The organism is Paenibacillus endophyticus (genome assembly GCF_014192395.1).
In the GTDB taxonomy this organism is placed as follows: Bacteria; Bacillota; Bacilli; order Paenibacillales; family Paenibacillaceae; genus Pristimantibacillus; species Pristimantibacillus endophyticus.
Map to the genome: position 1 here is coordinate 57672 of NZ_JACHXW010000025.1, position 55758 is coordinate 113429.

Annotated in this window: 47 protein-coding genes; 20 read left to right on the top strand and 27 right to left on the bottom strand. The window is 49.7% G+C overall.

What is annotated here, in order from left to right; genetic code table 11:
* Positions 1-139: 139 nt before the first annotated feature.
* Complete coding sequence (locus FHS16_RS27345) at positions 140-877, bottom strand: DUF975 family protein (protein WP_183570215.1); 738 nt, start codon at positions 875-877, stop codon at positions 140-142.
* A 346-nt stretch (positions 878-1223) separates the two neighbouring features.
* Between FHS16_RS27345 and FHS16_RS27350 the strand changes: the two genes are divergently transcribed.
* Positions 1224-1601: a hypothetical protein gene (locus FHS16_RS27350; RefSeq protein ID WP_183570217.1), complete on the top strand. Its 378-nt coding sequence runs from the start codon at positions 1224-1226 to the stop codon at positions 1599-1601.
* A 114-nt stretch (positions 1602-1715) separates the two neighbouring features.
* Here FHS16_RS27350 and FHS16_RS27355 read toward each other — a convergent pair whose 3' ends face one another.
* The gene (locus FHS16_RS27355; protein ID WP_183570219.1) at positions 1716-2345 is read right to left on the bottom strand and encodes a hypothetical protein; all 630 of its coding nucleotides are present in this window, start codon (positions 2343-2345) and stop codon (positions 1716-1718) included.
* Complete coding sequence (locus FHS16_RS27360) at positions 2342-2812, bottom strand: hypothetical protein (protein ID WP_183570221.1); 471 nt, start codon at positions 2810-2812, stop codon at positions 2342-2344. Before FHS16_RS27360 ends, FHS16_RS27355 begins: the two co-directional genes overlap by 4 nt.
* A gap of 237 nt (positions 2813-3049) precedes the next feature.
* Between FHS16_RS27360 and FHS16_RS27365 the strand changes: the two genes are divergently transcribed.
* Positions 3050-3922 carry a VOC family protein gene (locus tag FHS16_RS27365; RefSeq protein WP_183570223.1) on the top strand — a complete coding sequence of 291 codons (873 nt, stop codon included), beginning with the start codon at positions 3050-3052 and terminating at the stop codon, positions 3920-3922.
* Here FHS16_RS27365 and FHS16_RS27370 read toward each other — a convergent pair.
* Positions 3919-4773: an AraC family transcriptional regulator gene (locus FHS16_RS27370; protein ID WP_246431997.1), complete on the bottom strand. Its 855-nt coding sequence runs from the start codon at positions 4771-4773 to the stop codon at positions 3919-3921. The genes FHS16_RS27365 and FHS16_RS27370 overlap by 4 nt on opposite strands.
* Before the next feature lie 159 nt (positions 4774-4932).
* Between FHS16_RS27370 and FHS16_RS27375 the strand changes: the two genes are divergently transcribed.
* The gene (locus FHS16_RS27375; protein ID WP_183570227.1) at positions 4933-6987 is read left to right on the top strand and encodes a beta-galactosidase; all 2055 of its coding nucleotides are present in this window, start codon (positions 4933-4935) and stop codon (positions 6985-6987) included.
* Between the two features lie 93 nt (positions 6988-7080).
* Here the strand turns inward: FHS16_RS27375 and FHS16_RS27380 are convergent, their stop codons facing one another.
* The 3 genes from FHS16_RS27380 to FHS16_RS27390 are packed head-to-tail and all read right to left on the bottom strand — an operon-like array spanning position 7081 to position 8727.
* Positions 7081-7566 (bottom strand): DMT family transporter, encoded by a 486-nt coding sequence (locus FHS16_RS27380; RefSeq protein WP_183570229.1) that lies wholly within the window; start codon positions 7564-7566, stop codon positions 7081-7083.
* Entirely contained in the window at positions 7563-8273 is a 711-nt protein-coding gene (locus FHS16_RS27385) for a Crp/Fnr family transcriptional regulator (RefSeq protein WP_183570231.1), read from the bottom strand. Before FHS16_RS27385 ends, FHS16_RS27380 begins: the two co-directional genes overlap by 4 nt.
* A 28-nt stretch (positions 8274-8301) precedes the next feature.
* Positions 8302-8727, bottom strand: a complete 426-nt coding sequence (locus tag FHS16_RS27390; protein WP_183570233.1) for a DMT family transporter — start codon at positions 8725-8727, stop codon at positions 8302-8304.
* Between the two features lie 275 nt (positions 8728-9002).
* On the opposite strand from FHS16_RS27390, the gene FHS16_RS27395 reads away from it, so the two are divergent.
* The 6 genes from FHS16_RS27395 to FHS16_RS27420 all read left to right on the top strand — a co-directional run bounded on the left by FHS16_RS27395 (position 9003) and on the right by FHS16_RS27420 (position 17862).
* Entirely contained in the window at positions 9003-10757 is a 1755-nt protein-coding gene (locus tag FHS16_RS27395) for a sensor histidine kinase (RefSeq protein WP_183570235.1), read from the top strand.
* A gap of 31 nt (positions 10758-10788) precedes the next feature.
* Positions 10789-12363: a response regulator gene (locus tag FHS16_RS27400; RefSeq protein ID WP_183570237.1), complete on the top strand. Its 1575-nt coding sequence runs from the start codon at positions 10789-10791 to the stop codon at positions 12361-12363.
* Positions 12364-12528: 165 nt separating this feature from the next.
* Positions 12529-13449, top strand: a complete 921-nt coding sequence (locus FHS16_RS27405; protein WP_183570239.1) for an ABC transporter permease — start codon at positions 12529-12531, stop codon at positions 13447-13449.
* A gap of 16 nt (positions 13450-13465) precedes the next feature.
* Complete coding sequence (locus FHS16_RS27410; RefSeq protein ID WP_183570240.1) at positions 13466-14383, top strand: carbohydrate ABC transporter permease; 918 nt, start codon at positions 13466-13468, stop codon at positions 14381-14383.
* A gap of 57 nt (positions 14384-14440) precedes the next feature.
* Entirely contained in the window at positions 14441-15997 is a 1557-nt protein-coding gene (locus FHS16_RS27415; protein ID WP_183570242.1) for an ABC transporter substrate-binding protein, read from the top strand.
* Between the two features lie 563 nt (positions 15998-16560).
* Entirely contained in the window at positions 16561-17862 is a 1302-nt protein-coding gene (locus tag FHS16_RS27420) for an SGNH/GDSL hydrolase family protein (RefSeq protein ID WP_183570244.1), read from the top strand.
* 131 nt (positions 17863-17993) lie between these two features.
* Here FHS16_RS27420 and FHS16_RS27425 read toward each other — a convergent pair whose 3' ends face one another.
* A complete protein-coding gene (locus tag FHS16_RS27425) occupies positions 17994-18593 on the bottom strand; it encodes a hypothetical protein (RefSeq protein ID WP_183570246.1) in 600 nt (199 codons plus the stop codon).
* A gap of 145 nt (positions 18594-18738) precedes the next feature.
* Positions 18739-19065, bottom strand: coding sequence for a hypothetical protein (locus tag FHS16_RS27430; RefSeq protein ID WP_183570248.1), 327 nt, complete (start codon positions 19063-19065; stop codon positions 18739-18741).
* Positions 19066-19607: 542 nt separating this feature from the next.
* Between FHS16_RS27430 and FHS16_RS27435 the strand changes: the two genes are divergently transcribed.
* Entirely contained in the window at positions 19608-20537 is a 930-nt protein-coding gene (locus FHS16_RS27435; protein WP_183570250.1) for an ABC transporter ATP-binding protein, read from the top strand.
* The gene (locus tag FHS16_RS27440) at positions 20538-21659 is read left to right on the top strand and encodes an ABC transporter permease (RefSeq protein WP_246431996.1); all 1122 of its coding nucleotides are present in this window, start codon (positions 20538-20540) and stop codon (positions 21657-21659) included.
* Positions 21660-21852: 193 nt separating this feature from the next.
* Here FHS16_RS27440 and FHS16_RS27445 read toward each other — a convergent pair whose 3' ends face one another.
* The 7 genes from FHS16_RS27445 to FHS16_RS27475 form a co-directional block, all read right to left on the bottom strand.
* Complete coding sequence (locus FHS16_RS27445) at positions 21853-22998, bottom strand: cation diffusion facilitator family transporter (RefSeq protein ID WP_183570253.1); 1146 nt, start codon at positions 22996-22998, stop codon at positions 21853-21855.
* Between the two features lie 247 nt (positions 22999-23245).
* Positions 23246-24931 carry a glycerol-3-phosphate dehydrogenase/oxidase gene (locus FHS16_RS27450; RefSeq protein ID WP_183570255.1) on the bottom strand — a complete coding sequence of 562 codons (1686 nt, stop codon included), beginning with the start codon at positions 24929-24931 and terminating at the stop codon, positions 23246-23248.
* Positions 24932-25182: 251 nt separating this feature from the next.
* On the bottom strand, positions 25183-26673 hold the full coding sequence (glpK, locus tag FHS16_RS27455; protein WP_183570257.1) for a glycerol kinase GlpK: 1491 nt from the start codon (positions 26671-26673) through the stop codon (positions 25183-25185).
* Between the two features lie 19 nt (positions 26674-26692).
* Positions 26693-27265, bottom strand: coding sequence for a glycerol-3-phosphate responsive antiterminator (locus tag FHS16_RS27460; protein ID WP_376769707.1), 573 nt, complete (start codon positions 27263-27265; stop codon positions 26693-26695).
* A 57-nt stretch (positions 27266-27322) separates the two neighbouring features.
* The gene (locus FHS16_RS27465; RefSeq protein WP_183570259.1) at positions 27323-28342 is read right to left on the bottom strand and encodes a LacI family DNA-binding transcriptional regulator; all 1020 of its coding nucleotides are present in this window, start codon (positions 28340-28342) and stop codon (positions 27323-27325) included.
* 305 nt (positions 28343-28647) lie between these two features.
* Complete coding sequence (locus FHS16_RS27470; RefSeq protein ID WP_183570261.1) at positions 28648-29013, bottom strand: ArsR/SmtB family transcription factor; 366 nt, start codon at positions 29011-29013, stop codon at positions 28648-28650.
* Between the two features lie 86 nt (positions 29014-29099).
* Complete coding sequence (locus FHS16_RS27475; protein ID WP_183570263.1) at positions 29100-31772, bottom strand: family 78 glycoside hydrolase catalytic domain; 2673 nt, start codon at positions 31770-31772, stop codon at positions 29100-29102.
* A 175-nt stretch (positions 31773-31947) separates the two neighbouring features.
* Here FHS16_RS27475 and FHS16_RS27480 point away from each other — a divergent pair, with 175 nt between their 5' ends.
* The 3 genes from FHS16_RS27480 to FHS16_RS27490 are packed head-to-tail and all read left to right on the top strand — an operon-like array spanning position 31948 to position 33705.
* Complete coding sequence (locus FHS16_RS27480) at positions 31948-32835, top strand: helix-turn-helix domain-containing protein (protein ID WP_183570265.1); 888 nt, start codon at positions 31948-31950, stop codon at positions 32833-32835.
* A gap of 16 nt (positions 32836-32851) precedes the next feature.
* Positions 32852-33013, top strand: coding sequence for a hypothetical protein (locus FHS16_RS27485; RefSeq protein WP_183570267.1), 162 nt, complete (start codon positions 32852-32854; stop codon positions 33011-33013).
* Positions 33014-33060: 47 nt separating this feature from the next.
* Positions 33061-33705: a metal-dependent hydrolase gene (locus FHS16_RS27490; RefSeq protein ID WP_183570269.1), complete on the top strand. Its 645-nt coding sequence runs from the start codon at positions 33061-33063 to the stop codon at positions 33703-33705.
* Positions 33706-33897: 192 nt separating this feature from the next.
* On the opposite strand, the gene FHS16_RS27495 is transcribed toward FHS16_RS27490, so the two are convergent.
* Positions 33898-35337, bottom strand: coding sequence for a serine hydrolase domain-containing protein (locus FHS16_RS27495; protein ID WP_183570271.1), 1440 nt, complete (start codon positions 35335-35337; stop codon positions 33898-33900).
* Positions 35338-35604: 267 nt separating this feature from the next.
* On the bottom strand, positions 35605-37107 hold the full coding sequence (locus tag FHS16_RS27500) for an amidase family protein (protein WP_183570273.1): 1503 nt from the start codon (positions 37105-37107) through the stop codon (positions 35605-35607).
* 267 nt (positions 37108-37374) lie between these two features.
* Between FHS16_RS27500 and FHS16_RS27505 the strand changes: the two genes are divergently transcribed.
* Positions 37375-38727 (top strand): aminotransferase-like domain-containing protein, encoded by a 1353-nt coding sequence (locus FHS16_RS27505; RefSeq protein WP_183570275.1) that lies wholly within the window; start codon positions 37375-37377, stop codon positions 38725-38727.
* A gap of 2 nt (positions 38728-38729) precedes the next feature.
* On the opposite strand, the gene pruA is transcribed toward FHS16_RS27505, so the two are convergent.
* From pruA to FHS16_RS27520, 3 genes are read right to left on the bottom strand one after another with little or no spacing between them, the layout of a single operon-like run.
* Positions 38730-40277: an L-glutamate gamma-semialdehyde dehydrogenase gene (pruA, locus tag FHS16_RS27510; protein WP_183570277.1), complete on the bottom strand. Its 1548-nt coding sequence runs from the start codon at positions 40275-40277 to the stop codon at positions 38730-38732.
* Between the two features lie 36 nt (positions 40278-40313).
* Positions 40314-41216: an arginase gene (gene rocF / locus FHS16_RS27515; protein ID WP_183570279.1), complete on the bottom strand. Its 903-nt coding sequence runs from the start codon at positions 41214-41216 to the stop codon at positions 40314-40316.
* A 5-nt stretch (positions 41217-41221) separates the two neighbouring features.
* Positions 41222-42439, bottom strand: coding sequence for an ornithine--oxo-acid transaminase (locus tag FHS16_RS27520; RefSeq protein ID WP_183570281.1), 1218 nt, complete (start codon positions 42437-42439; stop codon positions 41222-41224).
* Between the two features lie 166 nt (positions 42440-42605).
* Here FHS16_RS27520 and FHS16_RS27525 point away from each other — a divergent pair, with 166 nt between their 5' ends.
* Positions 42606-42908 carry a hypothetical protein gene (locus tag FHS16_RS27525; protein ID WP_183570284.1) on the top strand — a complete coding sequence of 101 codons (303 nt, stop codon included), beginning with the start codon at positions 42606-42608 and terminating at the stop codon, positions 42906-42908.
* Here FHS16_RS27525 and FHS16_RS27530 read toward each other — a convergent pair.
* The 6 genes from FHS16_RS27530 to FHS16_RS27555 form a co-directional block, all read right to left on the bottom strand.
* Positions 42905-43879, bottom strand: coding sequence for a phosphotransferase family protein (locus tag FHS16_RS27530; RefSeq protein WP_183570286.1), 975 nt, complete (start codon positions 43877-43879; stop codon positions 42905-42907). The two genes, FHS16_RS27525 and FHS16_RS27530, sit on opposite strands and share 4 nt — an antisense overlap.
* Before the next feature lie 200 nt (positions 43880-44079).
* The gene (locus tag FHS16_RS27535; protein ID WP_183570288.1) at positions 44080-44373 is read right to left on the bottom strand and encodes a DUF6509 family protein; all 294 of its coding nucleotides are present in this window, start codon (positions 44371-44373) and stop codon (positions 44080-44082) included.
* Positions 44374-44483: 110 nt separating this feature from the next.
* Entirely contained in the window at positions 44484-45416 is a 933-nt protein-coding gene (locus FHS16_RS27540; protein ID WP_183570290.1) for a manganese-dependent inorganic pyrophosphatase, read from the bottom strand.
* A 118-nt stretch (positions 45417-45534) separates the two neighbouring features.
* Positions 45535-47256: a methyl-accepting chemotaxis protein gene (locus tag FHS16_RS27545; RefSeq protein WP_183570293.1), complete on the bottom strand. Its 1722-nt coding sequence runs from the start codon at positions 47254-47256 to the stop codon at positions 45535-45537.
* 228 nt (positions 47257-47484) lie between these two features.
* Positions 47485-48072, bottom strand: a complete 588-nt coding sequence (locus tag FHS16_RS27550) for a biliverdin-producing heme oxygenase (RefSeq protein WP_183570295.1) — start codon at positions 48070-48072, stop codon at positions 47485-47487.
* Between the two features lie 286 nt (positions 48073-48358).
* Positions 48359-49579, bottom strand: a complete 1221-nt coding sequence (locus FHS16_RS27555; protein WP_183570297.1) for a helix-turn-helix domain-containing protein — start codon at positions 49577-49579, stop codon at positions 48359-48361.
* 177 nt (positions 49580-49756) lie between these two features.
* Here FHS16_RS27555 and FHS16_RS27560 point away from each other — a divergent pair, with 177 nt between their 5' ends.
* Genes FHS16_RS27560 through FHS16_RS27575 form a run of 4 tightly spaced genes read left to right on the top strand, consistent with a single transcriptional unit; the run spans position 49757 to position 53921 of the window.
* The gene (locus FHS16_RS27560; protein WP_183570299.1) at positions 49757-50806 is read left to right on the top strand and encodes an ABC transporter substrate-binding protein; all 1050 of its coding nucleotides are present in this window, start codon (positions 49757-49759) and stop codon (positions 50804-50806) included.
* A gap of 24 nt (positions 50807-50830) precedes the next feature.
* Positions 50831-51709 carry an ABC transporter ATP-binding protein gene (locus FHS16_RS27565; protein ID WP_183570301.1) on the top strand — a complete coding sequence of 293 codons (879 nt, stop codon included), beginning with the start codon at positions 50831-50833 and terminating at the stop codon, positions 51707-51709.
* Positions 51702-52538, top strand: coding sequence for an ABC transporter permease (locus tag FHS16_RS27570; RefSeq protein ID WP_183570303.1), 837 nt, complete (start codon positions 51702-51704; stop codon positions 52536-52538). Before FHS16_RS27565 ends, FHS16_RS27570 begins: the two co-directional genes overlap by 8 nt.
* Positions 52539-52553: 15 nt before the next feature.
* Positions 52554-53921 (top strand): LLM class flavin-dependent oxidoreductase, encoded by a 1368-nt coding sequence (locus FHS16_RS27575; RefSeq protein ID WP_183570305.1) that lies wholly within the window; start codon positions 52554-52556, stop codon positions 53919-53921.
* The last annotated feature ends 1837 nt before the right edge of the window (positions 53922-55758 follow it).

The window sequence follows — 55758 nt, forward strand, 5'->3', positions numbered from 1 at the left end:
TGACGTTCCAGAACCATTCCTTATATATGTCTACCACCATGCTGCATAATATGCAACTGCGTCTGCTATAAGTCGCTTCTGCTAGCATCATCGGTTCATATACACATCAAGTGTTGCAGCTGCTTGCATTTCTGTTATTTTAAAATACAGGTGTCTGATTCAGTCTCAGCTCTTCTTCTGAGGTTAGCCCTTCCTTCAATGCCTGTTGACGAAGTGTCAGATAGAGTTCTGCTTTCGTGGCATTGATATAAGGCAGCACGAACAAGGTGCCGACGAAAAATACCATTAGTCCTAGCAGTATCCAGCCGAGAAAGCTTAGATCAAGCACGAACATCCGAACTTTGTTTCCCCGTGTCATTTCATTGCTTAATTCCACCGCACGCCTATACCCAATGTTCGGGTTATCCGATAATATGAACGGCACCATGCTGTATGCATAGGATTTCACAATGCCTGGGATGATGAGCAGAAGAATCCATAGGAAGATTAGAAAAGCTCTCCAGAGCATCGTTTTCACGATATCCCAGTACCTAATCTTGTTAAACGCAAAACCGAGATGATTTAAATTCACTTCATTCTCTGCCGCTTTCTTGAAATAACGCACGGAGCCAACCTCAAGTGGAAAACTGAGAAAGATACGAAATGCAAATGCGAATAGCATGAACGCTATAAAAAAGATAATGGCAATAAAAAGGAATGGTCCAATGCGTTCCCAATCCACATCCATGCCGGAGGAATTGGAGGAGCCAAAGTTAAAGGACGGCGGGCTGCCTCCTCCAGTAACAAATGCCAATATAATGCTCACCAGAAATGCCTTCCAGTAGGATGTCCGAAGCACATCCTTTGCTCTTCTCTTCAGTTCTTTGCGTTCCCACATTGTAATCACTCACTCCTTCTAAGATTTGTCTTTCGTCTTACAATAGATTCCATTTTAATTATACGATGGCAAGCAGCGAATCATGCTTGTCACACTCAGCTTAAAGGAGCGGAAGTGTCCCCCCCACTCTAGTGATCCCAACGGAACGGCTATCCTTCGAATCGTATGTTCATTTAAGAGAAATTGCTGACCCATTATGTGTTTTATTACCCTCTTCTATGTCTAAAATTACAAAATATAGATATTTCCCAAACGGTGTGCTATATTCATCGCGAGCGCTTTCAAGTGAGGTGAATACCCGTTTCGGCCGGGATGGGTACATTTAACCTTTTAAGGAGGAAGATTGATGAAAAGAATTTTTACGCTAGTTTTCGCAATTGTTTTTCTATTAGGTATGGTATCCCAAGCACATGCGCAAGGCGGGGTTAATCTTTTCAATCCGTATCCGAGCAGTACCAGCGCTCCGGTTCCAGACTATATCGGTTTCACGCTAGCTGCCGGCAGCTACCAATACCAGGTCCGTGTTACACAGACAAACGCAGGGAATATCACTTATAATTCAGGCAAGCTCTATGTATCGTCGAACAAATACGAAATGCGCCACACTTTGCCCTACAGTCTGAAAAGCACGCTGTCCCAAGGAACTTTTTATATTCTAGTAGAATGCTTCAACCTGTCCGGAACCAAAATCGGCAGCGACTCCACTACAGTAACCTTCCAATAATTTCGCGGCATCCATACGCAACGAAGGCATTTTATTGAACGCAGGCCGACCCCCCATTCACTCGGGGTCGGCCTGCTTATGTTGGATCACTACCGCTGTTCACCCTAAAGGCTGCTACCTTTGTAGTGACGATGGCTGCTGCTTATCAACTGCCTGCTTTATTTCCCGCTTCTCTTCATCTAGTTCGTATAATAATGCTCCGCTTGCATCATAGGCAAACAGACGGTTGGTACCCTTTGCTTCCGCTTCCTTCTTCGGAATGCGATAAGACCGTGCAGCCAGATAAGCACCGTTCCTGATAGCCGCATCCTGTTCTTCTCCGTCCCACCATACGATTCGCACCTTATTCACCTTGGGGTCAACCACCTGTCCCATATAATAATGATGCCGATATTTGCCGAAGGTGGAGTAACCTCCTTGAAAATTAATAACCGTGTCATCCTTGAAAGGGGTGCCACCCCCTCCGCCGCGATAGCTCCAGAATAGACCTAGCGTCTTTCTGACATATAGATGGTGGTACATTCCGTTTTCTTTATCAACGATTTGGAGCAGCTCGTAACCTTGACCTGTCTTCACCCGCTCTGAAACCGGGGCATAAGGCAGCTCCAGCATATTCAGCGCTTTCCGAACCGCTTCCTCCACACGAAACGAGCTTTGAGAGAATAGTACGGCACATAAAACTATGCTAGCCATCGCAATAATCAACCAACGTATCATATGCCCTGCAAGGATTCTACTATTCATTCACCGTCTCCCCCTCCCTCAAACGACACAGGAAAGGAAAAGGAATGCCCGTATGCCTCATTAAAGACAGTAATGGATTTCATGTCCTCCGGCACCGGATCAAAAATGAAATCCCCACGGGCTTTAAACAACCTCATTGATCCACTTGACGAGTTATAGTCCAGCACCAAGCCGGAATCCGTCTTGACTTGAATGCTATTCGGCAGGCTTGGAACAACGAATAGATCCTTGGACGACAAGTAGACCACTAGCTTATCCTCATCGTAAATGACGCCGTCCACTCTTAGCTTTTTGCCAAAGTACGTCTGAGTATCCGCGTTAACCTTATAATAATGGCCCGCTTTCTTTGCCTCGCTCACAGCCTGGTCCCGATCAAATAGATCCAAGCTGGGGATTACAAACATCAGTGCTATACCTCCAATAATAACAAGCAATGTCCATTCGATCCTGCGTAATGATTTTCTCATTCTGCCTCCTCACCCACTACCGCGCAATAAGTATGTTACTTTTAATAAGTTACTTTATTAAAGTTATGATTTATGATACGATATGTCCATAAAGCGAGACCGTACACGTACGCCTTTATAGTATGAACGCAAACCGCGTTTATTTCCAGTATTTTGAACAGGATGTACTTACTAGGAGCAACCTTTAGAAAGCATACAGAGGATAATGTTCTACATTCATATAGAGGAGGAATTGCGATGCCAGCCATTTTAGATCCGCATATTTCGCTCGGCGAAGTGAAGCTAAAGATAAGCCAGTTGGAAAGATCCATTCGATTCTACGAGGAGGTCGTTGGATTAAAGGTACTGTCTCTGGATGAGGCGAAACGCGAGGTTTCCTTCACCGCTGACGGTAAAACTACGCTGCTTGTGCTCGAAGAGGTGCCGAACGCGCTTGTAAAGCAAAGGCGCTCGCACGCTGGGCTGTACCATTTTGCGATATTGCTTCCGGACCGCCAAGCCTTGTCGCTCGCGCTTCACAATCTGATTCGCAGCGGCATTCCTATCGGCCAAGCCGATCACTTAGTCAGCGAGGCACTCTACATCGAAGATCCCGACCACAATGGCATCGAGATTTATCGAGACCGTCCACGCAGCGAGTGGACGCAGGATGCAGGCGGCAATTATGTGATGGCAAGCGACCCGCTTGATATGGAAAGCTTGCTTGCAGAGAGCAGCGGACTTGAATGGAGCGGACTTCCGGCTGGTACAGTCATTGGCCATATCCATCTGCATGTCGGCGATTTGCGTACCTCGAAAGCCTTCTATGAAGGCAAGCTCGGATTTGATGTCGTTGGCGACTACGCTCAAATGTCCGCCGTATTTGTTTCGGCTGGCGGGTACCACCATCATATCGGCATGAATATATGGGCAGGCATCGGCGCCGTATTGCCTCCTTCCAACGCGGTAGGCCTTTCTTACTTCACGATCGTATTCCCCAGCACAGCCTCTCGCGAAGCTTGGCTTACAGCACTGCAGGCAGAAGGGATTGAGACGAAGCAGCAGGACCTCGCCGTTGTCGTGCATGATCCATCAGGCATCGCCATTCATACGGTTGTTGCTGCCGGTTAATGGAGCGTCGCGCCTTGCCCGTATATCATTCGGTACACTTTGGGAGAAACGCCCTCGGATGAGCGAAATACTCGAATGAAATAACTTGCCTGCGAGAATCCGCTTCGCGCCGAAATCTCTGTCACGGATAGCCCCGTTGTCGCCAGCAGCAGCTTGGCTGCATCGATTCGGCATTCCGTGACATAATGGTTCGGCGTTTTTCCCATAACCTGTTGAAATAGCCTTAGAAAATGATATGTGCTATAGCCCGCCAGACCTGCCATTCGCTCCAAACTCCAAGGCTCAGCGCAGTTGTGCCGAATCTGATCCGCCGCAACCCGGATCGCGTTCTGCTTCTCTAAAGCAGACGAGCCCTCCAGCCTCTCCGAATGCTGAACCAGCTCTACTAATACCTCATAAAGCAGCGCCGAAATACGCGGCTCATTGCTCGTCTCGAATGGCTTGCAAAGCGCATACAGCTCCTCCGTCAGCTGCATGAATCGCTCCCTGTTTGAGAAGGTGAACAGCCACCCGCCGGTTTCGTCGGCTTCTCTAAGCATAGGCAGCGGAATTTGCGTCTCGAAATGAATCCAGCGCACGTCCCAGGCATCGCCCGCACTTGATCCATACTCCTGGAAAGCGTTTTTCGGGAACAGAAAACCATCGCCTGCCCTCAATTGCAGCTTCTCCCCCCCGCTGCCATTCCTGACATACCCGCTCCCTTCAAAAATCAAATGCAAATTGTAATGCTTCAACTGGCCCTGTTCCCTTCGTTCGGCATGCTGGGGGAATGCATTGTATCTTCCTAACAGGTCAGGGTAACATACATACTGGTTAAAAGCCGGACTAGGTACAATATAGTGCTCCCGCATCACGCTGCATGCCTCCTCTTCAAGTTCGCAATATTGTATCATTAATCGCATGATATTGTCATTTACGTATGCTTACATTGATTTTAAAATAATAAATGAAAGCAATGATTCGCAATATATTTGCATGTTCTATCAACTCTCATACTGGAGGAGCATAATATGAAACCTATCGATGCCTTGAAAGAATTCCGCCTCGGCGCCTGTTATTATCCGGAGCACTGGCCTGAATCGCTGTGGGAGGATGACTTCCGCCGGATGCGCGAGCTTCATTTCTCCATTGTCCGCGTAGCGGAATTTGCTTGGTCCATCTTCGAGCCGCAGGAAGGCGTCTTCTCGTTCGACCTGTTCGACCGCGCTCTAGATCTTGCACACAAGCACGGCCTCAAAGTCATTATTGGAACGCCGACAGCCACGCCCCCGGCTTGGCTGACGCATAAGTATCCCGAGGTGCTCAATGTGACGCAGGACGGCGTTACGCTCCAGCATGGACTGCGCCGTCATTACAACTACAGCAGCACCAAATACCGTGAGCTGTCGGCGATCATTACGCGCCAGATGGCTGAACATTATAAAGACCATCCCGCCGTGATCGGCTGGCAGATCGACAATGAATTCAACTGCGAGATCAGCGAGTTCTACGCGCCAGCCGATCATGATGCGTTCCGGGCTTGGCTGCAGGAGAAATACGGCACGCTGGACAAGCTGAATGCAGCATGGGGCACCGTATTCTGGAGCCAAACGTATACGGACTGGGAGCAGGTTTTCCTGCCTCGCCCAACGCCTGCCCACAAGCAGCCTAATCCCCATCAGGCTCTGGATGAGAAACGGTTCATTTCTGACAATACCATATCGTACGCAAAGGTACAGGGCGATATTTTGCGCGAGGTCGCTTCACATCAGTGGGTAACGACGAACGGCCTGTTCGGACATTTGGACAGCCATCGGATGAACGACGAGCTGCTAGACTTTTTCAGCTATGATTCTTATCCGCAGTTCTCCACGCTGAATGATTCGAAAGGCGAGGAGAATCCGCTAGCTGACCGCAGCTGGAGCCAGAAGCTTGGCGTTGTCCGCTCCATCTCTCCGAACTTTGCGATCATGGAGCAGCAATCGGGGCCAGGCGGGTGGGTGAACCGGATGGATATGCCTTCGCCTAAGCCAGGCCAAATGCGGCTCTGGACGTACCAATCTATTGCGCATGGTGCAAATATGGTCCTTTATTTCCGCTGGCGGACCGCAACATTCGGCAATGAAATTTATTGGCATGGCATCAACGACTACCATAACCGTCCGAACCGCCGCGTCCGCGAGGCGGGGCAAATCGGCTCGGAGCTTGCGCTTGCAGGCAACCGCATCGCGGCTTCTGCGTTTAAGGCCGATGTTGCGCTCCTACGCGACTATGACAATGATTGGGACGGCGAATACGATATCTGGCATGGCCCGTTTGCTTGGCAAAGCGCCGCATCCTGGTTCAAAGCGCTGAACAGACGCCATATCCCAAGCGATACGCTGTATGTTCGCAGCAGCACTACAATAGAAGATCTGAAGCGCTACAAGGTTCTCATTTACCCGCATCCTGCGATTATGCGCGATGAGACCGCCGCGCTGCTGGAGCAGTACGCACGCGAGGGCGGCATTATTATTTTCGGCTGCCGAACCGGCTACAAGAACGAACACGGCCATGCTTATATGCGGCCGTTCCCCGGCGCTGCAGCTGGGCTTTGCGGCATTTCCGTCGAGGAATTCACGATGGTGAAAGGAACGCGTGCCGCAACCTCGATGAAATGGAACGGAGGTGATGAAGCCCTTACTGGCGCAGACGCCTTTAATGAAATTTTATACGTGGAGGATGACTCCGTCGAGGTAGTAGCCACATACGCTTCTGACTACTATGCCGGCAAGCCTGCCGTGACGAGAAATGCTTTCGGCGAGGGCGAGGCTTGGTACTTCGGAGCCGTATTCAACGATGCTTCCGCGGGACAAATCATCGACCGCCTCGGACTTGCCGCGCCGACTGCTAGCTGGCTGTCACTCCCGCCTGACGTAGAACTCGCCATTCGCGAGGGAGAAGATGGACCGCTGTTCTTCCTGCTAAACTACAGCGAGCAGCCTGCTGTCATCACGCTCGATGTGGAGAAAACCGATCTGCTCACCGGCAGCACGCTCAGCGGAACCATCTCGCTGGAAGGCTTCGGCGTTGTTGTTCTTAGCTAGTTAACCATAAAGAAGCCCAAGCTCGCCAATGAGCTTGGGCTTCTTGCGTTGTGCGAGCCATGTTGTTTCTTCGAACTCTGTCGTCTCTGCGTACTATGTTGACTCTGCGAACTCCGTCGTCTCTGCAGACTTTGCGGCTTGACGTCCGCCGCTCCATTTGAATAGAACAATGCCGCCGACTATAATCAGAACGCCGAGAAGCTTTGCAGGCGTAAAAGGGACCTTTTCCAAGCCAAGCCATCCAAAGGAATCCCACAGCAATGCGAAGCCAAGCTGGGAAGACAGCATGATAGAGACGCCTAGCGTCGGTCCGAGCAGTCTTATGCCGTTCACCAAGCTAATCACTACGCCTACCCCGATCACGCCGCTGAACCAATACCAGAGCTGCATATCATGCAGCACGAACATCCCTTTCCCCTCGAAAAGCAGACCTAGAACGAGCGAAGCGGCAAATCCCAAACCCAGCACCAATGCCGTCGTTGCCCACGAGCCCGCCCGCTCGCTCACCTTGCTGTTGAATATCGTTTGTATGCCCACCAGCGAACCAGCCGTGATCGCGAGCATTAGTCCTGCAATCATGATCCCATCTCCTTATTCGAGCCAGAATGGCTAGCAAGCGCGATTAACCGTTCCCGGTCTTTAATGTAAATGCCCATCCTGCTGCGCTCTATCATGCCTTCCGCGCAAAGCTTCTGAATGACTCTGTTCAGATGCCGATAGCTCGTTCCGATCAGGTTCGCCGTATCCGTAAGACTTGTCGCGCTTAGGTGTCCCCTGAACTCGGAGTCCGTTTCATCATAAGACATCGAGAGCAAATAGCTGGCTAATCGAACTTCTACGGGGTACATCAAGTTCATGCTCATGGCATTGGACTTGATAAAAAACTTTTTCGTAATGATATCCAATAAGAAATGGAGCAGCTGGGGATGATGACTGTATGTCTTCAACGACCGATAGTGAACGCCGATCATGACGACAGGCGATACCGCCTCGACCGTATTAATGATATCAATCCCGCGTATATATTCGATATCTCCGATGACCTCCAGCGGTGTTTTGAATGAAATCACGAGTGTTCTGCCTTCCGTTGAGGTGTTGAAGATTTTAATCTTCCCCTTAACCAGTACGTACATTAGGCGAGAGGCTTCGCCCTGCGTGCATATCAGCTCGCCTTGCTCGAAGCTGCAAAGCGATAGCTGCGGCCGCAGCGGCGCTGGAAATATCTCTTCAAGCTGATAGGCGTGCAGAAAACTCGTCAGCTGCGCACCATCTTTTATTTCGTTCATCCGACTGTACCGCCTCGCTCCGGGTATATTATAATTTCAAAATGACTACGCCAGCGACCATCATTCCGATACCTATCAGCTGAGGCAGTCTAATTCTTCGCTTTTCCAGACCGAACCACCCTCTCGCATCGATCCAAAAGGTCAGGCATAGCTGGGCGATCAACACCGCTGATATCGTAAAGGTAACTCCCATATGGTGAATAGCTGTCACATTGCCGAAAATGATAACGGCAGCGAACGCGCCGCCTGTCAAATAGATCGGCTTTACTTGTCTAAAAGCTTGCCACCGTCCGTCACGGACAACGAGCAGAATAAGCAGTGCCATTACGAATCCGGTCAACTGGGTGAGGGCTGCCGCCTGCCAAGTACCGATATCCTGGCTGATCCGCGAATTAGCGACGCCCTGCAGGGTAATAAATGCTCCCGCTAATAACGCAAACAAACTTCCTTTCATACGCTCTCTCCTTCATTCTTCGTATCTCCATTAAAAGACAGAATGACAGGCAAAGGATAGGACATATGTCCCAAGCGTAAACGGCTGAAGCCGCCCTCTGACGGCTAAGCTTACGTTTCGCGTAGAAATATAGAGAAAGGATAGCGAAATCATATCCTTTCCTATATTTTCAAAAAACGGTTCCCAGAACAGTCTCCGCACGGTTAACAATATACTTCGGCTTTTTAATCCTGTATATTTAATAAAAATAAATTTGCTGCGAAAGAGGAAGTCTCATGCGACGCTTCAAACTTGGTAGGCTGTATATCCCTTTCACCTACAAAATGATGATCCCTTACCTGCTGCTTGTCCTGCTGACTGACCTGCTCATCGGCTATATTTCGTATACGATGCTCATTCAGTCCCGAACCGAGATGGCCGAGACGAATATTCGGACAGCCATGAAGCAGACACGCAACAATATTGAATACCAAATGGATGAAATCAACCGGATGTCGAGCACCTTGTTCACCAGCCTTACCTTCCAGAACGCGCTTCAGAATTCAGGAGATCCGCTTGAGGTCATGCTCAAAATGAGAGATGACATCATTCCTCAGATGAAAGCGCCGCTTCAGCTGTACGGCAACAACATCCGTCTCGTCCTCTACACTGTAAATGAAAAAATGTACGAGGTTCCAGGTGACAATATGGAAGAGGAAATTAGCAGAAGAGACTATTACGTCCTTCCTGCCAGCAGCATCGCGAGCACAGATTGGTTCGAATCGATTCAAGCCATGAATCAGGATAATCTGTGGCTTCAACTGGATACAGATAAGAAGCTGAATCATATTTCTCATTTCCGCAAGCTGGTTTCCTCCAGCGGCATGGCGTCTGTGATTGGCTATGTCCGTGTAACGGCTAGGTTCGACGAGCTATTTGGCAACTTCGATACGTTCCCGATCGACCAAGGCATCAGTCTGCGGCTTGTCGATACGACGGCAGGAGCAACCCTATACACCAGAGGAGAGGCTGACGCACATTCGAACCAAAGCAACGAGCTCAGCATCAAAGAGCAAATTGCCGGAACACCTTTCATTATCGAATCTTTGGTGCCCCATGCTTATTTGAACAAAGATGCCAGCAGAATGCAGAAAGTGATTGGAACCGTCTGTACAATCAGCTTTTTGGTCATGGCTTTTATCGGCTTTATCGTGGCTAGGCTCTCCGGCAAAAAAATGAAGCGAATCGTCACGCTGGTCCGTTCCTTCCAAGAAGGCAACTTTCATAAACGGATCGTGTTTACAGGCAATGACGAATTTGTCCATATTGCCGATTCCTTTAACCAGATGGCGACGAGCATACAGGAATTGATCAAAAATGAATATGTACAGGGCATTCAGAAGAAACAGGCCGAGCTTGATGTGCTTCAGGCACAGATTAGCCCTCATTTTTTATATAATACCTTGTCTACAATCGGCAGTCTCGCCAATCTTGGCGAGGTTCAGAAGGTCACTCAGATGGTGCAAGGCTTGTCCAAGTTCTACCGGCTTACCTTAAATGGCGGCAATGTCTATATCTCGCTGGAGAAGGAGCTTGAGCAGATTGAAGCCTACCTCGATATTCAGCGGGTCAAATATGCGGACACGTTCAAGGTCTATTTCGATGTCGAGCCTGAAATTCTGCAAACGCCGATTATTAAGCTGATCCTGCAGCCCTTTGTCGAGAATATATTCAAGCATTCGTGGTTCGGCAAATCCATAGCCATTCGAATTACAGGAAAACGGCTTGGCGATCACATTGAGCTCAAAGTCATCGACAACGGCATCGGAATGCGGCCGGATACCCTTAAGAAAATGCAATCCAATACGCTGCAGCCAGACAACCAGTCGGATAAGTACGGGCTCAAAAACGTGGAGGAACGCATTAAGCTCCGGTACGGCAATGACTTCGGCATTCGCATTGGCAGCCATTACGGAGCAGGAACGACCGTACAAATTATTCTTCCGATTGCCAATGCAGAAATCAAGGAAGATGGCGATATCATCGCCTGATCGCAGACAACGATGAGAGGAGCAGACGCATATGGAAATCAATATTTTACTCGTGGATGATGAATCCATTGATTTGGAATGGCTTCGGCGGCGCGTTGTGAGCAACAAGGCTATGCAGCAGCAGAATGTGAGAACGGCGGTCAGCGGCTTCGAGGCGCTTGAGCTTATGGAACAGCACCCCGTTGATCTTATACTCTCCGACATACGCATGCCGATTATGACCGGCATGGCATTCGCGCGCAAAGCGAAGGAGATCAACCCGCAGGTTCATATCGTATTTATTAGCGGTCACCAGGATTTCAGCTATGCCAAGGAAGCCATTCAATTGAACGCTTCCGGCTACCTTCTTAAACCTGTCGAGGATCGTGAGCTGCATGATATGCTGGATCAGATGTGCAGCAAGATCGAGGAGGAAAGAAAGCAGCGCTCTTCCCTCTCGGAAACACTGAGCCTCGTTCATCAGGAGCTGCTGCTGCGCTGGTTCAAGGAGCCTACCCCTGGACAGGTAGAGGATCATCTACACCGCTTCCTCGCGCCGATCCTTGAGAACGGAGCGACAGTCGCCATTATCGAAGTGGATGATCTAGCCTGGAAAATTCATCTTACGACGGAAGAGGAACGGCGATTGTTAATCGCAAGCATCTCCCTCTTCATCCGAGAGTTTGTGAATGCGAAAAACCTAGGAACCTTAATAACGAGCTACGACGACCATTTCGTACTGCTGACCACCATTCCGGAAGAGCATATAAAGGCAATGCTCGAACAATTGATCGAAGCATTCTACAAACAATTCGCCTACTCCATTACGATTGGAACGGGTAAATACACGTCAGAGGTCAATAAACTGCATGACTCCTATCGGCAAGCCCAAGCGGCGCTAAGCATCAAATGGGTGTTTGGCAAAAACAGGCTCATTCAGGATGCATCGGAATGGTCTCCCAAACAGGCAATGGCTTTGAACTTGGAGAAGACCGTCGACCGGATGCTTCAAGCGATGCTCGAATATGACCTGACTGCGATCGATGATTGCTTGCTTGAGCTGTTTAACGGGGATCAGCCCCTTACCCAGAAAAGCGACATCTATGATCTTATCATTCGTATTACCTCCAAGCTTCATGCTGATCTCCAGCAAATGAACGAGCATTTGTATGAAATTTTGAAATGGGAGTCGCATCAGCCCTTTATTCTGTTTCAATTTGAAACGGTGCATGATATTTTATCGTGGCTGCGAAGACGATTTTTTGAATTGTCAGAACTGCTGTATTTGAAGAAGCAGCGGCAGAAACGCAAGCTTATTGATGAGATTACGCGATTCGTCGAGCAACGGCTCGACCAGAAGATCACGCTGAATGAGGTGGCATCGCATTTCGACTTCACGCCCAACTACTTAGGACAGCTCTTCAAGGCTGAAACCAATACGTTGTTTACCGATTTCCTTATCGATCTGCGCATGAAGCGTGTATGTGAACTGTTGAAGGATCCGACTCGGAAGGTATATGAGATCGCAGAGCTTGCCGGCTATAAAAACATTGTGTATTTCAATCGGCAGTTCAAGCTGTCTACCGGCATGTCGCCTGGAGAGTATCGCAAGCAGCATAAAATTTAAAATAAACATATGCGACTGCCCGCGTCTGCACAGGACCGGGCAGTTTCTTTGCCCTTATACAGGCAATCGTTGAATAAGTATTGGTTTTAGTTGATCACCCTAATTATGCAGCTCTTTTCTATTTCTTATAATGAACGTAGACAAGAGATGAGAGAGGGAGCGCACATGAAACGAAACGGATTTATAAATGATGTAATCAAATACCGCACGATTCTGTTGATGCTAACGCCCGCTGTTTTGTTTTTCCTGCTGTTTGCCTATGTACCGATGGCAGGAATAATCATTGCGTTCAAGCATTATGATTACGCCGGCGGCATTTTTGGAAGCGCTTGGAACGGGCTCGATAATTTCAGATTTTTCTTTGAATCAGGGGACGCTTGGAGAATTACGAGAAACACGGCGCTCTATAACGTCGCATTCATCGTCGTTAATAACGTCTTGCAAATTTTCACAGCGATTCTATTGTTCGAGGTCGGAGGCAAATGGTTCCGCAAAATCACGCAATCCATTCTGTTTCTTCCCTACTTCATTTCATGGGTCGTTGTAGGCGCAATTGCTTATAATTTATTGAACTTCGATATCGGTACCGTCAATTCCCTGCTAAGAGGAATCGGCATGGAGCCAATCGATATCTATAATACGCCCGCTTATTGGCCATACATTTTGACGATTGTGTCCGCATGGAAGATGCTTGGCTACGGTACGGTCATGTATTTGGCAGCCATTACGAGCATCGATACTGAAATGTACGAAGCGGCTGAGATCGACGGAGCGAATGTGTTCCAGCGTATCCTGAAGGTGACGATTCCTAACCTTTATCCAACCGTAATCATTCTGGTGCTGCTGGCAGTAGGCAATATATTCAGAGGAGATTTCGGAATGTTCTACAACATGGTCGGCAACAATGGTGTTCTGTTCTCATCCACCGACGTCATCGATACATTCGTATTCCGGTCGCTCATTACCTCGAATGATATCGGCATGTCGGCCGCAGCAGGCGTATTCCAATCCGTTCTTGGATTTACAGCCATTATGCTCGTGAACTACTCTGTTCGCAGATATGACAAAGATCGGGCCTTATTCTAATGGGAGGTGATATGAGATGAGTGGAACTGAGCTTGAAACGAAACCAGTAAGATCACATCAACGGGACCGCCAATTGCTTTCCGTTATCGGTTATATATCTTTATCTGTCCTGGCTGCACTTTGCATCCTGCCTTTTATTCTCATCCTATCCTCGTCACTGTCCGAGGAAAGCACGATCGTAACGAAGGGTTATCAATTTTTCCCAAGTGAGTTTTCATTTGAGCCCTACAAAATTTTGTTTCAGTATCCCGAGCAAATATTACGCGCTTACTCGGTGACGCTGGCTGTTACCGCAATCGGAACCGTAATCGGATTATTCCTGACCGCGATGACCGCGTATTGCTTGTCCAGAAGAGATTTCAAATGGCGCAATCAATTCTCGTTTTTCTTCTTCTTTACCACCTTGTTCAGCGGAGGCCTCGTGCCTTGGTACCTTCTAGTCGTCAATTACTTGCATATGAAGGATACGATTCTAGCCTTGATTCTTCCGCTGCTGCTCAACGTGTTTTATATCATTGTCATGAAATCGTTTATGAGCAACATTCCAGAAGCGATTGTGGAATCGGCTAAAATTGACGGTGCAGGCGACTTTCTCATTTTCCTTCGTCTGATACTTCCACTCTCGAAGCCTGCACTCGCAACGATTGGACTCTTTCTCGCTCTCGGTTATTGGAACGACTGGTACAACGCCTTGCTTTTTGTATCGGATGAAAAGCTGATGCCGCTCCAATACTACTTGTACAAGATGCTCGGCAATATGGATGGCATGCGTAAAGCGATGATGGGCTCAGGCGCAGTCGTAACAAACGTGCTCCCTACTGAAGGCTTGAAGATGGCAATGACCGTTGTTGCCAGCGGCCCGATACTAGTCGCATATCCATTTATTCAGAAGTACTTCGTAAAAGGCTTGACGATCGGCGCTGTAAAAGGATGATTCCAAGGAAACTTGGTTTATCGATAAATGCGATTCATCATAAGGGGGATATTTCGAATGGTTAAAAAGAGAAGTATGATTATGCTGGCTATGGTCTTGGCAATTGTAATGATCATCAGCGCTTGCGGCAGCAACAATAATGCACCTGCTGCTACAAAGGCACCTGACGGTGGAGAGACAAGCACAAATACAGAGCAAGGCGCGTTAGATACATCGGAAGCGGTTAAACTGAAAATGGTTTTTGTAGGACCTAAACCGGTTGATTACGACTCCGTGTTTGCAGCTGTTAATGAGAAATTGAAAGCAAAAATCAATGTAACTCTTGAAGGTGAATTTCTGGATTGGTCCGATTGGGCACAGAAATACCCTTTGAAGCTGGCTGCTAATGAAGATTTCGACCTGATCTACACCGCAAACTGGGCAGGATACAATGACCAAGCGCTTAAAGGCGGCTTCCTTGAATTGACAGAAGATATGCTCAAAACTTATATGCCTACTACTTGGAAAGAAATGTCCGAAGTGAACTGGGATCAAGCTAAAGTGAACGGCAAGCTGTTCATGGTTCCACAGAACCTTGGCGAGTCTGTAGAGAAGCTTATCCTCTACCGTGAAGATTTGCGCAAAAAATACAATCTTCCTGCAATTGACAGCCCTGAAGCTTATGCCAACTATTTGAAAGCAGTAGCAGCTAACGAGAAAGGAATTACTCCTTTCACGCCGGAAACAGGCGACTGGAAGATGCACAACCTAGACCGCATTATGTTGAAGCAGCAATATGATTGGAACCTGTTTGATCTAGACATTCCACTCGGCTTCAAAATTACCGATGAAACAGGCAAGATCTTTAATGTCTATGAAACACCAGAATTTAAAGAGCTGCTTCTTTACTACAAAGACCTTGCAGACAATGGCGCTTGGTCGAAGAACGTACTGAACAACAAAAACGATCATCAGCAAGATTTCAGAGAAGGTAAAACGGCATCAATAACTCATAATATGGGTACGCTCGGCTCACTGATGGCCTTGATGCGCCAAACGAATCAATTTGAAGTTGCACTTGCCGACATTAACCCAAACAGTAAGAAATCCCAAGCTGTTGCTACACAGAACGGGGTATCCGTACATGCGACATCGAAGCACCCGGAACGCGCTCTTATGTTTATTGATTTGATGCAAAATGACCAAGAGCTCCATGACCTTATCAATCTCGGTATTGAAGGCGTACACTACACAGCTGTCGGCGATGAGAAATTCCAATCCACGGACAAAAGCCCGAACTACACCGGCTTCTCCTTCTGGGGCTTCAACTCTCCTCTAAACCGTGATAACGAGTCATTCCCTGAGGAAGCGACTGCTATGCAAAACGGTTGGGACAGCAGCGTGTACCACTACCCGCTTGAAACGTTTGTATTCGATAACAGCAAAGTAAAAACAGAAGTGGCCAATGTAAGTAACGTTATGCTTCGTTACGCAATTCCTTTAGAGTATGGCGTAATCAAAGACGTAGATAAAGGCCTTGCAGATTTGAACAAACAAATCAAAGCAGCAGGTATCGAGAAGATTCAAACTGAACTTCAATCTCAAATCGATGCATTCCTTGCAGCGAAAAAATAATACAAAAGGAGAGAAGGCCAATGCCTTCTCTCCTTTTATTTTGCCTGAAGCATCCGATATTGAAATGGGTCTGGACACTGATCCTCCGTCGCTCCCCCGCTAAGCAAGCACACGCAGTACAGCATCCGTTTTCTTGCCGTGTGAACCCGCATACAACATAATAGACGTTTAAAATAGACCGATGTTATGCGTTCTGAAATAATAGCTAAACATAAAACCAACTAAAAACGCAGGCGAGATTAGAATGAAATAAAGTTTCTTTCGTACGCCAGCAGCCCGAAGGCATCTTATGTAAGAATACTTATTAGCAAGGCAAGCTTTTTCAATGATTACTCACCTCTCATTCTCTTCTTTAATGTTGCCTACACAAAAGACGAAGGAAATGAGTAAAATGTTTCCATTTCAAAACGCATCCCGCTCTGCTGCTCTATATTCAGAAATATAGCTTGGTTTGCCTGATTGAATTGAAACTATATAACGCTAGAATTTTTTGGTAATTTATATTAAACTATTATTTACTGATTGTTAAACAATCATTAATAGATGAGGGGTGTCCGGATAGAATGAAAAATTTAATTTCTTGGAAAACGCACGCAAAAAAATGGTCGGGTGCACTGCTGGCCAGTACAATTTTGCTATCGCCTATAGGCTTGCCTGTGTCAAAGGCGAATGCAGCTTCAAGCCAAGCGGTTGATTCCGTTCAGGGTACGGTGAACAAACAGGATGCTGCCAAATATCGGATTGTTACTTTGGGTGATTCGATTACCGTAGGCTATGAACCAAATTTGACAGCGTTACCATACGGTTATGTAGAACGTCTATATGAGCAAGGGCTTCTTCACGGACGTACAACGGTCAGCAACTTTGGCATTTCAGGGTTGAAAACGGGCGGGCTAAAAACTTTTGTCGATGCTATTCAATTAGGCACAAAGGTTGAGTCTGACGCTATACAACCTAACCTGTCCGATCCTAATGCAGGGAAACTCGGAGAAAATACGGTGCAAATTCGTGAGAGCATAGCAGCTTCCAATCTTATCGTCCTTACAATTGGAGGAAATGATGTCGCCCAATTGCTGACGCTTGGTGCAACGTTAACTGACCAGCAACTAGCCGAAAGCACATCCACCTTATTGACCAGCTATGCAGAAAATATAAATCAAGTCATTCAGAATCTATATAAAATCAACCCTGCTGCTGAAATTATTATAGCAGACCAGTATCAGCCAATGCCGGAAATCGCTAACGCAACCTTGTATCCTAAGCTTGTTGAAGTATCGAAATCTTTTACTGCTACCGTAGATAAACTTGCCGGAGGTTTTGCTGCCCAAGGCTTGAAAATTAAAGTTGCGCATGTATCCGAGGCGTTTTTAGGAAAAGAAGCTCAATTGACTCATATGATTTCAGATCGTGATTTCCATCCCAACCAGACCGGTTATGAACTCATTGCCAAGATTTTTGCGGAAACGATCTGGGGTTCACATACAACACTATCAGCAGCCGGCGGGCAAACGATTAATGTAATCGTTAATGGGAAGAATCTAGAAACACCTTATACGCCGGTCATTAAAGCAGACAGATCTTTTATCGCCATCCAAGATATTGTCCAAGTGTTTGGAGCCGTTACCGTTTGGGATGCAAAAACCAAAACAGCAGCGATTACATACGGTGATCACAAGCTGACGGTTCAAATCGGAGCCTCCCACATTCATTTGGACGGAGCAGCAATTAAGCTGGATACGCCCGCTTTCTTGAATAAAGTAGGCAAAGAACATAAAACGTATGTCCCGCTTGCCGCAATAGCTCAGGGATTTGGACTGGATGTCCGTTATCTGGAGAAGCTAAGAACGGTATTTATCAACGCTTAAGCTTGTAGAATCGAAATGGCAAAGAGGATGCATCCTTCTTGGATTGCATCTTTTTTTGTCTTACTGGGTACAAAAAGTGCAGCCCCCAGAACATATTACATTTTTAAACTAGCTTGCCCAAACCGTTGTGTTCATCGACGTCGTCCTCTTAAGGATATAAGCCGCAGAATGCATACGGCGAGAAAAACCACAAGTAATGAACCGACCATGAACCACCAATTATTCGATTCCTTTGTTACGATAGTTTTATCCGAATATTCCTCACGCGTGCTTGTCATTTTAGAAGGTTCGTATCCTACCCCCAATGCTTTTATTTCCTCTTGTGCGGATTCAAGGTTTTTATTCCCCTCACAAAGACCTGTTTCAAGTCGGTCTGCTTCGCCATAAGCAAAAACGATAAACTCTTCATTTATTCCGAATCCTTCGTAACCACAACTTTCCGAACTCCTTGCTGTGTAAACAGTCGTTTGAGAACCCAAATCCCCTTTCCAAACTTTTTTTACTTCGAATTGAACTTTTACAGCATCTTCGGAAGACCAAATCTTCCCATTAACAGGTTTTGTCAAACGCAATACTTTGCCTGTGAATATTGCAGTTTTCCGTTGCAGTTGATCTTCTATACTTGGGGTCTCTGCACAAGAGCATGCATCGACTTGTAAAGGCGCGAACGCAAACCATGTACCGAACAAGAACAAAAAACTCAGGATGGTCATTGTTATTCTTTTTTGCAATTATTTCACCTCATTTATATGGAAGCGAATTCCAGACTGTGATATTAGCTCTTTAATCGACTTTTTGAACGGAATGGGTGTCAACATCTGCGTATGAGTCACGCCTACTCCAAAACCGCGAATCTTGTATTGATATCGACCGTTTCTATAAATCCTCATATCCGACCAGCAAGAAAATAATAACGCTTACGACAGCAATATGAATTAATGAAGACGCAACGAGGAGGCCGGCTACCCGCCAATCCTTCACCGACAGGCGGGTATTCGCACTTAATTTATACATGGAAAAACCAATCACATTCGCTATAAGCAAAGACTGCGCCAACCCTTTGGAAACCGTGATGAACGCAGGCGTATTGTTGACAATCGGGTTTAAAAACCAGCTAAACGGCTCCACTAGCATCACAATAGGAAATACAATCCATGCCAAAAAATAAACAGGCAAAATATAAACGATTTTTCGTATTGCCATACCCTCGCTCCTTTGTTGGAATATATAAGATACAACGTATCTTCTTGGAAAAATGTTACTCTTTTTACATCCATCCTCGTATAAATATTCTTTTAGCCGTTTAATCAACACTCCATACCTCCTTCTTCAGGCTGAGTTTAAAGCATGCTCTGGTCCCTACTCTCATAAACTGGATACGGTTAAAATTACGGTAACTGATCAACCATTCGGATATGCTTTTGAAGCTATATAAGATGAACTAAACATAAGTATGCCGTTATAGCTGCGTGACCAAAGTCATTCTTCCGATCGCGATTGCAGCCAAATGGTTTTGATTAGTTAACTTCATATAGGGTTACCATTTGGTCTGCAAAAGCGAACATTCCATTTCTCCAGAACGACTTTGTTATCTCCGCCTACGCAGCTCATTCATTAGTTCAACTTATTTAGCTTTGCTTCACAAAACTTAAGCGTATGCTTTCGAAGCGAGTTTTGCTTCACAAAACTTAAGCGTATGCTTTCGAAGCGAGTTTTGCTTCACAAAACTTGAAGGAGGTTACATAATGCCCGTGTTGGAAGTGCGTCATTTGCGGAAAAGTTTTGGCGCGGTAAACGCCGTAGAAGATATCAGCTTCACCGTCGAGGCCGGCGAGGTGTTTACGATTATCGGCCCGAACGGCGCTGGCAAGACGACTACGCTGGAAATGATCGAAGGCTTGCAGGTGCCGGATAGCGGCCAAATCGAGTTCGGCGAGCTTAGCTGGGTCAAAAACAGTGAGCAAATTAAAACCTCAATCGGTGTCCAGCCGCAATCAAGCGCTCTATTCGATCTGCTGACTGTTGAAGAAAACTTGGACTTGTTCGCAACCTTTTATCCGAAATCCAAGCCAGCGTCGGAGGTATTGGAGATGATCAACCTGACGGATCAGCGGAACAAGCAGGTCCGCAAGCTCTCCGGCGGTCAGAAACAAAGGCTCGCAATCGGGCTTGCGATGATAAACGACCCGATTCTTATTTTTCTAGATGAACCGACTACAGGACTTGATCCGCAGGCTAGGCGCAACATTTGGGATATTATATTGAAGCTGAAGGCGCTCGGCAAAACGACTATTCTCACGACGCACTACATGGAGGAAGCAGAGAAGCTAAGCGACCGCGTCTGCATCGTTGACCAAGGGAAAGTCGTCACGCTCGATACGCCCGCCGCCTTAATTGACCGCCTTACGCAGGAGCGCGAGGTTAGGCTTACCTTTATCGACGGTGCCGAAGCAGCAATAGAGACAGAAAAGATTGCACAGACTCAGTCTGCCGTCGTTCGCACAAGCCGCGATGGGGATGCCCTTCAGCTATGGACGACGCAGCCTGAAGAAACCCTTTACGAGGTGTTCGGCTTTACGAAGGGGCGCGGATTCCGGGTTGAGCAAATTTCAATTCGTGAAATGAGCCTGGAAGACGTATTTATTGCCTTCACTGGGAAGGAGTGGAGAGATTAGATGAACAGTATGAAGCAGTTTTCCAAAATGTTTTCCGCTCAGATCAAAATGATGTTTCGCGAGAAGCAGGTATGGTTTTGGAATATCTTTTTCCCTGTTATATTGATGGTGCTGTTTATGGTCATCTTCGGAGGCGGCTCCAGCGAAAGCTTCAAGGCCAAAATAGCAATTGTGGATTCCCAGCCGAATGCAGCCTCCGCCATGCTGCTTGAGCAGCTGCAGCAAATTCCTGTGTTTAAATGGGAATCCGAGCAGCCGGTTACTTTAGAGGCAGGCAATAGGCTCGTCGAAAAGCAAGACATTGATGCCCTCATTATTCTTCCTGAGACCGAGAGCGCAACGACGATCAAGCTTGTCGTGAACAAAGCAGACGAACAAGGAGCAACGACCCAAGCTGTCTCAGGCATATTGGATCAATTCATTCAACAGGCGAATTGGACGGCAGCCGGCGCAACACCAACGTTCAGCCTCGCCAAAACCTCCATTTCCTCCGGCGCAGACGATTTGAATTATGCCGATTTCCTGTTAACGGGCATGATTGGCTTGTCTGTGGCACAGGGCGGATTGTTCGGCATGGTCGGACTCGTTGAAATGCGTAGGAACGGCTTGATGAAAAGGCTTCGCATGACACCTGCGAGAATGGGACTTTACGGGCTTGCCGGCATGCTGGTAAAACTGCTGCTCGGCATCGTACAGATCATTATTTTGACACTGATTGGCGTGTTCGGGTTCGGCGCAAACCTCCATATCAACATATTCAGCTTGGTTATCGCCTTCCTTGCGGGTGGATTGGTCTTTAATGCGATGGGCTACCTGTTCTCCTCGTTCAGCAAGTCGATAGAGGCATATATGGGGATGTCGAACATCGCGAGCATGCTGATGATGTTCCTAAGCGGCGTTTTCTTCCCGCTCGAATCGCTTCCGACTTGGCTGCAGCCGGTTACGCAAATGCTGCCGCTCACCTATTTCGTCGAAGGCATGCGAGATGGACTTATTTATAACTCCGGTATCGCATCAGGCGCATTCTGGGCCGGAATCGGCGTAATGGTCATATGGGGCGTCGTGTCCTTCCTCGTCGGTTCACAGGTTTACAAAGCCAAATCCGTATCGGATGCACAATAACATGCATATGATGCAGCAACAGCAGGCCGCGGCAGCTTATCGACTAAGCTGCTGCGCCTGCTGTCTTCGTCATGATATTCTTCAAGGTGAAACGACTATCGCCGTCCTTTAGCGGTACGGCGCGTTTCATACCGAGAAATATAGAGCATGTATAAACTATGAATAAACCTTCCTTTATTTTCAAAAATGAAGCTCACACTTTACATTCAGAATGCTTCAGCAAAGACTTCTCTACTTGAATCGTCGTATGCTCAATGTGAAATTCATCCGCAATTTGACTGATCGCTTGCTGCAGTACGGTTTGGCAATCAACGGAATCGTCTACCGTGAGATGGCAGCTTAAGGAATCAAGACCCGAGGTAATTGTCCAAATATGCAGGTCATGCACATCTTTTACTCCCGGAATACGAAGCAGTGTCTTCTCGACTTGCTCCGCGTCCACGTTGGCAGGCGTACCTTCCATGAGGATATGAACCGTCGATTTAATGATCCCCCACGCGCTTTTTAGAATGAGCAGCGCGACGATGACGCTAATAATCGGATCAACAATGTACCAGGAAAACAACGACATCAGAATACCGGCAATGATCGCTCCTACTGAGCCGATAGCGTCACCTAGCACGTGCAAATATGCGCTTCGCACATTTAAATTGTCCTTTACGTCGGCTTTCCGCATGAGGAACCAAGCACTCGCTAGATTGGCAAGCAAGCCGATCCCTGCAATGACCATCATCGTTCCGCTGGCTACAGTCGGAGGTTCGCCGAAACGTTTAATCGCCTCGACCACAATGAACGCCGCAATGACGAACAGCGTTACCCCATTCAGCAGCGCCGCCAATATTTCGAACCGATGAAAACCGTAGGTACGGCTGGAGGATCTCGGTCGCACCGCGAACCACATCGCAGCGAGGCTTAAAGCCAGCGCTGCTGTATCGCTCAGCATATGTCCGGAATCGGATAATAACGCGAGCGAATTCGTTATCAAGCCGCCTACAAATTCCAGCACCATAATTCCCGCCGTTATGATCAATGCGATTAGCAGGCCGGCCTTGTTGTTAGGTGCATGAGAATGCCCGTGATGGCCATGCGAGTGTCCGTGGTGGTGCCCATGATGGTGACCGCTATGGCTATGCCCTGCATGGCTATGTCCTGCATGGCTGTGACTGCTACGGCTATGTTTTCCGTTTTTTAGTGACTGCTTTCCTGTTTCATCATGATTATGGCCATGCGAATGGCTGCAGGACTCTCCCGCATGGTTATGATCATGCAGCTTATCCCCGCTGGCAGCATCCGCTTTCCCTGCTTTTCTATCTTGCTCGCTGTCCGATGGTTTGCTCATCTCATTCTCCCCCGATTCCGACGCCCAGACTCGCTTAGTCTGCTTCCTTGCGGATCTTTTCATTAAAACCACCCGTATTCAAATAACATATGAACATGTGCTCATATGTATTATATGTAAAATATGCCTCCGTTGCAACCATTTTCGATGATTGCGAAAAAGTTCTACTCATTGAAAAACAAAAAGAGACGCAGGATAGCGTCTCTGATTACTATGATTTCATCGTGAACATACGTCCGTGATACACTTAGCCGCGAAGCGGCTCAACGGCCTCTACAAGCTTCTCTTCAAGCTCTGCCGAGTAGACAGCATGCTGCTCCTCGCTCCAGCCAAGCAGCTCCGCCATTGCCGACATCGCCGCTTCTTTCCACTGCTTCACATGGTCAATCCGGAAGAAAAGATCGCCGGTACGGCGAATGAAGAAGTCAACAGGCTTCACTGCCATTTCCGCTTCTATCGCGTAGCGAAGCTGAACCGCCAGCACTAAGGGAAGCTTGAACGCAGCCGCCCACTCAGCTGTGGTTTGTGCAAGCTTGAACAATTGATCTACGTTCGAGCCATAACGCTCCGCCAAAAACTTCGACTCTTCCTTTGAGAAGCCGAATTTGGAGCCTTCCGCTGTTTTTTTATTCACGTAAGACTCGAACCCGCCCGATCCGCCCAGGTCTCCGCCTGACATTGGAATCGATTTCGTATCGCCTTTGACAAACTGCAAGCCGCTTCCTTCCTGCCCGAGCAGCTCCACCACTTTATCGACGACGGTCTCAGCCATTTTGCGGTAGCCTGTCAGCTTGCCCCCTGCAATAGAAATCAACCCGGAATCGGATACGAAAATTTCATCGCGGCGAGAAATTTCCGAAGGCGATTTCCCTTCCTGCTGAATAAGCGGACGAAGGCCTGCCCAGCTTGATTCGACATCGCCCTCTACGAGCTTTAGATCAGGGAACATGAAGTTGACCGCTTGCAGCAAATAAGTACGGTCCTCCAGCGTCATGATCGGATTGACTGCGTTGCCCTTGTAATTGGTATCCGTTGTACCGAAATAGGTTTTGCCGGCGCGTGGAATGGCGAAGACCATGCGGCCATCCGGCGTATCAAAGTAAACCGCTTGGCGCAGCGGAAATCGGCTTTTGTCGAATACGAGATGAACGCCTTTGGTCAAACGAAGCGTTTTTCCTTTTTTTGAGCCGTCCATTTCACGGATATCATCCACCCAAGGACCTGTCGCATTAATAATTTTGGCAGCCTTAAGCTCATATTGTGCGCCGCTGATGTTATCTTTAACCAAAGCGCCGGTAATCTTCCCGTCATTGCCGTAACGCAGCGTTTCTACACGCGCGTAGTTGACTGCCAACGCGCTTCTTTCGACCGCTTTTTTCATGACTTCAATCGTCAGCCGAGCATCGTCCGTGCGGTATTCCACATAATAGCCGCCACCCTTCAGCCCATCTCGCTTAAGCAGCGGCTCCTTCGACAGCGTATCCGCCGCGCTCAGCATCACCCGGCGCTCTTTCCGTTTCACCCCAGCCAAAAAATCATAGACGCGCAAGCCGATCGAAGTCGAGAATTTGCCGAACGTACCGCCTTTGTATAGCGGCAGCAGCATCCATTCCGGTGTCGTTACATGCGGCCCGTTCTCGTAAACGATTGCCCGCTCCTTGCCTACCTCAGCCACGACTCCGACTTCAAATTGCTTCAAATAACGCAATCCGCCGTGAACAAGCTTCGTCGAACGGCTTGACGTTCCTGCTGCATAATCCTGCATCTCCACGAGCGCCACCTTCATGCCGCGCGCTGCAGCATCAAGCGCGATTCCCGCACCGGTTATCCCACCGCCGATTACCAGCACATCAATTTGTGATTGCTGCATTTGCTCCAATACCTGCTCACGATTTTGCGCGGAAAAATGCCCACTGCCGAGTTTGCTTTTCATGCTAATTTCCTCCTAGTTCTTATGCCTCTATTGTTCTGCGATAACCCAATCATTACTCGCGAATAAATGAATATAACAATAAACGCCATCGTTTCAGCGAAACGTATAGAGAAAGTATTAAACCCATATCCTTACTAATACGTCAAAAAAACCACTCAAACCGCTTCCTGCCCCGAAAAAGGGTGTGGAAGCGGTCTTCGTGGTTTCTCCTGATCTCCAACCGTTATTAACTTAGCCGTAGTATACCATAATTATTGCGCAAAAGCCATGGCCGCCTTCACCGCGCGATGCCAGCCTCCATATAGCTCAGCTCGCCGCTCCTCTTCCATTTCGGGCTCGAACACGCGATCAACCTGTCTAAGCCCCGCCAGCTCCTCACGGCTTTCCCAGAAGCCTACCGCAAGCCCAGCCAAATAAGCGGCGCCTAACGCTGTTGACTCATTAATAACGGGACGTTCAACCGGCACGCCGAGCAGATCGCTCTGGAACTGCATCAGCAAATTGTTATTCACAGCTCCTCCGTCCACCGACAGCGATTGCAGCGGCAGCCCCGACTCCTCCTCCATCACGGAGAGAACGTCTTTCGTCTGATAGGCCAATGACTCAAGGACCGCCCTGACGAAATGAGCTTTGGTCGTACCGCGAGTTAGGCCAAATGCTGCTCCTCTAACATCACTATTCCAATAAGGCGTTCCAAGTCCGACGAAGGCAGGAACGACATATACGCCGTCCGTCGATTCAACCTGCCCCGCCAGCCCTTCGGTTTCCGTCGCCGATTCGATTAATTCCAGGCCGTCGCGGAGCCACTGAATTGCCGCGCCTGCAACAAATACGCTGCCTTCAAGCGCATACTCCAGCTTGCCGTCGATTTCCCAAGCAATCGTCGTAAGCAGCCCTTTTTCGGAAACGATCGCTTTGGTTCCCGTATTCATCAGCATAAAACAGCCTGTTCCATAGGTGTTTTTGGTGCTGCCTTCTTCATAGGCATTCTGGCCGAATAAAGCAGCCTGCTGATCCCCAGCTGCCCCAGCTACCGGAATGCAGCAGCCGAAAAGCTTCTCATCCATTTGCCCGTATATCTCTGATGATGAGCGCACTTCAGGAAGCATTTCTTTCGGAACCTGTAAAATGCTTAACAGCTCCTCATCCCAGCTCCGCTCATGAATGTTGAACATAAGCGTCCTAGCGGCGTTGGACACATCCGTTACATGAACCGCGCCTCCTGTCAGGTTCCAAATAAGCCAGGTATCGATTGTACCGAACAGCAGCTCGCCCTTCTCCGCACGCTCACGCGCTCCTTCCACCTGCTCCAGCAGCCAGTGCACCTTCGTGCCTGAGAAATAAGCGTCGATAAGCAAGCCTGTTTTATCATGAAACGTCTGGGCATATCCTTCCTGCTTCAGCCTGTCGCTAATGGCTGCCGTTTGACGTGATTGCCACACGATAGCGTTGTAGATCGGTTCCCCCGTTGCTTTGTCCCATACCACCGTCGTCTCCCGCTGGTTTGTAATCCCAATGCCCGCAATCTGATCGGCGGTTACACCTGTTTTATCCAATACCTCGGCAATGACCTTCTTCGTGGATTCCCATATAAACAGGGCATCCGCCTCAACCCATCCGGCATGTGGATAAGTGAGCGGCAGCTCTTCCCGAGCCATGCTGACGATGGCGCCGCTGCGATCGATAAGCAGCGCTCTTGTGCTAGTTGTCCCCTGATCAAGCGACAGCATATAGGTTTTCATTATTATTCCTCCTTCACCATTACGGTTGGAATTCCTCTGCTGCTCTCCAAAGCTCCTTGCGCGATGTCGTTATCGCGGAAGCCCCTGCATCCAGCGCTTGCTTGACGTGCTCCTGCGTTCGAATCAAGCCTCCTGCAATGATCGGAATGCCGCTCCGCTCCTTAACCTCACGCATGATATCAGGAATCACACCCGGTAATACTTCAATAAAATCAGGACGGTTTTTATCGAGCACCGTATAGCTCCGCTCCAGCGCATCCGAGTCAATGAGAAAAAGCCTCTGAATCGCGATAAGACCATTCTGCTTCGTCCGTCCAATGACGCTTGAACGCGTTGAAATAAGGCCGGCCGGCCTTATCGATTGGCATAGAAACTCCGCCGCATATTCATCGTTTTTCAGACCGTCGATCAAATCGGCATGCAGCAGCACTTTTTTGCCATGCTGGCTGGCCAAATCGACAATGTTTTTTATTTGTCCCAAATGCCCGCCCAGCAGCACCATATATGAAAAATGGGAGGCAAGAACTGCCTCCACATCCTTCAGCTTATGGACTGCCGGCAGCAATTTTTGTCCGTTCAACAGCAATGACATAACCCGCCACCTCCAATCTCAATCTGAAGCCTCTTCAAGCTAACAGCAGCAGAGCTGCTATTTACTCACAAGCTTGCCGCTGCTCTCTCGTACTTGAATGCATGTCGGCAATACGATTTTTTTGGCAATTGCGCGTTTGGCGGCAAGCCGGTCCGTCAGGAGCTCAACGGCGGTCTCACCCATATGCTCCATGTGAACCTTGACTGTCGTTAGCGGAGGCTGCAAAAAAGCCGAGATGGCGATATCGTTATAGCCAACGATCGATATATCTTCCGGCACCTTCAGTTTCGCTTCATGCAGGGCGCGGAGAGCGCCTACTGCCATCGAATCATTTTCGATAAAAAAGGCTGTCGGAAGCTTCTCTTGGGCAATCGCCTGCTTCATCAGCTTATATCCATCCTCGGAATAGAGATTCTCTCCCGTATACACCAGCTTCGGGTCGAATAATCCTTGTGCGGTAAGCCGCTCCATGAAAACAAGCTCACGCTCATCCCGCACCCGCTTCTGATTGACGATATTATGCCCTCCAATATAACCGATAGACGCATGGCCCAGTCCAATCAGATAATCAAGCACCTCCGAAACGGACTTGCGAAGATCGATCACAACCGAGTCGAACCGATTATCGTCAGGGGAGGAATCGACAAACACGATATTGTCCAAGCCGCCCGGGAATCTTGCGATATCTTCCTTCTCGAACCTGCCAATCGCAATGATGCCGTCGAATGCTTCACCGGTCCACTCTTTCCCGTCCGGCTCTCCGTGCAAAAACAGCTTAACCAGATCGATCTGGCGTTGAAAGCACTCACGTTCTATGCCAAGCCTAATCGCCATATAATACGGATCCAGCATCTCTTCCTGATCGGAATACCAATTGACTAGCCCGACCCGGTAACGATCCTTGACCGCTGTTCCATTACGCTGACGCAGCGTCTTGTAGTTCAGCTGCTGAGCCGCTTCAAATATTCGCTTGCGCGTCTCGTCCGCAACAGAGATGCCGGGGTCATAATTAAGCACCCGTGACACAGTCGCAATCGAAACCTTTGCCTTCTGAGCAATATCTTTAATCGTAGCCATATTCCCGTTCCTTCCGTTAACCGCCTCATTACATTCAATATGCCAGATTATGTGCGCGTTTACAATAGAACGACAACGTTCGGCGGACTCATTCGCAGGGCTATTCCTATAATAAATTGAAACGCTTTGATGTATGGCGCAGCATGGCTGTATGCAGGCTATCCAAGAAGCCTAAGTAAAATTATACTTTATTTTTAGTAAAAATAAAGAAGAATTTCACCCTTTTCAAACACTATCGTTTACATGCATAAATAAAAGACTGCCCAACAGGCAAATACCCTGTAGTGCAGTCTCACTTCAATCAATTATTCATGCTTCAAATGCTGAAGCGTTAGTAAAAAAATTTGTTCCACATGATCATCGTCCAGCGAATAAAAGACGGTCTTGCCGACCTTCCTCCGCTTTACGATCCGCATATTCCGTAGCAGCCGCAGTTGATGGGAAACCGCAGATTGCCCCATGGATAGCACCTGAGTCAGATCATGCACGCAAAGCTCTGATTGCACGAGAGCATGTATCATCTTCACCCGTGTCGGATCGCCAAGCGCCTTGAACAGGTCTGCCAGCTCGCCAGCTGTTGTTTCCGGTATCAATTTGCTTCGAACGCTCTCTATATTTTCTTCCGAGCCTGCACATGAATCATCGCATGCTGCGGTAACCTGATTATCCATTATCATCCCACCAGCCCTATTTGTCCTAAAGCACATTATAACATGTTTCGGGTGGCTGGGTGAGCCTTCGTCGCTCGTCTATCGGATTATGCTTCTTGCAGCCATTCAAATCGGTAGCTGCCTGAACCGGCATCAATGACGACGCCAGTCTCCGTCTGAGAGACGGTTAGTACGCCTACCGAATCTTGAAGCCTCGTTCCGCTTTCGGTTACGCTCTCCAGATTATACGCGGATGGCAGCTTAATTAAAGCCGTTGTATTCGCCGGAATCGTTACTTCCAGCAAGAATACCCCGTCCCCCGCCCTTTCCCATCTCGAACGAAGCTCGCCATATTGCGTTTCAAGGATGCCTTCCGCCCAATCAAGCCCATCTCCCGGCTGCGGAGCAATGATGCTCCGTTTATAGCCAGGCGCCTCCTCCGTCGTTTGAATGCCAGCCGCGACCCGGTACATCCAATCTCCGATCGCTCCATAAGCATAGTGATTGAACGAATTCATATCTTTGCTCCAGAAGCTTCCATCCTCCTTAATTCCGTCCCAATGCTCCCAGATCGTCGTAGCACCTTTCGTTACCGGATACAGCCAGGAAGGATAGGTTTGCTGGAGCAAAAGCTTATAAGCCGCCGCATTCTGGCCGAAAGCGCTAAGCACATGATTTAAATACGGCGTCCCTACAAAACCGGTCGTAAGATGGAAGTCACTTTGCTCCAGCAGCTCGGCAAGCTTGGCAATCGCGCGCTGTTCTCCCTTCTCATCCAGCAGTCCGAACATTAGGACGAGCACCTGCGCCGTTTGCGTAGGCACAGCAAGCCTTCCTGAGGCTGTGACGAATTCCGCACGGAACGCAGCCACGATCTGATCGTACAGCACTTTGTATTCGGCAGCTTCCTCCATTCGGCCGATTAGCACGGCTGTCTTCTGCACGATTGACACCGAATAAGCGTAGAAAGCCGTCGCAATGAGATCGCGGTCCGTTGCTCCGATGTAATCGCCGGATTTGGCATCAAGCCCCAGCCAATCGCCAAAGTGGAAGCCCGTATTCCACAAAAATTCATTCTCGCCTTGACGGCGAATGTATTTGACCCAAGCGGTCATGCTGTCGAATTGCTCGGCTAGAATTCGCTTGTCGCCGTAGCATACATACAGCGTCCATGGACAAATAACGGCCGCGTCTCCCCATGCAGCCGACGAGCGCTCATGATCCTTCAAGACATGGGGCACGACGAACGGAACCCCGCTTTCATCGTTCTGATCAGCCTCTAAGTCCCGCAGCCATTTCGTGAAAAATGGCGCAACGTTCGTCAAGTAGGAGGCTGTCTGAATAAACATCTGCGCATCGCCCGTCCAGCCGAGCCGCTCGTCCCTTTGCGGGCAGTCGGTCGGCACATCGAGGAAGTTGCCCTTGAGGCCCCACTTGATATTATGCTGAAGCTGGTTGACCAGCGGCTCCGAGCAAGCGAATTGACCGGTTTCCTCCATGTCTGAATGAAGGACTATGCCTGTAAAATCCTCTATCCGAAGCTCTTCGGGAAAGCCGATAAGCTGGACGTACCGAAAGCCTTGAAACGTAAATCGGGGCTCATACGTCTCTTTCGTGCCGCCTTTCAGCACGTAACGGATGCTTTGTTTCGCCGAACGCAGGTTTTCAGTATAGAAATTCCCCTCATGATCCAGCACCTCGGCATGCAGCAGAGCAACTTCGGTACCTGCCGTGCCCTCGACTGAGAACCGTACCCAGCCAACCATATTTTGGCCAAAGTCCAGCACGCGCTCTCCCTTCGGTGTCATAATGAAAGCTAGAGGCTTCAACTGCTCCTGCATGCGAACGGGTTCATTGATCTGAGGCTTCAATATCTCCTTCGAATGCTGTACGATTTCGACCGCGTACCAGCCGTTGCCAGCCTCGTTATAACCGGCAGTGCTCCAGCCATCCCGCTCGAGGCGCGCATCATACGTTTCTCCATGATAAATTTCAGACACCTGAATCGGTCCGACTGCAGCAGTCCAGCTGTCATCCGAAACAATTCGTTCTTCCTTCCCGTCGGAATAAACGATCCGCAGCTCCAGCAGCAGCGCCAACCGGTCGCCATACAGACGGTTTTGCTCGCTCCAGCCCAAATACCCCTTGTACCATCCATTGCCAAGCCACGCGCCGATCGCATTGCCGCCTGCTGCAAGCAGCTCCGTAACCTCATAAGTTTGAGTCTGAAGCGTATGGCCATAGCTGGTCCAGCCTGGCGTAAAATAACTATCGCCTACTCGCTGGCCGTTCAGCTCCAGCTCGTAAATGCCAAGCGACGTCGCATACAGCCGCGCCTCCTTTACCGTCCCGGACAGCTCAAAGCTTTTTCTCAGAAGCGGCAGCGGTTCAGCGTCAACGGGAAGCAGCTCGAGCGGCGCAGCAATCCAGTCCGCCGACCAGTCAGCCGATTGGAGCAGCCCCATCTCCCAATAGCCTGCTTCCGACCACGGCGACAGCTCATCCTTGTGATTCCAGGCACGTACATGATAATAGTAGCGCTTACACGATTCTGCTAGAGGGAAATCAAGCTCCACCAGTACCGACTGGCTCGACTCCACACGACCCGATTGCCAGATCAAACGGGTGAAATCCTTTTCTTCCGCAAGCTCAATCTCATAGGCGCTCTGACTGGTCCCCCGCTCAGCAGCTTCCAGCTTCCAGCTTAGCCTAGGTCTTGCCGTACCGATCCCGACCGGGCTTTTCTGATATTCGACTCTCGTATCTTTAACGGTAAACATATTCGAATCCTCCCCGTATTCATTTTTTGCGTGTTCGCCTTCCTTGCTTTGCTGCTTTCCTCTATAATTATAAAAAAGCACAGTCATCTATTTGCAGGCAAAACGGACAATATGATGGGGTATTTCGGACAGCTTTAAAGGCCGGACAATAAATAGGATAGGGAGCGCTTGCAGGATGAACCATCCTTTAGAAACGTACCGCGGCGAGCACTATTTCCAAAACAACCAGCTGCTTTATATCAACCGGGCTGCCGAGAGCATAATGAGTCCTTACCATGACCATGACTTTCTCGAATGCGTATATATAACGGAAGGTGAAGGATATCATCATATCGGTGATCAAGTGCATAAGGTGCGCAAAGGACAGGTGTTTTTCATCCCGATCGGCATATCTCATGTATTCAGGCCGCTTTCCTCTAGCAAAACAAACAATCCGTTAAGCGTGTTCAACTGCGTCTTTTCACCGCTGCTTCTGCATAAGCTGAATGCGTTCGCTTCCGATTACCGCAGCATGCAGTTCATTGCTGATATGGAAGGCGGGAGATGTCCCTATTATTCCTGCATGGATACCAATGACCAATACGAGAAGCTTTTTCTAGCCATGCACCGTGAGTTTGAGCTTCCGCGTACCGGATCGGCGGATTACTTGCATTCCCTGTTGCTGCAGCTGCTCATTATGCTTCAGCGCTCGATGGAGGACAGCAGCCCTGAGCCTGCACCGCGTCAAACGGCATTCAGCTTGCTGCTCAATGAGCTTGACCAGCATTACGGCGAGGAGCTTACGCTCACAAAGCTTGCCATGGCAAGCGGTTGGAGCGAGCGCCATCTGCAGCGCCTTTTCCTGCAATATACGAAGCAGAGCTTTCATCGCTATCTCCAAAATATCCGGATTCAAAAAAGCCAGGAGCTGCTGCGCGGATCTACCCTCAAAATCAGCATGATCGCCGAGATGGTCGGCTACAAGGATATCCACTCCTTCAATGCCTTGTTCAAAAGGTGCACCGGAATGACGCCAAGCGTCTATCGCAAAGAATCGACTGCGGCTGAGAGCCCTGTCAGTTAGGAGGCGGCATGCCCGCATGTTTACACTGAAAGAAAAGCTCTATCTGCTCGAACTGCTCAAGCAGCAAAACCGGAAACGCTTATTCGGATTCCACAAAAAGAATCCTTCGCATGACCGGCTCGTTGAGAAGCTGGAGCAAATGGTGCGCAATGAACAAGTCAATCGCGAGCAATTATAATCATCCGCTGCATCCGTTCGCAATCATCGTCAGTCACAGGAGGCATTATGACAGGAAAGACCCATCTTGCAATCGGAGCCGCCGTTGGCGCGGCCGCATCCGTATACTATCCCTTTACTTTGGAACATGCCGCTTTATACATCGCTGTAGCCGGATTCTCAGCCTTATGCGCAGATCTTGACGGTCCAAGCATGCTGAGCGCCAAGCTCAGCAAATTATCCAAGCTCATCCGCGAGCTCACCCTTTGGTCTGGCTTCTTGCTTGCAGGCATCGTTTGCTATTATTATTTCACCGACCATAGTCCTTCGGCTGTTTACATAGGCGTTGCCGCCGCGATGTTCCTGCTCGGCCTGATTGCCAAGCAAGGCATCATTCGGAATGTGCTTGCCAGTGTCGTGGGCTGCATCGTCATGTATGCCGGTTATTACTATCAGATGAACTGGCTAATCGGATTCGGATTATTTGCCGCATGGGTACCATGGCTCAAGCACCGCGGCATGACTCACACGATATGGGCGGTTCCCATCTGGGGAGCGATCGGCTGGGGACTCGAGAACCAGCTGCAAATCGAAGGCGTTGCAATCGTGGCCATGCTCGGCTATTTATCCCACCTTGTTGCGGATACCCTTACGCCGAGCGGCGTGAAATGGCTTTATCCACTAACGAAGAAATCTTTCAAAATCAAGCTGTAGCTCTCTTCTATCCGAAGAATGACAAGCGTAAACGGCTGAAGCCGTCCTCTGGCGGCTAAGCTTACGTTTCGCGTAGAAATAGAAGAATACTTATTGCGTGAAACATATAAAGTATTATATTTACAAAAAGGCGCAAGCAAGAGGCTGTCTAGCCGCTGCTTGCGCCTTTTGAATGAAGCATGATGAGCTGGACTAGACGGTACCCGTCACTTGCCCCCGAATATCATTGGAAGCCGGCTGTACGTTTGAGTGCCGGCTCCATACGAGAGCATCCTCTTTAAATACAATTTGGCTCGTAAAAGCAAAGGGCGTTTCAATCAGCCGCATCGTGAGCTCGAGCGTATCCTCCTGCAGCCAGGTAAAGCTTGCAGCGATCCGTTTCTCCTCCACCTGAAGAAAGCTCGTCTTTCCTTCCACCCACTCGCCTCGACCGAGGTTAATCGTATATTCGTTTTCCAAATTGCTTATTACGAAGCTTGCTTGATTCCCTGCAAAGGATATTACAACCTTGTTCCAATGCTCGTTATTGTCTTCCAGGCTATAGACGTTGCCCGAAACCGTTTCTTCCAGCCGCGAATCCATCTGAAGCTGTGGTATGGGAAGAGTCAGACTCTTCAACTCCGCAGCAAGCTTCGCTTGTGCGCTCTCATCTGGAGGTAGCGGCTCCTGCTTCATTGCGGGCAGCAAGTGATCCCAAACGGCATCCATGACCCCCTGCAGATCGTTTGTGCCGCTTGTCATAGCCAAAACCGCATCATGCTCTGGCATCACGATGCAAAATTGCCCAAACGCCCCGTCGCCGCGGTATAAGCCATGCCTGCATCGCCAGAACTGATAACCGTAGCCTTGTGCCCAATCGCTTGCCCCGCCGTCTCCGTTAGCGATTTGCTTGGACGTTGCTTCATCAATCCAAGCCTCAGACAGGAGCCGCTGACTATTCCATACGCCTCTCTGCAAATAAAGCTGACCGAACTTAGCGATATCCTCCGTCGTTATGCTCAGCCCCCAGCCGCCGATCTGAATACCGCGAGGGCATGTTTCCCAAGTTGCTCCTTCAATGCCGAGCGGTTCTAATAAACGCGGCTGCAAATAGTCGAGCAGCGTCTGGCCGGTTACCTTCTGAAGAATCGCTGCCAGCATATAGGTGGCTCCGCTGTTATAAATAAAATGAGTACCCGGCTCATGCTCGACTGGCACTTGAAGAAATGCCTTGACCCAGTTCCCGTCCGCACTCTGATGCATCCCATCCGTTGTATCCAGCGCATGTCCTGTACCCATCATCAGCAAATGCCGTATGCGCATAGATGTCAGATTCGTCCCTGCTTCCTCAGGAGCTTCCTCTGGGAAAAACGAGATGACCTCATCGTCTAACGACAGCTTCCCTTCGGCAGCGGCAAAGCCGATCGCCGTTGAAGTGAAGCTTTTGCTGAGTGAAAACAGCATATGCGGAATATCCGGCGCATAAGGAGCCCACCAGCCTTCAGCCGTCACCCGTCCGTGTCTGAGCAGCATGAGGCTGTGCACCTCCAATTGGCGTTCTTTTATTGCGTTTAGAAATGCGATTACCGCCGTAGAAGAAATGCCTTGTTCCTCAGGTTGGCTTCTAGGCAAATGAAAAGTCGTTTGTTCCATTCTTCATTCCTCCTTCATACCCATAATTTACTGCAAGTGAGGTGGACTGACAAGACATTTTGTTAGCGCTCTCATATTTGAGTGGAAAGAGCCGCTTACTTAGCAGCCCGGATTATTTCAACAAATGGATAGGTCCTTGCCACTGCGAATGAAAATTCGGAAAGGATGGCTAATATCCGTATAGGATTGCGATGCCACTTTGGGAATTGATCGAGCCTTTTAGGAACCCGAAACCCGGCTACAACATCGCCAAGATTAATTACGTCGTTAAAGGGAGCTCTTAAACGATGCCCTTTCTTGTGGAGGGAATCGGTGCTTCGTCGCCTGCTCATATCCATAAGCAAGCTTAATGAGCGTTGGCTCGCTGAAGGCGGTCCCGATAAAGGTTATACCCTGCGGTCCTTTGGTCACATAACCTTCTTCCGCCGTTATTCCATGTTCTGCATAGCCGCCGGGAACCGTTATGACGGGATAACCCGCTCTTGCCGCCAGGTCGTCGCCGCTCTCATCGCCTAGAAATAGGAGCGCGTCCAAACGATACTCCTCCAACGCAGCATCAAGCCCTCGCTTCCCTGCCAGCTCCTTATTTTGCCGCAAGCTATCCACATATTCCTGCTCTGTCAGCGTCCCGCTTGTTTCCTCCGAGGAGATCAGCGTGTCTTGACCGTACTTCAATGCGATTTCGGCATGCTCATTGTTATAAGCAATCAGCTCCGCAAGTGAATGTACCGGAACCGATGCCGCAAGACTGCCCAAATAGTCGTTCACATATTTCTTAAACTCATATCGCAGCACATGCCAATCCCACTCCACTTGCTCGCATGCGAGCTCTACGGGGTCAATGATGACAGCGCCTGCCTCCTTCAAATCCGCGATAGCCGCTTCGATGACTGCCAGACGCTCCTCGTCCAAATCCTTATAATAAAAACGCGGAATACCGATTCTAGCCTGCTTCATATATTCCTCGTCCAAGAAGACCGTATAGTCGCTGAAGCCATGCTCCGCACCGGTTAACGTAACTTCGTCCCGTTCATCTGCACCGACGATCGCACCGAGCAGGATGGCTGCGTCCGTTACGGTTCTCGCCATTGGCCCTGCCGTATCCTGGCTCGCCGTTATCGGAATAATGCCCGCACGGCTGACTAAGCCTATCGTCGGCTTGATACCGACCAATGACGTTTGGCTTGCCGGACTAACTATGGATCCCGAGGTTTCCGTCCCAATGGCAGCAGCACCCAAATTGGCGGCAACCGCAGCAGCTGAGCCAGAGCTCGAGCCGCCAATAAACAGCTCCCCCGGGCCGTACGGATTGAGCGTCAATCCGCCTCTGGAGCTGTATCCCGCCCACATCGAACCGGACATAAAGTTTGCCCATTCCGTCATGTTCGTTTTGCCCAGCAATACAGCTCCCGCAGCCCGCAGTTTGGCGGCTACGCCTGAATCCGAAGCGGCGATGGAGCTGGCTAGAGCTACAGAACCTGCGCTCGTATGCATAAGGTCCCGCGTATCGATATTGTCCTTCAATAGGATTGGAATCCCATGCAGCAGCCCGCGCACCTTGTTAGCTGACCTTTCGCGATCCAGTGACTTGGCTATATCCAGGGCATCCGGATTCACTTCCAGAATAGATCGAAGCACGGTATCCTGTATCGCAATACGCTCCATATACAGCTGAACCAGCTCTTCCGAACTGAGCCAGCCTTCCTCCATCGCCTTCTGCATGCTAATGATATCTGCTTCTATAATCCAGTCCTGCTTATTGATTCTCATGGATAACCTCCTTTGACACCTCGTGCTTACAGCTCTACTCCTTAAGAATATCCAGTTTATGGGGATCTGTCACCGTAACGAATAGGTATAGTTAAATTTTCCCATGCTAAGAGCTGCTTCCATCGATTATCCTGCTGTATTCATGCAAGCCTCGATTTCCTCACCTGCTACGCCAGCCGCCAGGTCCATCGTATCGCCTTTAGCCCAGCATGCTACAATAGATGAATAGGCATCTGTATCGGTATAGAAATCGGAAGGAGGTCGCCCATGTATAGGTATATGCAGCTCATGAACAATCTGGAGGAGCTTATTGCGGCCACTCCCTATAAAGACGGCCATAAGCTTCCTTCTATTCGCACGCTCGCCAGCCAATATGCATGCAGCAAAAGCACGATTATCAAAGCATTGGAAGAGCTTGAGAAGCGTCATCTCATTTATGCTATGCCGAAGAGCGGCTATTACGTAGTAAAAGGAATAATCAGCGCTGACGACAGCACAGGCAGCTTGCTGGATTTTGCCCAGACAGCGCCTGACCCAGCCTTGTTTCCCTATCTGGACTTTCAGCACTGCATCAACAAAGCGATCGATACCTATCAAAAGGATTTGTTCCTTTACGGCACCGCCAAAGGAATGGATTCCCTCATTGAAATTGCGCGCAAGCAGTTAACGAGCTACCAGGTGTTTGCAGCAGAGCAGCACGTAATCATCGTATCTGGCATTCAGCAGGCGCTGTCGCTTCTTGCCGCGATGCCCTTCCCGAATGGCAAAAGCCAAATTCTTATCGAGCAGCCCGGCTATCATCTATTCATCTCGTATTTGGAGACGCGCCGCTTGCCGGTCATCGGCATAGAGCGCAGTCATGAGGGGCTTGATTTCGACCGATTGGAGACCCTTTTCCGCACGGGAGATATTAAGTTTTTCTATACGATGCCCCGCTTTCACAATCCGCTGGGCTGTTCTTACACACGCAAGGAGAAGCAGCTTCTTGCCAGACTCGCTGCCAAATATGACGTATATATCGTCGAAGACGATTATCTCGCGGATTTCGAGCAGGACAGCAAAGCAGATCCGATCTATGCCTACGACAGCTCGTCCCATGTCATCTACTTGAAGAGCTATTCCAAAATCATTTTCCCGGGGCTTCGCATCGGTATCGCCGTCCTGCCCGACAGCCTAACGAAGCCGTTTCGCGAGTATAAGCGGCAAAATGACATCGACAGCTCCATGCTCTCGCAGGCGGCGCTCGAAATCTACTTGCGCAGCGGCATGTTTGAGCGCCACCGCTCCCGAATCCGTGACCGCTATGCCGCAAGAGCCGCGCTGCTTGATTCGGCGCTTACGCGAGAAGCCTCTGCCGGGGGCGGTGCCTTCATGTATATTCGCCCTGAGCAGCCGATGGTACGTACGCATATCTTGCTTGATCCCTCCTTGTCGGAAGCATCAACCATCAGCCGCCTGCAGCAAGAATCGATTCTTCTGCAGTCCATTGAGCCCGACTACTTGTCCGGTTTCCCGCGAAAGAATCTATTAAAGCTGAACGTAACCAACGTGAAAGAAGATCGCATAGAAGAAGGAATCGGGCGGATTATCGGCTTAATCGCCCAATCCGCCCGCAAGTGAACTTACCATTTCTCGGATACGACCTTCGCCTGCGTGAAGAGCAGCAAATAGTCGCGGCCGCCGGCTTTCGAGTCCGTGCCTGACATATTAAAGCCGCCAAAGGGATGAACGCCGACCAAGGCGCCTGTGCACTTGCGATTCAAATAAAGATTGCCCACATGGAACTGCTCGCGCGCTTGCTCAAGGCGGCTGCGGTTCCGTGAGATAACCGCGCCCGTCAAGCCGTACTCCGTATTATTGGCGATCGCGATCGCCTCATCGAAATGCTCAGCCCGGATGAATGCCAATACAGGCCCGAATATTTCCTCTTGAGCTACACGAGCATAAGGATCAACATCCTTAATGATCGTCGGCTCTATGAAATAGCCGCTGCTGTCGCCAATTTTCCCGCCCAGCACGATCGTTCCTTCGCTTCGGCCGACCTCGATATATTTCAGAATGCTCAAATACGCACGCTCATCGATTACTGGCCCCACGCAGGTGCCCTGCTCGCTTGCTTTCCCCAGCTTGAGCTGCTTCGTTCTCTCCACTACCTTCTCGATGACCTCGTCGTAGACAAGCTCATCCACGACCGCCCTTGAGCAAGCGGAGCATTTCTGTCCGGCATAGCCGAAGGCTGAGGCCGTAATCGCATCGGCGGCGAGCTCCAAATCCGCGTCGGCATCAACGATAATTGTGTCTTTGCCGCCCATCTCCGCAACGACCCGCTTCATCCATCGCTGCTCCTGCTGAACACTCGAAGCCTTCTCGTTGATGCGAAGCCCAACCTCCCGCGAGCCGGTGAAGCAGATAAAACGGGTAAGCGGATGCTCAACTAGGAAATCGCCAACCTCGCTGCCTGCACCGGGCAGGAAATTGACGACGCCATCGGGCAAACCCGCTTCATCCAGCAGCTCTGCGAACTTGGCAGCAATCACGGCGGTTGCGCTGGCAGGCTTCAGCACGACGGTATTGCCCGCCACAACAGCGGCCATCGTCATGCCTGCCAGAATGGCAAGAGGGAAGTTCCAAGGCGGAATAATAATGCCGACTCCGAGCGGGATATACACGAGTTCATTGTCTTCCCCGCAGATTGCGACAAGCGGCTGACGTTCTGCGAGGCGCTCCATCTCGCGCCCGTAGAACTCTAGGAAATCAATGGCCTCTGCCGTATCGCCATCGGCCTCCGCCCAGCTTTTTCCCGCTTCGTATACGAGCCATGCAGAGAATTCATGCTTGCGCCGACGCAGCAAGGCGGCAGCTTTGTAGAGCACTCTTGCTCGGGCAGACGGCGCAACCCTTTTCCAATCCTCGAACGCCTCCGCCGCCGCAAGAACAGCCTGATGCGCAAGTGCCGTATCCGCTTGGGATACGATGCCTACGAGCTGATTAACATCGGATGGATTGATGGATTTGCGCTTTTGTATCGTTTCGATCCGTTCACTGCCGATCTTCAGCGTATACTCCTGTCCGAGCTCCAGCTCAACCTTGCGAAGCGCTTCCTGAAAGTCGTTGATGCTGTCGGCCTTGCTGAAGTCGGTAAACGGCTCATTCTGGAACGGCTCCCGCATAGACGTTGCCCCCTATCGCTATAAATCGATTCATGTCTACAAAATTTGTTCTCCCAGCAGCGAACCGATCAGCTCTACCGCTAGACGAGCGGTTTGGTCATGCTGGTCCAGCGCCGGATTCAGCTCAACGAATTCGGCTGAAGTCACAATGCCCGACTGATAGAGCAGCTCTAGCGCAAAATGTGCTTCCCGGTAGCTTAAGCCGCCTTTGACAGGCGTCCCCGTACCGGGTGCCTCGAGCGGATCAAGGCTATCGACATCAAAGCTGACATGCACCCCGTCCGTCGTCTGCTTGAATTGACCGATCACTTTTTCCATTACACGGGCAATTCCAAGCCGGTCGATATCATGCATCGTATAGCAGGCTATGCCTAATGAGCGGATATATGCTTTCTCTCCCGTATCTAGCGATCTGGCGCCTACTATCGCCACATGCTCCGGCTTTATTTTGGGAACAATGCCCCTCAAGCCCGTAAGCAACGGGATTCCGCTTCCAAGGCTAATGCCCAGCGACATGCCATGGATATTGCCGGACGGACTCGTGTCCTCCGTATTCAGATCCGAATGGGCATCGAACCAGATGACGCCTAAATTCGCATAATGCTCGGCTAATCCCGCAATTGTCCCGATCGAAATGCTGTGGTCGCCCCCAAGCAATAGCGGGAATGAGCCATCAGCTACCAGCTCCGATACGCGCTCCGCTAATTCGCTGCTCATCTGGTGAACCTCTGCCAAATGCTTGGCATTGGCCGATTGAAGCGGCGGCGGCTGGACCGCCGGTCTTAGCTCGCCCGCAAGCCGGTAAGCGATGCTCAGCTCCGCTAATTTGGTCTCGAGCGATGCAGCGTGCAGGATATGCGCCGGACCAAGCTCTGCCCCTGCCGTCCCGGCCCCTTTTCCAAAAGGAACCGATAAAACGGCTACCTCTTTTATCCTCATAGCATTCACTCTCCTGTTGCTGTTGCTTCTCCATTGTGAAAAACCGACTGAATGCGTTCAAAAGCCCAATCGATTTCATCGGACGTTATCGTCAGAGGCGGAGCCAGCCTAATTACAAATTCATGGGTCTCCTTGCACAGCAGCCCTTCAAGCATAAGCAGCTCGCAATAAGCTCTTGCCGGAACAGACAGCTCAATGGCAATAAACAAGCCGCGCCCTCTAATTTGCACAATATCCGGATGCGTGAGTGCAGCCAGCTTGCTCATGAAGTAGCTCCCAAGCGAAAGCGAGCGTTCCGCGAGCTTCTCTTCCTCAATCACTGCCAGAGCAGCAATCGCTACGGCGCAGCTTAACGGATTGCCGCCAAAGGTAGAACCATGCGATCCCGGATCGAATACGTTCATAATGTCAGCATTAGCCGCTATAGCGGATACAGGCAATACCCCTCCGCCAAGCGCTTTGCCAAGGATGTACAGATCCGGGACGACCGCTTCCCAATCGCATGCGAATCTGCGGCCTGTTCGCCCGAAGCCGGTTTGAATTTCATCAGCGGCGAGCAGTACGTTATTCTCCTTGCACAGCGTAGATACCGCCGCAAGAAACCCGCTCGGAGGAATGCGAATGCCTGCTTCGCCTTGGATCGGCTCAAGCAGTACTGCTGCTGTATTTTTGTTCATGGCCGCCCGAAGCGCCTCGATATCTCCGTATGGAACGATTAGGAAGCCTGGTGCAAAAGGACCGTAGCCTGCCCGATAGCCCTCGCTCGATGAAAAAGAGGTTACGGTCAAGGTACGCCCATGAAAGTTTCCTTCAAAGACGACAATCTCCGCATGATCCTCAGGTACTTGCTTAACCCTGTACGCCCATCGGCGCACTGCTTTGATTGCCGTCTCAACCGCCTCCGCCCCCGAGTTCATAGGCAGAATCCGCTCCTTGCCCGTATAGGCGGCAAGCTTCGCGCAGAAAGCGCCCAGCGTTTCATTATGAAAGGCTCGCGACGTCAGCGTAACCTTATCGGCCTGCGCCATTAGTGCCGCAATAACGCGGGGATGGCGATGTCCTTGATTCAAGGCGGAGTATGCGCTCAGCATATCCATGTAGCGTATGCCGCTCGAATCCTCCATCCATACGCCTTCTGCGCTGTGAATCACGATCGGAAGAGGATGATAATTATGGGCGCCGTATTGCTCTGCCAGTTCGATATGAGTATGTGCCCTGTCCATCACCTGCTCCTTTCCGCAAGCTTTGCAAATATAGCCTTTTTTGAATGTTATGCGGCGACACGGTGACAAATAACAATGGAAGCAGCCTGATAGCTGAAGAAAGAAATATTTCTCTTGTGTGGAGGCTGAATGCTTGCTTTAATATGAAACGGGGGGATTGTACAGGATGAGAAATAAAAAGGTTTTTTTTTCGATGCTTATTAGTCAAATTCTGTTCGGCTTTTTTACGCTGATTTGGTTTTTTGTTTCTTTAATGTCCTTTATGATCTTTGACAACCCGAACGGCGAAAACATGTTTTGGCCGCTTCTGCTGTTCATCTTGAATTGGCTGTATCCGGTAGCCTTAATCGCATCCATTATTATCAGCTGGGTGCTGTATCGCCGCAATAAAATGAAAGCAGCGGTAACCATATCACTGGTTCCGCTGCTTTGGGTGCTTGCTCTCGCAAGCTTATTCCTATTCGCCTAAGGACGAACATGCTCCGCGGCTTCAAGAAACCGCGCCCAGCCTTGAGCCACGTTATCCTGCGCCCATTGCAGATGCGCCTCGTCCTCGTACTGCCTGAACGGGCACTCTATGCACATAATAAGATCCAAATACAAATCATAGAGTGCTCTTCGGCGCAACTGCTCCGGAGACAGCTCCTTCAGTCCGTAACCCGCCAGGAAAGCTGCTGATTGATTAAAATGGCTGAAATAATGCTCCATCAGCGGATCGCCCCAGAGAGCCCGCTCGAAATCGATGATGCCGGATACTTTGCCATCTTTAATAAAGACATTCCCGTCCCATAAATCCCAAGAAATAAGTCTTGGCTCCGTTATCTCATCTAAAGCGGCCGCTCTCTTGGCCGTTTCGCTTCGAATCGTCGCATAGCTCGCAGGCAATACCACCCCTTCTCTTTCTCCATCGGCAAGCACCCCGAGAAGCAGATTCATAAAGGTCTCTTGCCAGGATAGGACGACTTCCTCTGCAGCTGCGTACAGCCCAAATCGTTCTCCGCGAATTTCATTCAGCTCGCGGTTATATACGCCCAGCTGGTAGTCGATTCGGGCTTGCTGCTCCTCTGTCAAGCTGGATTTAACCTTGTTATACGGCTCGCCCTCCAGCTTCTCCATGATGAAATATTCACAGTTAACGAGTGATTCACTCACGTCGTAGGCATATACGAACGGTACAGGCACATTGCCTGCCTTCTTCACAAGCTGAAGCACCTCTACCTCCGTTTTCATCAGCCCTCGCTCATAGCTCATCAGCTTCGTGCCTGCTGGCGGGGCCGCCTTTACGATGACTTGCTTCCCGTCCTCAAGCGTAACGAGATATGCCGCATTCGCCCAGCCATCTGTCAGCTCGACAGCCGCTGACGCGCCTTGACCAAGAGCCTTCCGCGCGATCGCGGACAATTCGGCTTCGGTCAGCTTTCTTTTCGTTGAGCTCTCCATTCCTAGTCACTACCCTTCATCCATAGTAAGGGGCTTCCTGTTTCGACTACACCGAGTTATTATCCTTTGCCTATAGCCAAATGCGCCTCAGCCATGAACAAGTCCGGCATATTTCTCAGCTATGACTATTATCTAGCAGGTGTCGCGAGCTGAGCGATGCAAAATGCGCACGCTCAAGAAGTCATGACTTTGCTTTGTTATTACTCGGCTTTGTCGTAGTGCTCGGCACAAAATGCGAGCACCGTTTGCTCCTCGTCCTCTTCAAGCTCGAAATCCAGATAGGCATTCGTCGCCCTCGTCAAAAACTCGTATTTGGCTACTCTTGAGCCCGCTTCTTCCACGACAAAAATAACCCTTAAAGAGATCCCTTCCTCCTGATAAAGCTCATCATCCTCTTCTACCTCCAGATCCAGTACCATTTCGTATCTCTTCCCTGTCAGGATGCCGTACGGATCCTTCACCAACTCACTGCTGTATTCGGTAATCGTAAACATGTTATGTCCGCTCCTTTTGGTTGATTCATCCATCCGTATAGTGTAACAAAAACAGCCTGAAACTTGAAATACAAGTTTCAGGCTGTTTTTCTACTGCGTGATCGATCTTCTTACAGGCTGCTAAGCGTTTCCGTAAGAACCGGTACGATTTGCGATTTGCGGGAAACAACGCCTTTCAATACCGCTTTGTTATCGGACAACGCCACGTTGTAAGCTTTCTCTACGGCAGCAGCTTGAGCGCCGAGTGCAAGCGCTACGGAATCGTTGTTAAGTATGTCCGTAACGACCAGCAAGAACAGATCAAGTCCTTTTGTTGCGATAATATCGTTAAGAGCCGCTTCCAGCTCTGCTTGGCGGGAAAGAACATCGTTTGTATCCACCGCGTTTACTTGCGCGATTTCAACTTTGTAGCTGCCCATCGAAAATTCTTTCGCATCCAGGGAGATCAGCTGCGCAATCGTTTTGTCGCTCAGGTCTGCACCTGCTTTAAGCATGTCCAATCCGTAGCTGTCTGCGTCAACGCCAGCGATTTCGGCAAGCTCGCGGGCCGCTGCAACGTCTTGCTCCGTGCAAGTCGGCGATTTGAACAACAAAGAATCAGAAATGATTGCGGACAGCATGAGGCCGGCAATTTCTTTGCGGATTTCTACGCCGTTCTCCTTGTACAATTTATTCAGGATCGTTGCTGTGCAGCCTACTGGCTCAGCGCGGAAGTAAAGCGGCGCGCTTGTCTCGAAATTAGCAATGCGATGGTGGTCAATAACCTCAAGCACCTGTACTCTATCGATATCGTTCGCGCTTTGTTGGCGCTCGTTATGGTCAACCAGAATAACGGTATCCGTCTCGTCAGCCACGTTCTCGATCAAACGAGGTGCTTGGATTCCGAAATAATCCAGTGCGTATTGGGTCTCACCGTTTACGTCTCCAAGGCGAATCGCCTCAACGTCAGCACCTAGCTTTGTTTTCAGCTCAGCGTAAGCAATAGCTGATGTAATGGTGTCGGTATCCGGGTTTTTGTGCCCGAAAATAAGCGTTTTAGTCATTTCGAGATCTCCTTAAAGGTTATTTGTCGGCAGAGCCTTTACAACGATTAGCGGCTCAGGCCCTTTGGTACATTATACACCAGACGCGTAGGCGACGGCATATTAGAATAAAGAGCGATTACACGATAAAACGTTTATTCAATGAAGTAAGCTCATCGGACATTTCGCGAATTCGCTCCGCCGACGTGCTGACTTCGTCCATCGAAACGATCTGAGCGCCAGAATTCGCCGCTATGCCTTCGAAATGCTGGGCTGCAACTCGGGAGATTCGCTCCATCTCCTCAACGGAGGCCGCTACCTCCTCTGATTCCGCAGATACTTCCTCCGAGGCAGCCGACACTTCCTGCAGCTGCACGTTGACCTGCTCCAGACCGCTCACAATAGATCGGAAAGCCGCTCCGGCATCTTTGACCAAATGAAGCCCCGTCTCGACTGACTTCGTGTTCGATTCCATATCAGAGGACAGCTTGGCCGTTTGCTCCAGAATAGCGGAGATTAATTCCCCGATCTGGGTCGCCGATAGCTGGGATTGCGACGCAAGCTTGCGAACCTCCTCTGCTACGACAGCGAAGCCCCTGCCGTTCTCTCCGGCATGAGAGGCTTCGATCGCTGCGTTCAGCGCAAGCAGATTCGTCTGCTTCGCAATGCTTGCCATCATGTTTGTAATCTCACCAATTTCTCCCGATCGGCTTGTCAAATGCTTCGTTGCGGCCAGCATGGACGATGCTGTTTCATGGATCGTTTCCATTTCGGCCATCGCATGAATAATGAGTTCGTTGCCGCGCTCCGTCTGGTCCATCGTCTCCTGCGCCACATCCGACACAATGGCTGCCGATTCTGTAATGCGAAGCATGCTATGTGTCATCCCTTCAACCGCCTTGGTCATATCCGCTGCCCGCATGACCTGGATGTTGGCCCCTCCAGATGCATCCTGAATGCTCGCGGCAATTAATCGGCTTGCTTCCGTTGTGCTCCTCGCATGATTCGTGACGCCCTCCGAGGTATGGAGCAGCCGCTCCGAATTGTCACGCATGCTGCGAATTACCGTGCGCGTGTTCGTAACGAGCTGATCGAAGGTATGGGCGAGATGGCCGATTTCATCCTTGCGGCTCGTCCTGATCTCTACCGTCATGTCTCCTTCCCTAACTCTGGCTACCTGTGAGGTCAGCTTCAACAGCGGACGCGTCAAATAACTGGCCAGCAAAAACACGAGCACGATGCCAGCGGCGATTATGGCGCTTGTCACATAGAGGGTGGCCTTGCGATTATCATCCATCAGCGCGTAGACATTCGTCGCGTCAAAGTCAGCCCCCACGATACCGAGCAGCTCACCAGCCTCATTCTTCAAGGGCACATAGGCAGTTATAGTCGCCCCATATTCAGAATCATTCGTCAGCTCGCCGATTTGCGGCACGCCTTCCTCGAACGTTGCTACCATTCCCGGGTATTCGTTCTCTTCGGGATCGCCTAGCGCGGAGAAGTCCGCAGGATCTACGTCCAATGGTGCCCCGTCGACTACATAATAATAAACGGTTTTGCCGTCCAACTCCGACTTCGCCAGCGTATAGACGTATTTCAAACCGTTCATTTCTCTCATTGCGTTCAGTTGCTCCCGCAGCTTGAAATAGTAATCGGTTTCCCCCTCTTCCACGCTAAGCTTCGCGAAAGCCTCCACATCCACCAGCTTGGCTGCGTTCTCCGCCACCAGCTGCGCCTGTGCTCCTAACGATCGCTCAACAAGGCCGGTCGACGAGCGATAGATGGTCATACCGAGCACGATCCCAGCAAGCAAAATCAACATGGAGAAAAATAAAACCATTCTCGTCAATAAGCGATTCAACCAAAATGCCCCTTCCCGAATAACAAACTAATGTTTACACTATTTTACAAGATTCGACGGCATTTGTTCTACTATTAGTTTTATAAATACCCAGCTGATATACGCAAAAAAAGCTGCCCCTCGCCATCTACAATGACTTTTGGAACAACCTTTTCTAGTTATCTACTCAATCGGTTTCATTGACAATATCTGCTGCACGAATATTACCCAATCTTATCTTGGCTTCCTTTATTCGTTTAACCATACTTCCAACGTACCAAAGGTGCTTTTAGCTGCTTCAATGACTTGCTGAGCCGCTTCCTCTGAGTCAATCGACTGCTCCACCTGCTCACGAAACTCAGCCCACTTGGCGCGCGTTTCGGTGCCGTATGCGTTAAAATATTCCGTGCCTTTGTTTTCCTGCTCTGCCAGGGGAAGAAATTTACGAACCTGCTTCGTAATGATTTGTCCGCCCAGGGTCGAGCCTTCAATGACATACATATAGCCAAGCGCTTGCGGCACCGTGTAAAGCTCCGGCAGCTTGCTGCATTCCGGCAGGTTCTCAATTTCTTGCAGGCTTAGCCCTAGCGTATGCAAATCACGCTCGAGCAAAGGTGATTTTGCTCTCTGCCCCATAGCCTCTCCGAATTCGCCCCAACCTGACAATTGGGCAATCAACCGCTCCGCAGGCTTAATAAAGCCATAAAACTTCTCCAAGTAGCGAACGTATTCGTCTTGCGTCAAGGTTTGATTCATAATGGCTTTGGCATAGGGATTGCTCTCGATCTGAACGTGATTCGAGGCTGTTTCTTCGCGCAAACGGGTCATAATGCTCATTCGTCATCTCTCCTTTTTAATAAATAAACAAAATTGGATAATCCATAACGTCAGGCTTGCTTCATTATCAAGCAAATTGGATAACCAATAACTTCAGGCTTGCTTCATAAACAAGCTAATTTGGTCCTATTTCCATTTCTCACAGCAAGTGGCATATCTTTCATTATAAACGCTCGTATTTCAATACCCAAATAGAAATATCTTATACAGCCTTGCGAAGCGCGCAGACGATAGGATGGCTTCTATTGGTCGATGATTGCCATCATCCTCTACTGCTGCGAGCCCTCTAATACACCTGCTCCTGCTCCCATTCCCCGGCAAGCAATCCCGTATCCGGCAGCGGCAAACGCAACGCCTGCATGGCTTCTTCCAAAAAGCCCGCATCATACTTGATAGCTGCATCATGTATAAAAAAACCGCCCTCAAGCCATGCATTCTCTTGTTTCAGCAGGTTAAGCGTACGGATATCTTTCTTATATAAAGCCGAATCCCATCTTATTTTTTTCACGACACGGCCCATCAGATCGGCAGGAATTCCTTTCATCCGCCCAATGATCTTACCGGCTTGCGCTGGCTCGCTGCGAAGAAATTGATGTACGCGAAGATGCGCCTTCAGATAGGCCACGACGACCTCGCGGTTCTCACGGACCCAGCTCTCTTCGGCAATAACCCCGGCCAAGTAGTCCTCGACAAGCTCCTCCTGAAACAAAACCTGTCCCGTCCCATGATATTGCACGATGCTTAAGTAGGGCTCTACCAGCATGCCGCACTCTACCTGCTTGTGAACGATGCCGGCCATCGTTGCGTCCATATTCTGATGTACGATTTGATTGGGACTGCCGCCGACTGCGCTGAGCAGCTTCGACAAGCGATAGCCAGGGCTCGACTGTGCTACGGTACGCATCTTGAGCTTTGATATATCGGTTACTTCGCGAATGTGAATGCCCTTGCGCACAACAAGCGAGATCCCATTTCCACGCGCTGACTTACCATCGAAAGCGAGCAGGATAGACTGGAACGAAGGAAACAGCTGTGCCAGAGAGCTGCTGAGCGCAATGGGATAATCCCCCATAGAAGCAATCTGCACGTGTCCGCCGATCATTCCCTTCAAAAGCTCCGGTCCGTTGGCGGCATCCACCCATCTCACATCGCCCTTGCGTCCCGGCAGCATTCGCTCCAGCTCCTCTTCGAACCAGCCAAGCTCCTTCATTAGGGCAGAAGTCCATACGTGGGCATAGCCGCTTTGATAACCAATTGTTATGGTTCCCTGCTGCTGGCTTGCACCATGCTGAGACGCAGCTAAGTCAATGGGCGATTGCTGCGGTATGCCAGAGGAATGATGCTTTATCCAGCTCTCCAGCTCTAATTTATCGATCAAGATCTCTTTGCCAAGCTTCGTGAAAGGCAGTCGTTTCTGCTTGCGCCATCTGTCAAAGGTCGATCTGCTGACCCCAAGCATATCCATTGCCTCATGTATCGAAAGTAGATTGAGCCGCTTATCGACCATTCAATGCCCGCCTCCTTTGAATTGCCAAAGCCAATATCGTCATTCAACCTCGTTCATGGTCATTTATCGTCATTTCGTTGACACTTCCTCTGGATGGATCATATAGTCAATTATAGAAATTAATCCTTAGTAAGTCTATAGGATTATTATACATTCAAACCATAGGAGGGTTACTACATGAAAGTATCATCGAATAAAACCATTCATATCATGTTCATCTTGCTGCTCGCTTCCGCCTTGGCGCTCTCAGCCTGCGGCAAGAAGGAGGACACTGTTACTGCAAGCACCTCGGCTGATGGAGAACCTGAGGTAGCAGAGCTCCGCTACCAAGGCTGGACCGGCTCCGTATCCTTTCCCGAGCTTGCGGAGGATCTGGGTTACTTGGCGCCGCTGAAGCTGAAATATATCGGAAACACCATAAGCGGACCGCAGGATATTCAATCCGTCGTCACGGGCGACACTGACTTTGGCGGTGCCTTTAACGGAGCCATCGTCAAGCTGATAGCGGCAAAAGCCGAGATCACCTCCGTGCTTGCGTATTACGGATCTGATGAGAGCACCTGGACCGGCTATTACGCTCTCGACGACAGCCCCATCAAGACAGCCAAAGATTTGATCGGCAAAAAATTCGGCATGAACACGCTCGGCGGTCATCACGAGGCCGTTATCAAGGAATATTTGTACCGTGCAGGGCTTACGCTTGATGAAATCAAACAAGTAACACTCGTCGTTGTTCCGCCCGTATCAACGGAGCAAGCGCTGCGCGACAAGCAAATCGATATCGCATCGCTCGGCGGCATTTTGCGAGACAAGGCACTTGAGCGCGGAGGCATCCACCCCCTCTTTAAGGATACAGACCTGTTCGGCGTCTTCAGCGCAGGCAGCTATGTGCTCTCAAACAAATTTATAAAAAAGAATCCGAATGCGACTCGGTTGTTTGTCGAAGCGACAGCCAAAGCGATTGAATGGGCTCGCACTACCCCAACCGAGGAGGTCGTTGCAAGATACGAGTCCATCATCAATAAGCGCGGCAGGAAAGAGGACACCTCATCGGTTAAATACTGGCGAAGCACTGGGGTTGCTGGCAAAGGCGGCCTCATATCCGATAAGGAATTCGACACATGGATCAACTGGTTCGAAGCTGAAGGCTCGCTTAAAAAGGGCCAGGTCAAAGCAGCCGACTTATATACGAATGAATTTAGTCCCTACTTGAATGAAACCAAATAATTCACCATTAGGAGGAGCTTGCGCATGACAGCCAAAATCAGCATCCAGCATGTCCAGAAATCTTTTCGCATCAAAAGAAACCTGGGCCACCTCGCGGAAAACACCCAGCCAATATCGGCTTTGCAGGATATTAACTTAGATGTAAAGCAAGGAGAATTCATGGTCATCGTCGGGCCAAGCGGCTGCGGCAAATCTACCCTTCTCGATCTGCTGGCAGGACTTACGAAGCCCAATAGCGGGCAGATCCTGCTCGATAACAAGCCCCTTGCAGGACCTAACCTCGACCGGGGAATCGTGTTCCAGCAGTATGCGCTGTTTCCATGGAAGACGACACTCCAGAATGTGGAGTTCGGGCTTGAAGCCAAGGGAGTCGGCAAGAAAGAACGCCGCGAGATCGCTCAGCAGCATATCGAGCTCGTCGGGCTCGCAGGCTTTGAGAACCGCTTTCCGCATGAGCTCTCAGGAGGAATGAAGCAGCGCGTAGCCATCGCTAGAAGTCTCGCTTACGATCCCGAGGTGCTTCTTATGGATGAGCCCTTCGCCGCGCTGGATGCCCAAACGCGGGAGACCCTGCAAAGCGAGCTGCTGCGAATATGGGAGGCAACGAAAAAAACGATTATTTTCATTACTCACGGCATAGAGGAAGCCGTCTATCTGGGTCAACGCGTTGCCGTTATGACTTCCCGGCCTGGGCGTATCAAGAAGGTCATTACCATCCCTTTTGAGGCCCGAACAAGCGAGGAGGATTTGCGTGCCAAACCTGAATTCGTGCAGCTTCGCCATGAAATATGGGATTTGCTCAAGGATGAGGTTAGCAGAGCCCAGGAGCAAGAGAAAACCAAGACGTTAAAAAGCTTCTCAAACGGAAAATCGACTTTGAAAGGGGTGGCCGGCGATGGCTAACAGCAGCACAGGGGAAACAGTCGTTTTACGAGATAACAAGAGCTTAGAAGCACTGGAATGGTCACTCGCTAAGCTGCGGAGAGCTTTCAAATTTTCAATCGTCATTTTGTCGCTGCTTGTTTTCTGGGAGATCGCGCCGCGTGTCGGTCTCGTGAATGTAACGTTCTTCCCGCCGCTTACGGAGGTGCTTCAAGCATGGTGGCAGCTGTTCATATCCGGGGATCTCGCGGAGCATATGACAGCCAGCCTGTTAAGGTCAGGCGGAGGCTTCCTGCTCGCCATCGTCATCAGCATTCCGCTCGGCCTCGCAATCGGCTGGTGGAAGCCGGTAGCGGAATATTTGAACCCGCTGCTGGAGCTAATGCGGAATACGGCGGTGCTCGCTCTTCTCCCCGTGTTCATTCTACTGCTCGGACTTGGCGAAACGTCGAAGATTGCGATCGTACTGTATGCTTGCTCCTTCCCGCTTCTGCTCAATACGGTAAGCGGCGTCAAAAACGTCGACCCGCTCTTGATCAAATCGGCACGTTCCATGGGTCTCACTTCGGTTCGTCTGTTTTACAAGGTCATCCTCCCTGCTTCGCTGCCAACGATATTCGTAGGCATACGCCAAGCAGGCGCCAGCTCTATCCTTGTGCTGGTAGCCGCTGAAATGGTAGGCGCGCAGTCTGGGCTCGGATATTTTATCCAATATGCCCAGTTCAACTTTCAAATCCCGGGGATGTACGCAGGCATCATTACTATTTCCTTTATCGGCGTTGTCGTGAATTACTTATTGGTTGCGCTGGAGAAACGTTTAACGAGCTGGAAACAAACCTATAACGAATAGAAGGGTGCGATCAATATGAGTCAATCGAACAGGCAGCTACATTTGAATTTGTTTATTATGAACGCGGGGCATCACGAGGCTGCATGGCGTCATCAAGGAACGGAGCCTCATAACATAACGGATATTGAATATTTCACAAGACTGGCTAAAACGGCAGAAGCTGCGAAATTCGATTCATTGTTTCTAGCAGACGGGTTAGCGATTAACAACAACATCAAGCATGGAGCCTTCATCGGGCTAGAGCCCTTCACTCTGCTGTCTGCACTCGCTTCCGTCACACAGCGAATCGGCTTAATCGGCACCGTGTCCACCACGTACAACGAACCGTTCCACGTCGCTCGCAAGTTCGCTTCGCTTGACCATATAAGCAAGGGAAGAGCCGGCTGGAATATCGTGACTTCGGGAAGCTCTGTTGAAGCGAATAACTTTAGCAAGGACACGCATCTGGCTCACAGCAAACGCTACGAGCGTGCGAATGAATTCCTTCAGGTAACCACAGGATTATGGAACAGCTGGGAGGATGATGCGCTTATCATCGACCGTGATTCCGGAACGTTCGCCGACCACCGTAAAGTGCGCAGCATCGATCATGTAGGCGATTCCTTCAAGGTGCGTGGCCCGCTCAATATTCCGCGGTCACCGCAGGGCTATCCCGTACTCGTGCAAGCCGGCTCCTCCGAGGACGGCAAGGAGTTTGCAGCGCAATACGCAGAGGCGATATTTACTGCGCAGCAGACGCTGCAGGAGGCGCAGCGCTTTTACTCCGATGTGAAATCGCGGTTAGCCCATTATGGCCGTACAGCGGATCAACTGCTCATTCTCCCCGGCATCTGCCCGATTATCGGCCATACAGAGTCGGAAGCTAAGGAAAAGGAGCAGGAATTAAACGAGCTAACGGTTATTGATTACGGACTAACCCAGCTATCCCATATGCTAAACGTTGACTTGTTCACGTATCCACTCGATGGGAAGCTCCCCGAGCTGCCGCGCCTTGAAGAAATCAACGGCAATAAAAGCCGCTTTCAATTAGTCGTTGACTTGGCTGCCCGGGAAGACCTCACGATTCGCCAGCTGCTGCACCGCCTTGCCGGCGGACGCGGGCATCGGACCTTCGCGGGAACGGCGCTCCAAATTGCAGATCAGCTGGAAGAATGGTTCGTGAACGGCGCCAGCGATGGCTTTAACGTCATGCCGCCTTACCTGCCGGCTGGCCTTGAGGAGTTCGCGGAGCAGGTTATTCCAGAGCTGCAGCGGCGCGGTTTGTTCAGAAGAGAATACAGCGGCCATACGCTTCGCGAGCATTTTGGGCTGGCGCGCCCGGCCAACCCGCACTCGATTGCGAGCGCGCCTGCTGCAGCTTCCCAAGCTGCGGCAAGCTTGTAGCGCTTGCGGATACCCAGTAACGTCCGCCCTACGTTGCAGCTTCTGCAGTAGAATGACCATTTAGCAAGCCAACCTTTAACGTCTGCCCTACGTTGCAGTTTCTGCAATAGAATGACCTTTTAACTCGCCATCACCCACTCTACATTGCAGTTTCTGCAATATAATCAGCAGAATCTAGTTTATTTCAGCAGAATTTCCGGTTTTCGTTGTACTTTGTACAACGTAGCCCCTCAGGTGGTAGCGGATATGAGATTTCTATTGCACTTTCTGCAGCGTAGCTTCCACGATAGCTCAGACTAAACTTGGTTACTCCAAAACCCTAGTAACGCCTGAGCTATCTAGCAGCTTCTGCAGCATAACTTCCACAATTAGCCCAGGCCATACTAGGTTACTCCAAAACCCTAGTAACGTCTGAGCTATTTAGCGTTTCTGCAGCATAACCTCCACGTTAGCTCAGACCATAATAGGTAACTCGTCTCACCAAGTAACATCTGTCCTACGTTGCAGTTTCTGCAATAGAATGACCTTTTAACTCGCCATCACCCACTCTACATTGCAGTTTCTGCAATGTAATCAGCAGAATCTAGTTTATTTCAGCAGAATTTCCGGTTTTCGTTGTACTTTGTACAACGTAGCCGCTCAGGTGGTAGCACATATGAGTTTCTATTGCACTTTCTGCAGCGTAGCTTCTACGGTTGCTCAGACTAAACTTGGTTACTCCCAAACCCTAGTAACGTCTGAGCTATTTAGCGTTTCTGCAGCATAACCTCCACGTTAGCTCAGGCCATACTAGGTAACTCGTCTCACCAAGTAACATCTGCCCTACGTTGCAGTTTCTGCAGTAGAATGACCTTTTAGCAAGCCAACACCCACTCTACATTGCAGTTTCTGCAATGTAATCAGCAGATTCTAGTTTGTTTCAGCAGAATTTCCGGTTTTCGTTGTACTTTGTACACCGTAGCCCCTCAGGTGGTAGCACATATGAGATTTCTATTGCACTTTCTGCAGCGTAGCTTCCACGATTGCTCAGACTAAACTTGGTTACTCCAAAACCCTAGTAACGTCTGAGCTATTTAGCGTTTCTGCAGCATAACCTCCACGTTAGCTCAGACCATAATAGGTAACTCGTCTCACCAAGTAACATCTGTCCTACGTTGCAGTTTCTGCAATAGAATGACCTTTTAACTCGCCATCACCCACTCTACATTGCAGTTTCTGCAATGTAATCAGCAGAATCTAGTTTGTTTCAGCAGAATTTCCGGTTTTCGTTGTACTTTGTACAACGTAGCCCCTCAGGTGGTAGCACATATGAGATTTCTATTGCACTTTCTGCAGCGTAGCTTCCACGATTCCTCAGGCCATACTAGGTAACCCGTCTCACCAAGTAACATCTGTCCTACGTTGCAGTTTCTGCAATAGAATGACCTTTTAACTCGCCATCACCCACTCTACATTGCAGTTTCTGCAATGTAATCAGCAGAATCTAGTTTATTTCAGCAGAATTTCCGGTTTTCGTTGTACTTTGTACACCGTAGCCCCTCAGGTGGTAGCACATATGAGTTTCTATTGCACTTTCTGCAGCGTAGCTTCTACGGTTGCTCAGACTAAACTTGGTTACTCCAAAACCTTAGTAACGTCTGAGCTATTTAGCGTTTCTGCAGCATAACCTCCACGTTAGCTCAGGCCATACTAGGTAACTCGTCTCACCAAGTAACATCTGCCCTACGTTGCAGTTTCTGCAGTAGAATGACCTTTTAACTCGCCATCACCCACTCTACATTGCAGTTTCTGCAATGTAATCAGCAGAATCTAGTTTGTTTCAGCAGAATTTCCGGTT

Bases quoted from the DNA above. Each gene is read 5' to 3' on its own strand.
- FHS16_RS27345 (WP_183570215.1), bottom strand. From the start codon at position 877: ATGTGGGAACGCAAAGAACTGAAGAGAAGAGCAAAGGATGTGCTTCGG.
- FHS16_RS27350 (WP_183570217.1), top strand. From the start codon at position 1,224: ATGAAAAGAATTTTTACGCTAGTTTTCGCAATTGTTTTTCTATTAGGT.
- FHS16_RS27355 (WP_183570219.1), bottom strand. From the start codon at position 2,345: ATGAATAGTAGAATCCTTGCAGGGCATATGATACGTTGGTTGATTATT.
- FHS16_RS27360 (WP_183570221.1), bottom strand. From the start codon at position 2,812: ATGAGAAAATCATTACGCAGGATCGAATGGACATTGCTTGTTATTATT.
- FHS16_RS27365 (WP_183570223.1), top strand. From the start codon at position 3,050: ATGCCAGCCATTTTAGATCCGCATATTTCGCTCGGCGAAGTGAAGCTA.
- FHS16_RS27370 (WP_246431997.1), bottom strand. From the start codon at position 4,773: ATGCGGGAGCACTATATTGTACCTAGTCCGGCTTTTAACCAGTATGTA.
- FHS16_RS27375 (WP_183570227.1), top strand. From the start codon at position 4,933: ATGAAACCTATCGATGCCTTGAAAGAATTCCGCCTCGGCGCCTGTTAT.
- FHS16_RS27380 (WP_183570229.1), bottom strand. From the start codon at position 7,566: ATGATTGCAGGACTAATGCTCGCGATCACGGCTGGTTCGCTGGTGGGC.
- FHS16_RS27385 (WP_183570231.1), bottom strand. From the start codon at position 8,273: ATGAACGAAATAAAAGATGGTGCGCAGCTGACGAGTTTTCTGCACGCC.
- FHS16_RS27390 (WP_183570233.1), bottom strand. From the start codon at position 8,727: ATGAAAGGAAGTTTGTTTGCGTTATTAGCGGGAGCATTTATTACCCTG.
- FHS16_RS27395 (WP_183570235.1), top strand. From the start codon at position 9,003: ATGCGACGCTTCAAACTTGGTAGGCTGTATATCCCTTTCACCTACAAA.
- FHS16_RS27400 (WP_183570237.1), top strand. From the start codon at position 10,789: ATGGAAATCAATATTTTACTCGTGGATGATGAATCCATTGATTTGGAA.
- FHS16_RS27405 (WP_183570239.1), top strand. From the start codon at position 12,529: ATGAAACGAAACGGATTTATAAATGATGTAATCAAATACCGCACGATT.
- FHS16_RS27410 (WP_183570240.1), top strand. From the start codon at position 13,466: ATGAGTGGAACTGAGCTTGAAACGAAACCAGTAAGATCACATCAACGG.
- FHS16_RS27415 (WP_183570242.1), top strand. From the start codon at position 14,441: ATGGTTAAAAAGAGAAGTATGATTATGCTGGCTATGGTCTTGGCAATT.
- FHS16_RS27420 (WP_183570244.1), top strand. From the start codon at position 16,561: ATGAAAAATTTAATTTCTTGGAAAACGCACGCAAAAAAATGGTCGGGT.
- FHS16_RS27430 (WP_183570248.1), bottom strand. From the start codon at position 19,065: ATGGCAATACGAAAAATCGTTTATATTTTGCCTGTTTATTTTTTGGCA.
- FHS16_RS27435 (WP_183570250.1), top strand. From the start codon at position 19,608: ATGCCCGTGTTGGAAGTGCGTCATTTGCGGAAAAGTTTTGGCGCGGTA.
- FHS16_RS27440 (WP_246431996.1), top strand. From the start codon at position 20,538: ATGAACAGTATGAAGCAGTTTTCCAAAATGTTTTCCGCTCAGATCAAA.
- FHS16_RS27445 (WP_183570253.1), bottom strand. From the start codon at position 22,998: ATGAGCAAACCATCGGACAGCGAGCAAGATAGAAAAGCAGGGAAAGCG.
- FHS16_RS27450 (WP_183570255.1), bottom strand. From the start codon at position 24,931: ATGAAAAGCAAACTCGGCAGTGGGCATTTTTCCGCGCAAAATCGTGAG.
- glpK (WP_183570257.1), bottom strand. From the start codon at position 26,673: ATGAAAACCTATATGCTGTCGCTTGATCAGGGGACAACTAGCACAAGA.
- FHS16_RS27460 (WP_376769707.1), bottom strand. From the start codon at position 27,265: ATGTCATTGCTGTTGAACGGACAAAAATTGCTGCCGGCAGTCCATAAG.
- FHS16_RS27465 (WP_183570259.1), bottom strand. From the start codon at position 28,342: ATGGCTACGATTAAAGATATTGCTCAGAAGGCAAAGGTTTCGATTGCG.
- FHS16_RS27470 (WP_183570261.1), bottom strand. From the start codon at position 29,013: ATGGATAATCAGGTTACCGCAGCATGCGATGATTCATGTGCAGGCTCG.
- FHS16_RS27475 (WP_183570263.1), bottom strand. From the start codon at position 31,772: ATGTTTACCGTTAAAGATACGAGAGTCGAATATCAGAAAAGCCCGGTC.
- FHS16_RS27480 (WP_183570265.1), top strand. From the start codon at position 31,948: ATGAACCATCCTTTAGAAACGTACCGCGGCGAGCACTATTTCCAAAAC.
- FHS16_RS27485 (WP_183570267.1), top strand. From the start codon at position 32,852: ATGTTTACACTGAAAGAAAAGCTCTATCTGCTCGAACTGCTCAAGCAG.
- FHS16_RS27490 (WP_183570269.1), top strand. From the start codon at position 33,061: ATGACAGGAAAGACCCATCTTGCAATCGGAGCCGCCGTTGGCGCGGCC.
- FHS16_RS27495 (WP_183570271.1), bottom strand. From the start codon at position 35,337: ATGGAACAAACGACTTTTCATTTGCCTAGAAGCCAACCTGAGGAACAA.
- FHS16_RS27500 (WP_183570273.1), bottom strand. From the start codon at position 37,107: ATGAGAATCAATAAGCAGGACTGGATTATAGAAGCAGATATCATTAGC.
- FHS16_RS27505 (WP_183570275.1), top strand. From the start codon at position 37,375: ATGTATAGGTATATGCAGCTCATGAACAATCTGGAGGAGCTTATTGCG.
- pruA (WP_183570277.1), bottom strand. From the start codon at position 40,277: ATGCGGGAGCCGTTCCAGAATGAGCCGTTTACCGACTTCAGCAAGGCC.
- rocF (WP_183570279.1), bottom strand. From the start codon at position 41,216: ATGAGGATAAAAGAGGTAGCCGTTTTATCGGTTCCTTTTGGAAAAGGG.
- FHS16_RS27520 (WP_183570281.1), bottom strand. From the start codon at position 42,439: ATGGACAGGGCACATACTCATATCGAACTGGCAGAGCAATACGGCGCC.
- FHS16_RS27525 (WP_183570284.1), top strand. From the start codon at position 42,606: ATGAGAAATAAAAAGGTTTTTTTTTCGATGCTTATTAGTCAAATTCTG.
- FHS16_RS27530 (WP_183570286.1), bottom strand. From the start codon at position 43,879: ATGGAGAGCTCAACGAAAAGAAAGCTGACCGAAGCCGAATTGTCCGCG.
- FHS16_RS27535 (WP_183570288.1), bottom strand. From the start codon at position 44,373: ATGTTTACGATTACCGAATACAGCAGTGAGTTGGTGAAGGATCCGTAC.
- FHS16_RS27540 (WP_183570290.1), bottom strand. From the start codon at position 45,416: ATGACTAAAACGCTTATTTTCGGGCACAAAAACCCGGATACCGACACC.
- FHS16_RS27550 (WP_183570295.1), bottom strand. From the start codon at position 48,072: ATGAGCATTATGACCCGTTTGCGCGAAGAAACAGCCTCGAATCACGTT.
- FHS16_RS27555 (WP_183570297.1), bottom strand. From the start codon at position 49,579: ATGGTCGATAAGCGGCTCAATCTACTTTCGATACATGAGGCAATGGAT.
- FHS16_RS27560 (WP_183570299.1), top strand. From the start codon at position 49,757: ATGAAAGTATCATCGAATAAAACCATTCATATCATGTTCATCTTGCTG.
- FHS16_RS27565 (WP_183570301.1), top strand. From the start codon at position 50,831: ATGACAGCCAAAATCAGCATCCAGCATGTCCAGAAATCTTTTCGCATC.
- FHS16_RS27570 (WP_183570303.1), top strand. From the start codon at position 51,702: ATGGCTAACAGCAGCACAGGGGAAACAGTCGTTTTACGAGATAACAAG.
- FHS16_RS27575 (WP_183570305.1), top strand. From the start codon at position 52,554: ATGAGTCAATCGAACAGGCAGCTACATTTGAATTTGTTTATTATGAAC.